The sequence below is a fragment of the Thiocapsa sp. genome, from assembly GCF_022340925.1.
Classification (GTDB): Bacteria; Pseudomonadota; Gammaproteobacteria; order Chromatiales; family Chromatiaceae; genus Thiocapsa.
Genome location: NZ_JAJDNA010000018.1, coordinates 1 through 53,873 on the forward strand (window position 1 = coordinate 1; position 53,873 = coordinate 53,873).

Genomic DNA, 53,873 nt, shown 5'->3' on the forward strand with positions numbered 1-53,873 from the left:
GCCGTCCCGGCATCCTTCATCGCCTGGAGAAACTTGCCGGGCATCGCGCCGATATAGGTGCGTCGGTGACCCTTGATCTCCGCCTCGTCGCGAATGCCGCCCACCGAGAAGCGATAGAACTGTCGTCCCAGCGCGTCGGCAATGGAGTGTCCGATGGAGGTCTTCCCTACCCCCGGGGGACCGACGAGCAGGATGATGGAGCCAGCAATCTGGCCCTTATGAATTCCGACGGCCAGGAATTCCAGTATCCGCAGCTTGACGTCTTCCAGGCCGTAGTGGTCCCGGTCCAGGACACGTCTCGCGCGTCTTAGGTCCAGCTTGTCCTGGGAGTGCCTCCCCCAAGGCAGGAGGCTGATCCAGTCGAGATAGTTGCGGGTGACCGAGTATTCCGGCGACCCGGTCTCCAAGATCCTCAGCTTGTCCATCTCCTCCTGAACGCGCTTAGCGGCCTGCTCGGTCAGGGCGAGCTCCGAGATCCGCGCCGTGAAGCGGTCGAGCTCAGCGGTGCGGTCGTCTTTGGCGATGCCCAGCTCTTTCTGAATGGCCTTGAGCTGCTCCCGGAGAAAGAACTCGCGCTGCTGCTTCTGCATCTTCTCCTCGACGGTGCGCCGGATCTTCTGCTGCGCACGCGCCAGCTCCAGCTCGTTGTTGAGGAGGACCAGCACCTTTTCCATGCGCGGCAGGAGGGGCAGGATCTCCAGCACCTCTTGGAGCTGCTCCTTGGTGGACGTGGTGAGACTGGCCGCAAAGTCTGAGAGATGGGAGGGATCGTCCGGGCCGAAGCGGTCGAGAAACATGCGCAACTCTTCCACATAGAGCGGGTTGAGCGGCAAAAGCTCCTTGATCGTATTGATCACGGCCATGGCGTAGGCCTTGATCTCGTCGTTCGGCGGACCGGCTGGCTCCGGAAGATACGTCACCCGAGCGCTGAAAGGGGCCTCACGGCTCATCCAGGTGCCGATCCGGAAGCGCTGCAGACATTCCACCAGGACCTGCAGGTGGCCGTCTTGCTGATGCACGCGATGGACCCGGCAGGCCGTTCCGACGGCATAGAAATCGCCAGGCCCGGCCTCCTCGGAGGTCTCGCTCCGGACCAGGAGGACACCGAGGATCTTATGCTCGCTCTCTCCGACCGCCTTGAGGGTCGAGGACCAGTTCTCCGCATCCATCATGAGGGGAACGGCCTGGCCCGGAAAAAAGGGCCGCGAGGCGACCGGCAGGATGGGGATCTGGGTGGGCAGGACGTCGTTTGCCCGCGCCAGCTGGAGCTGCGATCCGCCGTCCACCGTGACCTCGTCCTCTTCCGCCATCTCGCTGCCCTCGTTGGAAACTACCCTGCACCGGGCTGGTGAATTTCAGGGCAGGCGCTGGGATTTGCAAGCGGCGTTTGCGAGCCGTGCGTAGCCGTCGACGTCCAGGTTTTCCGCCCTCAGGGTCGGATCGATGTCGACCTCCGAGAGCAGGGCCGGATCAACCACCCCGGAGAGGCTGTTGCGCAAGGTCTTGCGGCGCTGGCTGAAGGCGGCGGCGACAATGCGCCCGTGCAGGGCCGGGTCATCGATCGGGTAAGGGAGCCGCCGGTGGGGGCGAAGCCGCAGGAAGGCGGACTCGACCTTGGGCGCAGGTGTGAAGGAGCCCGCTCCGATCCGGAACAGAAACTCCGTGGCGCAGGCGCTCTGGACCATGACCGAAAGGCGTCCGTAGGTCTTGTCCCCCGCATCGGCGACGATCCGCTCGACCACCTCTTTCTGCAGCATCAGATGCATGTCGAGGATGCAATCGGCCTGTGCGAGGAAGCGGAACAGCAACGGGGTTGAGATGTTGTAGGGGAGATTGCCGACCAGGCGCAATCGAGCTCCTCCCGATACGAGGGAGCCGAGGTCAAATGCCAGGGCATCGGCCTGATAGATGCGTAGATCCCCGAGGCGACCGATTCGGGCGCGCAGCGGCTCGATCAGGTCGCGGTCCAGCTCGATGACATCAAGTGACCCCAGGGTCGCCAGAAGGCCCTCGGTGATGGCGCCGTGGCCGGGGCCGATTTCAACGACGTGCTCGCCGGGCCTCGCCGCAATCGCGGCATGGATGCGTCCGATGACCCGTTGATCGTGCAGGAAGTTTTGGCCGAAACGCTTGCGCGGGCGGTGGTCCATCAAACCGCGTCCGGTACGTCACGCGCGATCTTCGCGTAGGCTCGGACTCGCATGGGCCCATGAGCGGTGCAGCAGAGGCAGTTCAAATCGTTCGTTCTCAGCATTGATTTCCAACATCTGGAGGGGACGCTGATGGATTGGCCATCCTGGCCAAGCTCGGCGCGAACAGCAAAACGCGGTCACGCGGCTCAGCAGTTTCGACAGAGCTCGTGCGCGAATTGCTCGAGCTTACGCGTGTCCGCGGCGAAGAGGCGGATGCCCTCGGCAAGCTTTTCCGTGGCCATCGCGTCCTCGTTCAGCTCCCAGCGAAAGGCGGGTTGGTCTAGATCGAGCTTGACGATCTCCATGGTGAGCGCGCGCTCGGGGTCCAGCTTCCGCGGGACATCCCCTTCAGTGGACGCCAGCTCACCCAGCAGGGCCGGCGAGATCGTCAAGAAGTCGCAGCCGGCCAATTCCAGAATCTCGTCCAGGTTGCGGAAGCTCGCTCCCATGACGACCGTGTCATAGGCGTGTCGCTTGTAGTAGTTGTAGATTCGGGTAACGGACCTCACGCCCGGGTCCTCATCGGCCGGGTAACCCGCCACGTTGTCGGCATTCTTGTACCAATCGAGGATTCGTCCGACGAAGGGTGAGATCAGGGTGACGCCGGCCTCGGCGCAGGCCACGGCTTGGGCGAAGCTGAACAAGAGGGTAAGGTTGCAGTGCAAGCCCTGGCGCTCGAGGATCTCCGCCGCTCTGATGCCCTCCCAGGTGGAGGCGATCTTGAAGAGCACCTGGTTGCTCGGGTCGACGCCTGCTGCTTGGTAGAGCTCGACCAGGCCCTCCGCCCGCCTCAGCGTGGCCTCGGTATCGAACGAAAGACGGGCGTCGATCTCGGTTGACACACGTCCGGGAACGATCTTCAAGATCTCCGTGCCAAAGTTCACGGCGAGCTTGTCCATCATCGACCGAGCCCGGGCGAGTGAGTCGCTGCCGCCCTCTCGGGTACCGAACAGGACGGCATCCTCGACGAGCTCGCGATACTGAGCCATTTGGGCCGCCTTGTAGATCAAGGAGGGGTTGGTGGTGGCGTCCTGGGGCTCGTACTCGGCGATGGCCTCGAAGTCGCCTGTGTCGGCAACGACCGTCGTCATGCTTTTGAGTTGGTCGAGTTTACTCATGGCTCCACACCTTTGCGCACGTTGAGATGATGCGGCTCACTAATAAGGACCTTAACGGAAACCGGTTACGATTTCGAATCCGGTCAGGCATCCGACGCCCGAGCGGCAACGCTGAAGTATGCAGCGTTGCCCGTCCGGGGCGGGAGGACCCGGCATGTTCAGGCACCTCGGTGCCTGAACATGGTGCCCTCCGGGAGTCGCGCCGCTCGGAAGGCGAGCTGATCATGGCCGGGATGACCATGAATCAGCATCCCCAAGGGCCTCGATCCGCATTGCTATCCGCCCGAACGGAGCATAGTGTCGCTGAACGAAGATCAGATGACGGGGGTATGGTGGTCTCTCTGACAATCCATGCGGACGAAGAGGGGCGTGCCACAAGGTCCACGGACATCGAGCTCCTGGTGCCTTTCGGCACGCGACTAAATCACATCGTGGATTGGCTGAGCGAGAATTTCCGCCCGAGCTTGTGGCCATCCGAGACTGCGACTCGGACCTTCTACGACACCTTCGATTGGGCGATCTTCTGCGATGGCGGAGCACTGGAATGTCGGTCGCAACGCTCGGGCAGGCGATGGGTTTGGACTGCGCTGCAAGGCGATGCCCCGCAGATCTCGCAGGCCATGGCGGGCGAGCCCGGACTGGCCCTCGATCTTCCGAACGGTCCGGTCCGCGAGCGGATCTGCGGACTCTGTGGGGTCCGCCGTCTCTTGCCGGTCGCCGAGGTCGAGAGTCAGGTGACGCCCTTGCGGCTCGTCAATGACGACGCCGAGACCTTGCTGCGGCTGGAGCTCGAAGAGCCCCTGGCCCGCGATCCGGCCGGTGCCGAATGCAGGTCGATGCAGGCGCGGCTCCGTCTCCTGCCGGAGCATCACCATCACGGGATCTATCGCCAAGTGTCAGAACGCTTGGTCTCCGAACTCGGACTCGTCCCGGCCGAGACGCCTCTGCTATCGGATGCGCTCGCCTCATGCGGTCGCCGGCCGTCCGGCTACTCGTCCAAGCTCGCCTACCGGCTCGATCCGCACCAACGCGCTGACGAGGCCACTCGCGTGATCCTGCGGGGGCTGCTGGATACCCTGATCGCGAATATCGAAGGGGTGCGGGAGAATCTGGATACCGAGTTCCTTCATGATCTGCGTGTTGCCACGCGCCGGACGCGATCCGCACTGGGTCAGATCAAGGACGTCCTGCCGCAGGCCATCGTCGATGAGTACAAGGCGAGGTTCGCCTGGCTCCAACAGGCCACAGGCCCCACGCGTGACCTGGACGTGTACCTGTTGGACTTCGATCGTTATCAGCAGGCCATCCCGGCGCGCCTGCAAACCGCTCTTGAGTCGGTCCGGGCCTACTTGCGGACCCGCCAGACCGAGGAGCAGCGGCGGCTGGTCGGACATCTGGACTCAGCCGAGTTCTCGCACCTGATCGAGGAGTGGCGCGCTTTCCTGGATGCCCCGATCAGCGAGCACGTCGTCCCGGCCAAAGGTGCACGCCCGATCAAGTCAGTCGCGGACGAACGCATTCGACGCATGGTCAAGCGGGTGCGCCGCGAGGGGCTCGCGATTCGCCCGGACTCGCCGGATGAAGAGCTGCACGAGCTGCGCAAGAGCTGCAAGAAGCTGCGGTACTTGATGGAGTTTTTCGAGAGCCTCTATCCCAAGGACAAGATCGCGCGACTGATCAAGCTGCTCAAGAAGCTGCTCGACCACCTCGGTCTGTTGCAGGATCTGGCGGTGCAGGCAGGGCATCTCCATGACTGGGCCGAGCAGATGCGTACGGAAGGCATGGCCGATACGGACACACTGCTCGCGATGGGGGCTCTGATCGGCCAGCTGCTGGAACGTCAGGAGCGGGCCCGCAAGGAGTTTGCCGCGGTATTCGCAGACTACATCGGCGATGACAACCAAGCCCTCTTTCGGACCCTGTTTGCCTCTGCCTGACCGAGATGCCGCGACGATTCAAGGAGCTCGCCATGCGCTCGCCACCCACGATGTCACTTGCCTTGATCGTCGCCACAACCCCGTGTGCCGAGGCCGCGGATCCGCAGGACGGGCTCTTTGACCTGGATGACCTGCGGGTCAAGATCACCGAGACACTGCCGCACTTCGAAGCGCGGCATGAGGGAAGACTCATGCGGGTCCTGCGCCATCAGGAGCCGGGACATACGGTCGTCCCGCCTTTCGATCACACCGCCCGGGATTGTCCACCGTACTGCATTCAGCCGATGAAGCTGGCCCCGGGTGTGGAGACGATCGGGGAGCTCGAGCTGATCGATTACCTGCAGCGTGCGGCCAAGGACGAGCCGATCCTGGTCATCGATTCGCGAACCGAGCCCTGGATCTCGCATGGCATGATCCCGGGCGCGACCCCGATCCCCTACACCCGGCTCGACCCCGCTCATGCCGAGCCCGAGGCCATCGCCGACCTGCTGGAGTTTGAGCTCGGCGCCATTCGCATGGATGGGCTCTGGAGCTTCGGCGCCGTCAAGACCTTGGTGTTCTACTGCAATGGGCCCTGGTGCGGCCAATCGCCGTCCAATATCCGCGCTTTACTGCAGATCGGCTATCCTCCCGACCGAATCAAGTGGTACCGAGGGGGGATGCAGATGTGGGAGCAGCTCGGCTTTACGACGGTCAAGCCGTCCGGGGCGGTGGCTGAGTGAGTCGGCGCGACCGGGCGTGCCCCCATCAGCGTGATCGGGTAACAGGCGGATCCACATCGGGCGGCCGCATCGGTTGACCGGCTCCCGATCAGGGGGTGTTGGCACCGTGCCATCGCTCAGTAGCGCTCCAGGGGGACCTCCCTGCCTGCAGGCTCGACGGGCCAACCGGCCGGGGACCCGGTCCGCTGTCCCCCGCCTCCTTCCCGCTCAGATCTCGCCCGGGTGTCCCTTGCCCTGAGTCACCGCACCGCTAGACTTGAATACGCAGAAGGTCGGCGAAAGGGGATCGGGGCCCGCGTGGATCGGTCGAATGTCGGCGGTCGGATCGAGGTCGTACACGAACGCGTGCGCGGGCGGCTGCGGCTGCGAATTCCGGGGCTCTATCGAGAGGCGGGCTTCTCTCGGCGGCTGGAGTCGGCGCTGGTGAGCCGTTCCGGCGTGTTGCGGGTGACCGCGAGCCCTGTCACGGCCGGTCTGCTGGTGCTCCATGACCCGGCAATCGAGGCGCACGAAGTGATTGCCTGGGTCGCCGAGCTGTCGGGCAGCGAGCCCCCCGCGAAGCGAGCCCCTCCGATCTTGGAGGCAGCGGGCGGGTCCGGTCGGGATACCCGCCGCGCTACCGAGCCAGGGCTGGAGAACTGGATCGGCCGTCCGGCCCCAGGTCGGGCGCGGCGCCGGGATACGCCATCGGGTGCCGCAGTGACCGGATATGAGCCGCGCGGCTGGCATGCCATGGCCGAGGCCGAGGTCCGTGCTCTTCTTGGTGTGTCCCCTGCAGGTGGTCTCGACCCGGATGAAGCGGCGCGTCGCGTCACCCGTTTCGGCCCGAACCGATTGACCCCGACGGCCGGTCGCTCCGAGCTCGCGATCCTGATGGAGCAGTTCCTGACCGTCCCGGTCGGCATGTTGGCGGTCTCGGCCCTCGTCTCCGTCCTGACCGGCGGCGTGGCGGATGCCCTGGTGATCCTGGCGGTCGTGGGGATCAATGGGGCGATCGGCTATGCGACCGAGGGCCAGGCGGAGCGAACGATCCGGGGGCTCGCGGACATGCGCCCGCGCACCTGCCGCGTGCTGCGCGGAGGGGAGGGCAGGGAGATGTCGGCGGAGGGACTGGTGCCCGGGGACCTGGTCCTGCTGCAGCCAGGGAGCTATGTCGCAGCGGATCTCCGTCTTCTCGATAGCCGTCAGCTCACGATCGATGAGTCCGCCCTGACCGGCGAGAGTCTGCCGGTCGAAAAGGACGCCTGCCGTCTGCTGACCCCCGATGCACCCGTCGCCGAGCGGGTCAATATGGCTTACATGGGTACGGCTGTCACGGGAGGCGCCGGCAGGGGACTTGTGGTAGGCACGGCGCTCGGAACCGAGCTCGGCCGGATCCAGTCTCTTTTGGGGGAGGTGCGCCCGCCGGATACCCCGATGGAGATCCAGCTCGACCGTCTCGGTACCCAGCTCGCTCTCCTGAGCGGTCTGGTGTGCGTGGGCGTCTTCTTCTTAGGACTCGTGCGGGGGCTCGGCTGGATCGAGATGCTTAAGTCCTCGGTCTCGCTGGCCGTGGCCGCGGTCCCAGAGGGACTGCCCACGGTGGCCACAAGCACCCTGGCCCTCGGGATTGCGGAGATGCGCCGCCGCCAGGTGGCGGTGCGTCATCTGGACGCCGTCGAGACCCTGGGCTCGGTGCAGGTGATCTGTCTCGACAAGACCGGCACGCTCACCCAGAACCGCATGGGGGTTGCGCGGGTCGCGATCGGTACCGAAGTCGATCCGGCGGACGCCGATCCTGAGATACGCCGACGCCTGCTGGAGACGGCCTGCCTCTGCAGCGAGGCGGTGCTGGACGATCACGGCTGTCCGGTCGGCTCCGCCACCGAGGTGGCCCTGATCGAGCGGGCACTGGCGGAGGGTGTCGAGGTGAAGGCCCTGCGCCAGCGCCACCCCCTCATCGAGCTCCACCAGCGGGCGGAGGGCCGCCCGGTGATGAGCAGCTTTCACCGGATGCAGGACGGCAAGAAGATCCTGATCGCGGCCAAAGGCAGCCCGGGAGACCTGTTGGATCGTTGCGACCATCTGGGAGACAGTCGGACTCCTCTGGACGAGTCGGCCCGTGATGCGATCCTGCGCGCCAACGAACGGATGGCGAGCGATGCACTGCGCGTCCTGGGGGTGGCCTTCCGCATCCTGGCGCCCGCGCCCGGCTCCGGGGCGGACCTGCGGACCCGGGGCCTGACCTGGCTGGGCCTTGTGGGGATGAGCGATGCCCTGCGCCCAGGTATGGCCGAGCTGATGGGCAGCTTCCACGCGGCGGGGATCAAGACCGTCATGATCACCGGCGATCAGAGTGCGACGGCCTCCGCGGTCGGTCGTGCACTGGATCTGTCCGGGCATGGCGATGTGCGCGTCTTGGACTCCAGCGACCTGGATCGTATCGACCCGGCGATGCTGCGCGGCCTGGTTCCTGACGTAGACGTTTTCGCCCGGGTCAGCCCGGGGCATAAGCTTCGGATCGTCCAGGCGTTTCAACAGGCCGGGCGGGTCGTGGCGATGACCGGCGATGGGATCAACGACGGGCCGGCCCTCAAGGCCGCGGACAACGGCGTGGCGATGGGGCAGGCAGGCACCGATCTCGCCCGCTCGGTGGCCGATGTCGTCCTCGAGGACGACAACCTGAATACCATGCTGGTGGCGGTGGGCCAGGGGCGGACCATCTATGCCAATATCCGCAAGACCCTCCACTTCCTGCTGGCCACCAATTTCTCGGAGATCGAGACCATGTTGGCGGCGATCGCCCTGGGTCTGGGGAGCCCGCTCAACCCCATGCAGCTGCTCTGGATCAACCTGATGTCGGATATCTTTCCGGGTCTCGCGCTCTCGATGGAGCCGGCCGAGGCCGGCGTCATTCGGCGTCCGCCTCGTGACCCCGGCGAGCCGATCGTTTCCGCCCGCGGGCTTGCCCGGATGTCTGCCGAGTCCGCCGTCATTACCGCCGGGACCCTTGGGGTGTTCGGATATGGGGTTGCCCGTCACGGCGTCGGACCCGCGGCCGGTACCCTCGCATTCAATGCACTGACGCTTGCCCAGTTGCTGCATGCCTTGAGCTGCCGCTCCTCGGGGCGGGTCCTCTTGGGCAGCGCGCGCCTGCCCCGCAATCGCAAGCTGGAGCTGGCCTTGGCGCTGTCGTTGGCCGCTCAGGCCCTGGCAAACCTCGCCCCGGGGCTCCGCCGGCTCCTGGGGCTGACCAGGCTGGGGCCCGGGGACCTGCTCGCCGTCACGGCCGGGGCGGTGCTGCCCCTGCTGGTGAACGAGTCCTTTAAGCCTTCGGTCGGCCACTCGGCCGTACCCCCCTTCGGACGCGCGAAGGTGCAACCATGAGCAGCGAGTACATCTTCATCTCGGAGTCGGTCACGGCGGCCCATCCGGACAAGCTGTGCGACCGCATCAGCGATGAGATCGTCGACCGGCTCCTCGAGCAGGATCCGGCCTCGCGGGTTGCCGCGGAGACGGCCATGTTCGGTGGTGTGGTGTTTCTCGCCACCCGCATCGCGACCGCTGCACGCATCGACCTTGCAGAGACCGCGCGACGCGTGGTTGCCCGGGCCGGCTACCATAAGGAGGATTATGACGGTGAGGCGGCGACCATCCTCACCAGCAGCCTCGGTACGCTGCCCGAGTCTTACCCGGCGGTGCGGGCTGCGGGGCTTGATGAGGCGGGGGTGGGGGCCATTCCCGCGGGGAACCAGGTCACGGTCTTCGGGTTCGCGACGCGGCAGACCGACAACCTGATGCCGCTTCCGATCGAGCTCGCCCATGCGCTTGCGCGGGGGCTCGAAGAGGCGGCGCGCGCCGGTACATACCCCTATCTCATGCCGGACGGCAAGAGCCAGGTGGCGGTGACCTATCGGGAACGGATGCCATATCGGATCCACAGCGTCTCGCTGGTTCTGTGCCGACGCCCGGGCGTGTCGGTAAACGAGCGGCGGATCCGCGATGACCTGATCCAAGGCGTGATCGAGCCGGTGTTCGCGGACCGCGCGATCCGTCCCGACGCGGCGACGCGGCTCTTTTTCAACCCCGAGGGCCCCTTCGTCGGGGGCGGTCCCCAGGTCCACTGCGGCCTGACCGGTCGCAAGACCGCGATCGATTGCTACGGGGACTTCGCGCGCCACGGCGGAGCGGCGCTGAGCGGTAAAGACCCGCTGCGGATCGACCGCGTCGGGGCCTATGCGGCACGCTATGTGGCAAAGAACGCGGTGGCGGCTGGAATCGCCGAGTCGTGCGAGGTGCAGCTCAGCTACGCCGCCGGTGAGCCTAAGCCTTTGAGCATCCAGGTGAGCTGTTTCGGTACGGGCAAGGTTCCGGATGCCACGGTGGAGGGATTGATCCGCCGCCACTTCGATCTGCGTCCGGCGGCGATCGTCCGGGACCTAGGCCTACAGGAGATCGCCGCGCGCGGAGGCGGCTTCTACCGCCACCTGGCCGCGTACGGCCACATGGGCCGGGAGGATCTGGATGCGCCCTGGGAACGGTTGGATCGGGTGGATGGCTTGAGACAGGATTGAGTCGGCGGCCTCAGCGCTCCCCGGGGTCGCCGCCGTGCGTGGGTCGAGCGAATCGCATCAGATCGAACGCATACCAGAATAGGGATGCGGCCGGCGCCAGCAGCTGCCCTTTGCCCAGCTGGCGCACGCCCAAGGCGATCAGCAGGACAAAGGCAAGGGTGCGCAGGTCGCCCACCCCGCGGGTCGACTCGCCCACCGCCTGATCGATGCGCTGGGCGACGCGCCGAATTCCGGTCAGCGCGGGTGAGAGGTTTGGTCGGTCCTCAACCACCTGCAGCAGGCCGGTCTCAGTGATTGCCTCAATGGGATCGGATCCAGAGTGCGGATCGAGCAGGATCAGAACGCCCGCCGTCTCCGGGTTGGCGGTGGATCGCAGAACCCCCGGCACATTGCAGAGCCTCTGTGTCAGGCGATCGAAGAAGGCCTGGTCATGGCGCCGCGCCGGTATCCGCAGCCGCAGCCGCCCGCGGGTGCGGTGCACCGCGTGTGCCAAGGGGGCCATCAGAGGTCCCCGCGAGCGGGGTCGGACGGGCCGGGATCAGGGCGGGTCGCCGTCCTTGTCGCCTCCGCCCGCGCCGCGCGCAGCTCCTCCTGGACCTCCGCGGTCACGTCCTCGATGGCCTCCGCGATCTCCGCAGCCGCCTCGCGCGCCCGCTCGAGGCCGAGGATGCCGAGCTTCAGTGCGGTGCGGGCCGCAGGCCTCAGGTAAGGTGCCAGGACGACGGCTGCGACGGGGATCAGCACAGCCGCACCGATCCCGATCGCGATCCCGCGTGCCAGGTCGCTTTTCGCGAGGTCGTCCACCTGGGGCATGGGGTGCTCTCCGTGTTGCTGAGTCGCAGTTGAGTGGTCGCCCGGCGCTCGAATCACGCGAGCTCGGGGCGCGCAGCCGCCGGCGCTTCACCGCTCGCCGCCCGGCCCTACGGTATCCCCCGATGGCGCCGGCAGTGCGCGCATGGCGGTCAACGCCCTAGTTTAGCCCAAACGGCAGGCGTCAGCGTGGACGGCAGCGACGGACCTGGGACGGTTTTGCGACGAACGATGTCGGCGGGTGACAAGTCCAATGACCGTTGCGAGAATGGGATTCGCCCGTCCAGGGCTTGTTCAGGAGAATTGCCATGCTCGCGCGCGTCTTCTTCGGCATGGGGCTGTTGGCTGTGGGTTATCTCGTCGGGCGAGAGATCGGCCGAAACGAGTCACTGCGGGACGATCTTGCCCGTGACAAGGCTCGGGAGGACGGGATTCCATCTGAGGCAGGGGGCCCCACTCAGGCGGGTCACGACGCCTCCGCCCGCGCGGGGCGGCGGGAATGAGTCGTCCGCCCATGGGTCTGAACCCCTCCGATCTGGAGCGCCTGCGCTGGGCGACCCGGCATCTCGAGCACCCGAGCCTCGCAGCACGGCTCATGGGCATCGTGGGGACGCCGATCGAGATTGCGGTCAAGCTGCTTCCGCGCCCACTCTACCGCCAGGTGCGGGCCGCGGCGGACGCGGTCATCGGTCAAGTCATGGAAATCGCGGCCTCGAGCCTGCGTCATGCCCGCGAGACGGATCCCCGCAATGGCCTCTACCGGGGGCTGGCGGCTGGCTCCGGTGCGATCGGCGGCTTTTTCGGGGTCTATGGGCTGCTGCTTGACCTGCCGATCGCCACGACCTTGATGCTGCGTTCAATTGCGGAGATCGCGCGTGCGCAAGGGGAGGACCTGCACTCGGCGGAGGCGCGCATGGCCTGTCTGGAGGTCTTCGCCCTGGGCGGGCGCAGCGAGAGCGACGATGCGGCCGAGGCGGGCTACTACGGTATCCGCCTCGCGCTGGCCGTGCCCGTGACGCAGGCCGCCCGCCACATTGCTGAGTACGGCTTTTCGCGCCCCGGCGCCCCTGTGATCGTCGAGCTGATCGAGGCGATCGCCGCTCGTTTTGGTGTGGTTGTGTCGGAGAAGGCGGCGGCGCAGCTCGTGCCCCTGCTGGGGGCCGCGGGCGGCGCCGCGATCAACCTGGTCTTCATGAGCCATTATCAAGAGATGGCGCGCGGTCACTTCGTGGTGCGCGAGCTGGAGCGTCGTTACGGTCGGGAGCTGGTGCAGTCGAGCTACGAGGCGATCCTTGGGGAAGAGGCGCTCAGGACGGATCCGAACGGGGACCCGCCGGCCGGTCGATAAGCCGTCTGACCCGATCCAGCATGGGCTCGATCGCCGCTTCGGCGACGGGCGTCAGGCTGTAATTGGCATAGCCGAAAGACGCCCCCCCGGCCGAGACCAGGAACGTCTCGGGAAAGCGTCCGTAGAGCGTCTCGCACCAGGCGAGGAGCTCTCTGGGATCGAGGAAGTGGGCCATGGTCGAGATGGCAGTGGCGTCCGGGGCGATGCGCCTGCAGCGGACCTCGCCCGGCGCGGCGTCCACCGCGGCATCGAGAAAGACGACGCGGTCGTGTGCGACCAGATCGGCCACCAGCTCGGCCGTCAGGATGTGTCGCGAGACCACCTCCACCCCTTCCGGAACCCCGGCGCGTTCCAGGCGATCGGCGGCGAGCGGTCCGATCGCGTCGTCACCTCGGATCGGGCTCCCGTAGCCGATCACCAAGACCTTGACCGATGCGCGTGCCAACCGGAAGGCTCAGCCGCGTCGGAGGGTATCGACGATCCGACCGGCGGCATCCCGGAGCTCGATGGAGAGCGGCATCTGGCCGAAGGCATGCGAGGCGCAGGACAGGCAGGGATCGAAACAGCGGATCACCGCCTCGACCCGGTTGAGCATGCCCTCCTGGAGGTGGTTGCCGTCCACGTAGGCATCGGCGACCTGGCGGATGCTCTGGTTCATCGCCAGGTTGTTGTGCCCGGTGGCGATGATCAGATTGACCCAGTTGATCAGCCCTTCGTCGTCAATGCGGTAGTGGTGCATGAGGGTGCCGCGCGGGGCCTCGGCCACCCCAATCCCCTCGTAACGGTTGCTGCGGGCGCGTGCCCGCACCCGCGCGTCGAGGATGCCGGGGTCCCTGAGCAGGCGATCCATCATCTCCAGCGCGTAGATGATTTCCACCAGGCGCGCATAATGGTAGTGGAAGCTGCTGGTGATCGGTCCGGTTTCCTGGAGCATGCGGAACTCGGCGAGGGCGACGTCCGCGTACGGCGTGCCGCAGGCTTCGGCGTTGTTCAGCCGGGCCAGGGGTCCGACGCGATAGATCCCCCCGGGATACCCGTGGGGCTTGTAGTAGGGGAACTTCATGTAGCTGAAGTCCTCGACGGCCTCGCCGACCAGTCGCTCGTACTCGATCGGGGGCACCATGTCCTCGACGATCCGGCCTTGCGCGTCCTTGATGCGCAGGAAGCCGTCGTAGTGCTCCAGATTACCCCTGGGCGTCACCAGGCTGAGGAACAGGGTCGGCTGGCTGCCGAAGTGGTTTGCCTCGTCCGTGAATCTCGGGACGAGGGTCTTGAAGAAGGCGTAGGTGCGTTTGGCGATCTCCAGGCCTTCGGGAATCAGTCCGAGCATGGCATCACGCTTCTCCCGTGTCAGTGCTTCACTGACCCCGCCGGGGACCACCCAGGTTGGATGGATCTTCTTGCCGCCGAGCGTTTCGATGATGGTCTGGCCGATCTGACGCAGACGAATGCCGTCCTTTGCCAGTGCCGGCTCCTGACGCATCACGCCGAAGATGTTGCGCACGCTTGGGTCCGCGTCCCAGCCCAACAGGAGGTCCGGCGAGGAGAGATGGAAGAACGACAGGGCATGCGACTGGGTGAGCTGAGCGAGGTTCATGATGCGGCGCAGCTTCTCGCCCGTGGGTGGGATGCTGACCGAGAGCAGGTGGTCGCAGGCTTTGTTGGAGGCCAGGAGGTGACTGACCGGGCAGATGCCGCAGGTGCGGGCGGTCAGTGCCGGCATCTCGCGATAGGGTCGGCCCTCGCAGAACTTCTCGAACCCGCGAAACTGGGTGAGATGGAACTTGGCGTCCTCGACCTCCCCGCTCTCCCCGAGCTGCAGGGTGATGCGGGCGTGACCCTCGATGCGCGTGACGGGTTCGATGGTGACGGTTCGGCTCATGGCTGCGGCCCCTATCGGGTGGCGGCTGGTGCGTTGGGTGGCTGGGTCCCGAGCGCACCGATTGGCGGGATCGACTGCAGGCCCAAGGGCGTGCTCGCTATCAGGCTCCAAATCGCGTGACGCTGCTTGGATCCGGCCGGCGGCCCGCAATCAGCTCACTCAAGACATACCAGATGGCATCGGCGCTTGGCGGACATCCCGGCACGAAGACGTCGACCCCGACGACGCCATGGACGGGTTTCACGACGGACAGCAGGGCCGGAACCCCGCGGCTCGGGATCTGCGGCTGAAGCGTGACGTTGTCTCGATACGCGCGGTTGATGACGTCTGCGAGCTTGAAATGGTTCCGCATGGCGGGGACGTTTCCGTTGACCGCGCAGTCGCCGAGACTGACGAGGATCCTGCAGTGCCTGCGGAATTCGAGGGCCTTCTCCAGATCCTCTTCCGAGCTGATCGAGCCCTCCAGTATCCCGACATCGAGATGATCCGGAAGGGTCTTGGCGTCCACCAAGGGGCTGTACACGATATCGACCTGCTGAATCAGCTCGATCAGACGTTCGTCCATGTCCAGGAACGACATGTGACACCCGGAGCAACCGTCCAGCCAGGTGGTGGCGACCCTGATCTTGGGCGATGCACTCATATGGTATGCCTCCGGCGCGCAAGGATCGGGAGGAAATGTTGATCTTTGACCATCTCCCCGACCGAAGTGCCCTGTTTGACCAGTGCGCCGGTGGGACACACCTGCACGCATTTGCCGCAGCTCGTGCAGGTCTCGCTGTCGCCCCAGGGCTGCGCCATGTCGGTGATGACGCGGCAATCGCTCCCGCGTCCCATCACGTCCCAGGTGTGGGCGCCCTCGATCTCGTCGCAGACCCGCACGCAGCGGGTGCAGAGGACGCACCTGTCATGGTCCAGCCTGAACATCTCGTGGGAGCTGTCGACCTGGTAGCTGGCCTGCCGGTATGGGACGCGCACATGATCCACGCCGCACCTCTGGGCGAGCCACTGCAGCTCGCAGTGTCCGTTGGAGACGCAGACCGAGCAGACATGGTTGCGCTCGGCGAAGAGGAGCTCGACGATGGTGCGACGGTAGCGTTGCAGCCTCTCGGTGTTGGTTTGGATCCGCATGCCCTCGGCGACTCGGGTCGAGCAGGCCGCGAGCAGTCGATTCTGTCCCGCCAGCTCGACGAGACAGAGCCGACAGGCGCCCCACACGGACAGTCCCTCGAGATAGCAGAGACTCGGGATCGGGATCTGATTCTCTCGACAGACCTCGATGATCGTCTCGTCCTCCCGAGCGGACAGGTCCTGACCGTCGATATTGAGGGTAACGACGCGGATATTCGGTTGATTGGCGGGTGGCGGCATGGCGGCTCCGGGGCGGTCGTCGGCTCGGACGCGTTGGTCGATGCGGTGAGGCGGAGCAGCCGGCTACTAGCCGCCGCCCAGCTTCATCTCGTATTCGTCGCGGAAGTAGCGCAGGGTGCTCAGGACCGGGTTCGGCGCGGTCTGCCCGAGTCCGCACAGGCTGGTGGATTGCACGACCTCGCAGAGCTCCTCCAGCAGAGCCAGGTCCGCGGAGGTCGCCTGCGCCTTCGCGAGCTTGTCCAGGATGGCATGCATCTGCTGGGTGCCGGTGCGGCAGGGGATGCACTTGCCGCACGACTCGGTCATGCAGAACTCCATGAAGTAGCGCGCCACGTCGACCATGCAGGAGGACTCGTCCATCACGATCATGCCGCCCGAACCCATCATGGTTCCCAAGGTTTTCAGGCTGTCATAGTCCACGGCGATGTCGAGATGCTGCTCCGGGATACAACCGCCGGAAGGGCCGCCGGTCTGAACTGCCTTGAAGGACTTGCCTCCTGGGATCCCGCCGCCGATGCTCTCGATGATGTCGCGTAGAGACGTCCCCATGGGCACCTCGATCAGCCCGGTGTTGGCGATCGTCCCTGCCAGCGCGAAGACCTTGGTTCCCTTTGAATTCTCTGTCCCGATCGAGGCGAACCACTCGCCCCCCTCACGGATGATCGGGGCGATGTTGGCGAAGGTCTCGACGTTGTTGATCAGCGTGGGATGGCCCCAGAGTCCGGACTCCGCGGGGTAGGGGGGGCGAGGGCGCGGTTGGCCGCGCAGACCCTCGATCGACGCCATCAGGGCGGTCTCCTCGCCACAGACGAAGGCCCCGGCACCAAGTCGAATCTCCACCTCCAGGCTGAACTGGGTGTCGCCGATCTTGTTTCCCAGAAAGCCGGCCCGCTTGGCCTTGCGGATCGCGGTCTGGAGCCGCTCGACGGCGAGGGGGTACTCGGCGCGGATGTAGACATAGGCCTTGCTGGCGCCGATCGCATAGGCGGCGATGGCCATGCCCTCGAGGACGCGATGGGGGTCTGACTCCAGGATCGCGCGGTCCATGAATGCCCCGGGATCGCCCTCGTCGGCGTTGCAGATAACGTATTTCTGAGCGCCGGGCATCTTGGCCACGGTCGACCATTTGAGACCCGTCGGATACCCGCCGCCGCCGCGTCCGCGCAGGCCGCTGGCGGTCACCTCGCGAAGCACGTCGGTCGGGGTCATCTCGCTCAATGCCTGAATCAAGGCCGCATAGCCGCCGACGGCGACGTAGCCCTTGAAGCTGTTGGGGTCGATGATCCCGGCATGCTCCAGGACGATCTTCTGCTGGCGCGCGAAGAACGGATGATCCGTCGCACAGCGCAGCCGCTCGAGCGGGGGACCGTCCAGGCTCGCGACGATGTCCTCGGCGTCTTCCGGGGCAACGTCGCGATAGAGCACCGATCCCTCCAGGTCGCCGTCCTTGTCGGCCACGGAGACCAGCGGGCCGGCCGAGCAGAGACCCATGCATCCAACCCCTTTGACCTTGCACGCGGGTTTACCGTCCCCGAGGCTCGCGACCAGCGCGTCGAAGACGGGCGAGGCGCCCGAAGACTGACAGCTGGCCGCGACACAAACGCGCACCTCGCGCTCTACGACGGGATCGGCGGCACGGAACTGTTCGGCCAGCTCGGCCAGATCGTCGAGGTTCATTCAGGCCAGCTCCTCGAGTTCGGCGATGAGTGTCTCGCTGTCGAGCTTGCCAAGCACGTCGCCGTCGACTACGACCGCCGGAGCCAGACCGCAGGCGCCGACGCAGCGCGCCGTCAGGAGCGACAGGCGATCGTCCTCGGTGGTGTCGCCGGGATCGATGTCATAGCGCTCCTGCAGGCGTTCCACGAGCGCACCGGCCCCTTTGATGTAGCACGCGGTGCCAGTGCACACGACGCAGGCATGGCGTCCGCGCGGCTTGAGCATGAAGAGGTGATAGAAGGTTGCGACGCCGAACACCTTGCTCAGTGGCAGGTCGAGCGACGTGGCGACGAAGCGCAGCGAGCCCTCGTCGAGGAAGCCGAAGGCATCCTGCACGCTGTGCAGCGTCTCGATCAAGGCGTGACCGGCATAGCCGTTGCGGCGCATGGTCGCATTGACGAGCTTCCATCGCTTGTCGTTACTGGGCAGCGGCGGCTTGGCTTGCTGCAGGCTCATCTCCCCTCCGGTTCATTGGGTCACGACTGCCGGGCGACCGACCTCTTGCGTCGAGGTCGGGGTGAACAATGGCACAAGTGTATGACAGATTGAAGGCGAGGTTGCGGTCTCTTCGCGTGCACTTTCGGTGCAGCCGATGCCCAGTCGCTTCCTTTCGGTGCCGATGGGCTCCCGGCTATACTCTCGGCTCGGCCAGACCGTCTCCACCGAGCCCGAGCCAATGGACGATATGCCAGCCACCCGTAAGCGACCGCGCGGCGTCTATCTGCTGCCGAACCTCTTCACCACCGCCGCCCTGTTTGCGGGATTCTACGCGGTTCTCGCGGCGACGCAGGGACGCTTCGAGGCGGGTGCCCTGGCCATCTTTGCCGCCATGGTCCTCGACGGGATCGATGGGCGAGTCGCGCGGATCACCCACACGCAAAGCGATTTTGGCGCCGAGTACGACAGCCTCTCCGACATGGTGGCCTTTGGCGTCGCCCCTGCCCTGGTTGCCTATCACTGGGCCTTGGGCGGGATCGGCAAGGTGGGTTGGCTGGCTGCATTCGTCTACACGGCCGCCGCAGCCTTGCGCCTCGCCCGCTTCAACACCCAGGTGCGGATCGCCGACAAGCGGTATTTCCAGGGTCTCTCGAGTCCGGCCGCCGCAGCCATCATTGCCAGCGGCGTCTGGATTGCCACGGACCTGGACGTACCGGGTGCGGACTGGGCCTGGCTGGCGGCGCTGCTGACCGCTGGTGCCGGACTGCTGATGGTGAGCAACTTCCGATACCTGAGCTTCAAGCAGCTGAATGTCCATGGTCGGGTTCCCTTTCTGCTCGCCGTGGGTGTGATGCTCGGTTTTGGCGTGATCTTTGTCTACCCCCCCCTGATGTTGTTCCTGTTGGCGATGAGCTATGCCGTCTCCGGGCCAGTATGGACCCTGATGCGGCTAAGACAGACTCGTCAGCGGCACCGCCGCGACCCGCGCTCCGCCAGTTGAAGCCGAAGCCGCCGCCGGGCGGCCGCTGGACTTGAGCGTTTTACTCTGGGATTATTCGTTTCGGTCGACTCAGCGCAACGCGGCGGCCGCGGCGCGCCGGTTAACCTGACGACCTGCTCCAGGCCTCATCGATTCGCGTATCCGTTCTCATGCTCGGACGGGCCGCATCCTTCGGGCCTGTCCAGGCGAGCCGGGTCAAGCGTTCTGGCATGTCTCGGTGTGCTGCACCCGGCAGAACATGGCCGCCTTTAGCCTGCAGAGGTGAGCCTGACAAGGGACCGACCCTGAACGGAGGCGTATTGAGAGCCGTTCGCGCGACTGCCGGCGGCATGAGATCGCTCCTACCGAGGGCCTGAAGATGAAGCAGACCTTGACAAGTGATTCCGGCCTGACGCGGCGTCTGTGGACCGCACTGACCAAGTTCTGGGTCGCCCGCGTCCCAGACGATCTGTCTTGCTGCGAGTTCGACTGCCGTCGGACGCGTTGCAGCGTCGCCGAATGGGAGCGCTGCCCAGCGCGGCTGGAGGTGCTCCACGACCTCGAGGCAGAGCGATCTCGGGAGCAGTGCTGAGCATGTCAAGGGGTCCGCGCGAGATCGTCACGCCGTTTCGGCCGATCCCTCTGGATGTCCCGGCGGGTCTGGCGCCGAACGAGTTCTTCAACAGCCCCGAGAATCTCAGGGACCTGGTGCAGAACAATGGCCTGCTCAGAAACCGCGAGGAGCTGGTGCTGTATCGCAAGGCGTTGGGGCACTCGACCGAATTCGACTGCTCGATCATCTACGATACCTCCAAGCGGATCCTCAACCCTCTTGGCAGGCCGGTTCGGCGGCCGCAGGTGCCGCTGCCGGTGAGACGGGTCTGGAACCGGATGAACCAGATCATCATCGAGGAGATGCTCAGGCGCTACCCCGATCCGGACGAGGCCCTCGTCATGGCGGGTGAGGCCAGTCTCGATGCGACCTGGCCCTTGACCTCACCTGGTGTGCCGAGCATCCGGATGCTGCACAACCATTTCATCGTCTTCCCCATGGAGCCTCTTCGGGCGGCCCCGATGGCCGATCCGAGCAACCCCAACCTGACCGACGGTGGGCAGCACAGCCTCTTCCAGGCGCACATGCGCGACGTCTATCGCAGGTTCTTCGACGAGGCGCTGGAGCTTCGCATCCTCCAGACGGTGCATACCAGCGAGTCCAGGCTTTCACTGACCGGGTATCCGGAGGGATTGCCCTGCTGGGAGATCAAGGGCGGCGTTTCGGCGCTGGGCAACATCGAGTTTTGGCGAGAGTACGACGAGATTCTCAAAGGTTTTATCGATTTCTATCGCACCTTTTTCTCGCAGGTTTCGAGTCGCAATGCCGAGATCCTGGCGGACGTGTATTTCCCGAGCCAGGTCGAGGGCGTGTTGTTGTTCGACAATGCGTTTCTTCGCACGGCGAAGCGCGTCCGCGACCGGTGCCTGACGGATGCCGCCTATGCGAGCTCGATCCGCTGGGAGCCGGCCTTCAAGCAGCTCATCTATCGTCATGACTCCGGCAGGCTGATGCTCACCATCAGTCAGAACTCAATCGGCAATGCCATCACCGAGCTTCTGGGCGTCGTCGTCAAGCGCGTCCCGGATCGAGCTGCTTACGAGGCCCGGGAACAGGCGCTCATTGAGCGACTGCTCGAGGTCCGGCGTCTGTTGATCGATGCCGACCTCGGAGAGGGCATCGCCACGCAGCAGTGGGGGGCCGAGTGACGGGCGCGGGGCGGAGCTCCGGGGATCCGCCATCCGTCCTTCGCTACCAGCCATCAAGGCAGTGGTCGCTGCCTCGGTCCGCTCCGATGATGCCGGTGGTCATGCTGCGGGTGTGCCGGATGGGACCAAGAGCCGATGGCGGGGCCAGGGCCAAGCCGCTCATTCCTTGACTCCGAACAGGTCATGGCGTGCGGTCTCCGTGATCGTCGAGACCGCAGGGTGCTTGATGTGGCGCTCGGCGGAGATGGCGTAGTAGCGTTCCTTCACGTCGTCGACCCGAGCCAATACCTCCACTCCGTATTTCTCGCGCACGTCCTGCTCGACGGCGGTCGGTGCCGTGAAGATCCCGGCCCCGGCCTCTCCGAAGGCCTTCATCAGCGCCCGGTCCTCGAACTCGGCGATCACCCGGGGTTTGACCCCTTGACGGCTGAGCCAAAGATCGAGCGCGCGGTAGAGGGCGCTCGACCCTGTCGGCATCAACAGGGGTGCGTCGTTCAGCGATTGCGGAAACGCGTGACTGAGCCTTGCCGCGAGCCCCGGGGTCGCGAAGAAGCTGATCCCGGACTCGCCCAGGATGTGGTTGTATGCTCGAATGTTGAGCGCCGGATTGACCGGGCTGTCGGCCAGGACCAGATCGAGCTTGTGGACCGAGAGATCGGCGAGCAGATCGGTGAGGGGTGCCTCGTGACAGATCAGGCGCACCGGCTCTGGCAGGTCCAGGACCGGTGCCAGTACGCGATAGGCGACCAGCTTAGGCACCACCATCGCGATACCGACCTTCAGGATGACGCCGGAGGCGGGCGGCCGGCCCGCGATGACAGTCTGCAGCTCATCGGCCAGTCTGAAGATCTCATCGGCGTAGGACAACACCTGTTGTCCGCTGTCGGTCAGCGTGAGGTTGCGTCCAGACTTCCCGAACAGCCTGGTCCCGATCTGATCTTCGAGCTCGCGCAGCTGGCCACTGATGGTCTGAGGTGTGAGATGAAGCACCTCGGACGCGCGGGCAATGGATCCGTGAGTCGCAACGGCCCAAAAATAGCGCAGGTGCTTCATATTGAGATGCGGCATCGAGTTGGATGATCCGTGCGACAGGTGTTTGATTGGGCGGATGGCGCAGCCGGACCGCGACCCTAGGAGCCTGGCAATGCGTTGCCGACCGGAGACTTAAGGACACCTTGAACGATCCGAGGCCCCCTCGAGGTCAGCCTTCGAATGATAACCCGAAAGCGGACCTCGAACCGTCGGGGGCAGGCAAGATTGCAGGGTCAGCCCGCGGGAATCGGCCGCACCCTGGTGCCGCCCCTCGGACCGCAGGCGGAATGCGCCCGGGGCCGCGCCGCGATTGCCTGGGCGCATCCGGCCCCCACACTATACCTGCGGAAAGAGGTCGCGATGCCTCGGCATCGGAGTTTCGGGAGATCGGCGAATCAGCTCCTCCGAGGACCGACCGCGATCCTGACCTGACCAAGCTTGAACGCAATGGCTGGCGTGCGGCGCCGAAACGATTGAGGCACGAATGAGCAAGATACGAAGACTGGACTTCACCGGAGAGGGCATCGACGTCCACTTCGACGGACGCCTCTGTATCCATGCCGGTGAGTGTGGCCATGCCGAAGGCGATCTCTTCATGGCAGACCGGAAGCCCTGGTGTATGCCGGATCTGGTCCCCAAGGCGGAGGTGCGAGAGATCGTCGAACGCTGTCCGAGCGGTGCCTTGACCTACACGGACAAGGCCGGTGCGCCTGAATCCCCGTCGCCGGAGAATCATGTCACGGTCGCGTATAACGGCCCCTTGTACCTCACCGGCGACCTCGCCATCGAAGGCGCTGCGCAGGACATGCCGGGTGTGCGGTATCGCGCTGCGCTTTGCCGCTGTGGCGCCTCCAAGAACAGGCCCTTCTGTGACAACAGCCATATCGATGCCAGGTTTGAGGATTGCGGCGCTGTGGGGCAAAAGGGCCCGGGCGCCGCGGCGACAGGCGGTAGGCTGACCGTGGAGATGCGTCCCGACGGCCCTCTGGTGCTCACCGGGAATGTGAGCATCCGGGCCGGCAGCGGGCGTCTTGCCTGGGAAGGCGATCGGGCCTTCCTGTGCCGTTGCGGTGCCTCCAAGAACAAACCGTTCTGCGACGGAACCCATAAGGAGATCGGTTTCAAGAGCGATTGAGTCAGCACATCGGGCCCGGCAGCACCCTCCTTGCGTCAATGCCCACGCATCTCTACTTTGATTTCGACGGCACGCTCGTCAACAGCCTCGAGGCGGCCTTCAACGCCTTTCAACGCGTAGGTCCGACCTTCGGATGTGCCCCGCTCAGTCGCGATCAGCTGGAGCGCCTACGGGGGCTGCACGCCCGCGAGGTCGTGCGCGCCCTGGGAGTCCCGCTCCACCGTCTGCCCCAACTGGCCGCGCGGATGCGCCGTACCATGCGTGGGGAATTGATGGAGACCCCCCCGGTCGAGGGGATCGCGGAGGTCCTGGATGTCTTGCAACGGCGCGGACTCGCACTCGGCATCCTGTCTTCGAATGCGCGTGAGAGCGTCACAGCCTATGTCCGGCGCCACCGCCTACCCGGCCTCGCCGACATCGTGGGCGAAACGGGGGTTTTCGGCAAAGCGGCGGCCTTGCGCAGGCAGGTCCGTCGGCTTGGATTGGAGTCCCGAGACCTCGTCTATGTCGGCGACGAGCTGCGCGACCTCGAGGCGGCCCGCGCTGCCCGCGCGCGCTTCGCCGCCGTCGCCTGGGGCTATACGCCGATGGAGCACCTCGCGGCCGCGGCGCCTGATTTCCGATGCGAGCGCCCTCAGGACCTGCTTTTCGTCGCCAGCCGATCCCCTTCTGCGCGCGACGTCTGCGCCGCGCGCCCTTAAGCTCAATCGCCGAGCGCCCTGGGCCGCGCCGCGGAACGCCTAGGTGCGCGCAGGAGCAGGGCGGGACAGCAGGGGAACTGCAGCGGCCGATCGCATACAAACGCATGAGACGGTACTCCAGGCGATCGCGCCGTTGCTGGTCGCCCGCCGACGACGACACGAAGGAATCCGCGCCCTTGGTATCGATCCAGAGCTCAAACCTCGACCCCACGGCCGCGGCCCAATCGCTCATGGCAGAATTCGCTGCGCTGCGCGAGCGCGTCGGCAAGACCATCCTGGGGCAGCGGGGTCTGATCGACCGCCTGTTGATCGCCTTGCTCGCCGACGGACATCTGTTGGTGGAAGGTGCGCCGGGTCTGGCCAAGACCACTGCGATCAAAGACCTGGCTGCGGGCTTGGAGGGCGATTTTCATCGGATCCAATTTACCCCGGATCTCTTGCCTGCAGACCTGACGGGGACCGAGGTCTATCGTCCCCATGACGGCAGCTTTCGATTCGACCGCGGCCCGGTTTTTCACAACCTGATCCTGGCCGATGAGGTCAACCGGGCGCCGGCCAAGGTGCAGTCGGCGTTGCTCGAAGCGATGGGCGAGCGGCAGGTGACCGTGGGCCGCGAGACCTATCCGTTGCCGCGTCTCTTCCTCGTCATGGCCACCCAGAACCCGATCGAGCAAGAGGGGACCTACCCACTTCCCGAGGCCCAGCTTGATCGCTTCCTGATGCACGTGCGGGTCGGCTATCCTGACCTGGAGACCGAGCGCGCGATCCTGCGGCTCAATCGCGACGAGGCGCGGCGGGAGTCGGCGGCCCCGGCCGACGTCGTTGTCAGCCAGACCAGCGTCTTCGCCGCGCGGCGCGCGATCCTCGATCTCTTCATGGCGCCGGAGGTCGAGGCGTATCTGGTCCATCTGGTCATGGCGACCCGCCGGTCGGAGGCCTATTCCGCGGATCTCGGGGGATGGCTGAGATTCGGCGCGAGCCCGCGCGCGACCATCGCCTTGGATCGTTGCTCCCGGGCGCTGGCCTGGTTGAACGGACGCGACTACGTCTCCCCCGAGGACGTACAGTCCCTCGCCCCCGACGTCCTGCGTCATCGCGTGCTGCTGTCCTACGAGAAGGAGGCGGAGGGGCGCCGGTCCGACGACTTCATCGCCGCACTCCTTGCGCGGGTGCCGGCACCCTGAATCGAGAAGGGGTCGGTCCATGGCCACCGAGGGGATTGTTGCTGATCTGAGCGAGCTGATCGGACTGCGCGAGCAGGCTCGGCGGCTCGACCTTGCCCCGCGCGGCCGGGTGCTGGCGACACGCACCGGCGGCCACCTCTCCCGGTTCCGCGGACGTGGGATGGAGTTCGACGAATCGCGGGTCTATCAGCCCGGTGATGACCCACGCAACATGGATTGGCGGGTGACCGCTCGGGCAGGCCGGCCGCATGTGAAGACGTTCAGGGAGGAGCGCGAGCGCCCGGTCTGGCTGCTGGTCGACCAGGGACCCTCAATGCGCTTCGGGACCCGGATCGCCTTCAAATCCGTCGTCGCCGCGCGTGCGGCGGCGCTGGTCGGCTGGGCTGCGATCGACCGTGGCGACCGTGTCGGCGGTCTGGTGTTCGACGAAGCACGCCATCTCGAGCGTCGCCCGGCCGCGCGCGCGGCCGGTCTGCTACCGCTTCTCGATCGGCTGGCCAGCCCGCTTCCGGAATCCTCCGGCGGGTGCGAAGGCGGGGGCTACGGATCCTTGGTCGAGGCCGCCGAGCATCTGATTCGACTGGTGCGCCCGGGCAGCCTGATGGTCGTGCTCAGCGATTTTGCCGGACTGAGGCGCGCGAACGCCGGTTGGCTGGCCGCGCTCGCGACCTGTGCCGAGGTCGTCCTTCTACCGGTGCATGACCCCATCGAGATTCAGGCCCCGCCTCCAGGGTGCTATCCGGTCACGAACGGTCTCCGGCGAAGCCTGCTCGACCTGCGGAGCGCGCGCAGTCGTGAGGCCTATGAGGAGCGATTCCGGACCCGCTTTGAGACCCTGGAGTCGCTGGCGCGCCGCCACCGTGCCCATGTGCTGCGCCTGTCGGCCGATGTCCCCGTTGGGCCCACACTGGCGCTCGGCCTCGGCGGGCGGGGGCGGCTGATCGGCGAGGCGAGGTTCCTGTGAGCATGGATCCGTTGGGGCAGCTGCGCGACTGGCATCCTCCGCCTCCAGTCCACTGGTGGCCGCCGGCGCCGGGTTGGTGGGTCCTGGCAGGGCTGATCCTGTTGGGCGGCGTCTGGCTGGTGCGGCTCTGGTGGCGGCGTCACACGGCGGGTGCTCCGGCACGCGCGGCGCTGCGCGAGCTGGCCGCGCTGAGGTCATCGGCTCAACCGGACAGCGACCTGCGCGCCTTTGTCGCCGCCATCTCTGGGCTGCTTCGACGTCTCGCCCTCGCGGACTTTCCGCGTGATCAGGTTGCCGGACTCACCGGCTCCGCCTGGCTCGACTTCCTGGATGCGACCGGCGGCGGGGGCGGTTTTCGGCACGGACCAGGGCGGGCGCTCGTCGAGGCCGGCTATCGGGCTGCTCCCGATGGTTGCCAATGGCTGGACAGGGAGGCCCTGGCCGATCTCGCCTCAACTTGGATGCGGACACACAGGTCGAAGCCGTTCGGATGGTCGGGAGGGTCTGTGATACGCGGCGGCTCGGCACCGGCAGTCGGTGAGCAAGGTGGTGGCCGTAGCCCGCGCGCGCACTCCCGGGACCGCTTCGCGGCGGGGTCGGCGCGCGCATGATCACCTTTGCTTGGCCCTGGATCCTGCTGGCCCTGCCGCTGCCGCTCCTGGCCCTGAGGCTCCCGCGGGCGGCCGCTGAGCCGGGCGCCGCCTTGCGGTTTCCATTGGACCAGGGGGAGGCGGAGCCGGCGGTCGAAGGGCGGCGCAGCGGCGCCGCGAGCTCGATCATCGGACCCAGGCTGGCGATCGGGATCCTCGCCTGGACCCTTCTGGTGATCGCGGCGGCGCGTCCGGAGTGGGCCGGCGAGCCGGTCCGCGTGCCCGTGTCGGGTCGGGACCTGATGCTCGCGCTCGACGTCTCCGGAAGCATGGAGCAGGCGGACTACGAGCTGGACGGTCGGATGGTCTCCCGGATCGCGCTCGTCAAGGCGGTTGCGGCTCGTTTCATCGCGCGCCGCGAGCAGGATCGCGTCGGGCTCATCCTGTTCGGTTCGCAGGCCTACCTCCTCACCCCGCTCACCTTCGACCGCGCCAGTGTCGCGACAATGCTGAGCGAGGCGGTTGTCGGCTTGGCGGGACGCGAGACGGCGATTGGCGATGCGATCGGCCTGGCGGTCAAGCGGCTGCGCGAGCAGCCGGAGGACAATCGCGTCCTGGTGCTGCTGACGGACGGCGCGAGCAATGCGGGCGGCATCGCGCCGCTGGCGGCCGCCGAGCTTGCTGCCCAGGCGGGCGTGCGTGTCTACACCATCGGCATCGGTGGCGGGGCGGTCTCGGTGCAGACCCCTTTCGGTGCCCGGGTGATGCGCCGAAGCAGCGACTTCGATCCGCAGACGCTGCGCGGCATCGCCGAGGTCACCGGCGGACGTTTCTTCTCGGCCCATGCCCGCGAGGAGTTGGAGGAGATCTACGCGGAGCTCGATCGCCTCGAGCCGAGCGCGCGTGACGAGCGCCCCTTCCGTCCCCGGCGCTCGCTCTACGCATGGCCGGCAGGCGGAGCCCTGCTCCTGAGCCTGTTGCTGGCGGCACACGCCGTGCTGCCGGAAGACAGAGGGTCGCGTCGCCGTGTGGCCGGCTGAGCTTCACCTGTTGCGGCCGCTCTGGCTCTTGGCGCTGGTCCCCGGGGCCATCCTGCTGCTGCTTCTGTGGCGGCGGCTGGCCGGTTGCCTCGTGTGGCGCCGCCTCGTGGACGCACATCTGCTGCCCCACCTCTTGGTCGCCGATGACCGGTCACCCCGGCGTTGGCCGCTGGGGCTGCTCGGCGTGGGCTGGCTCTTGGCCGCCTTGGCCTTGGCCGGGCCGACCTGGGAGCGTGTCGCGCTGCCTGAATTCGGCACCAGTCCGTCCCGGGTCCTGCTACTCGACCTCTCGCCGAGCATGAATGCAGCCGACCTGCGGCCATCCCGCCTGGCCCGCGCCCGGTTCGAGATTCTCGACCTCCTGAAGGGCGCGGAGGACGAACAGACGGCCCTGTTGGCCTTCGGCCCCGAGGCGTTCGTCGTGTCGCCGCTGACCCGCGATGCGCGGACCATCGCGGTCCAGGTGCCCCAATTGACGAGCGATCTGATCCCGGTCCCGGGATCACGTGAGACCGCCCGGGCACTCGAGGCGGCGGGAGAGCTGCTGGAACGGGGCAGGGCAAGGCGCGGCGACATTATCCTGGTCTCCGATGCGGTGGGCGGTATGCCCGAGGCTCTCAGCGTGGCTCGGGCGCTGCACGATGCGGGGCACCGGATCTCCGTGCTCGCCGTCGGCACGCTCGACGGCGCGCCGGTACCCGCGACCGCGGGCGGATTCGCCCTCGAGAGCGACGGCGGGATCCGCGTCGCGCGCTTGGGCAAGGCAGACCTGCAGGCCTTGGCAGCGGCCGGGAGCGGGCGCTATGTGGAGGCGCAGGCGGGCGACGCGGATACCCGGGCGATCTTGAGCCGCGGGACTCTGTCGTCTGACAGGATCGCGGATCCATCGGGGGTGCCGGACCAGTGGCGTGAGGAGGGGCCTTGGTTGCTGCTCGTCCTGTTACCGCTGGCGATGCTTGCGTTCCGGCGCGGTTGGCTGGTGCCGGTGTTGGCCTGTGTCATCATCTTGCCACCGTCCCAGGGCTGGGCCTTCGGTTGGACGGATCTCTGGTTGCGGGCCGACCAACAAGCGGCGAGACGGCTGGATGCGGGCGCCAGCGCGGAGGCCGCCGATCGCTTCGTGGACCCGGCCTGGCGGGCCGCCGCCAGCTATCGGGCGGGAGACCTCGAGCGTGCCTTGTCGGCCTTGTCGGATCTGCGGGGCCCCGAGATCGACTACAACCGAGGCAATGCCCTGGCGCGTCTCGGACAGCTCGACGAGGCGATCGCCGCGTATGAGCGTGCGTTGAGCCAAGATGCTGCGCACCAGGACGCGCGCCATAATCTCGAGCTGGTGAAGGCCCTTCGGGATCAAGCATCGACGTCGCAGCCGGAGGGTGAGGCCGGGACGGAGGGCACTGGCGACGGCCAGGACCGGCGCGATGCGGACGACACGCAGTCTGGCCCGAGCGATCCTGACCGGTCCTCGGATGGCGAGCCCCCCGCGGCGGCGAACGGCCCATCCGGATCTCCCGGACCCGACGCGGAGCAATCAGACCCGTCTGGAGGCGCCGCGAACGGCGAGCGGGCGACCGAAGACGAATCGACGTCATCGCCATCCGCGGGGCAGCCTGGCGGTGCCGACGGGGTCGGGCCTCTGGCTGATTCGGGCGGGCTCGACAGGGGAGACGTCGCCGGTGAGCAGGACGTTTCCCTCCCCGAGGGCCCGATCGGCGAATCGACGTTGCCCGCTGGGCCTGCGTCGGACGCGGCTGGCGAGCGCGGAAGATCGGGGCACTTGGCAACAGCCGGTGCCCCGAGTCCCGAGCAGTTGGAGCGTGAGCAGGCGATGGAGGCGCAGCTGCGACGTGTTCCGGACGACCCCGCTGGTCTGCTGCGTCAGCGTTTCCTCTTGCAGCACCTGCGGCGCGAGGGGCGTTTACCCTGAAGATGATGATTCTGCCTCCTACCGGTCTCAATAAGGTGAAACGGGCTCCTAGGTTTCGCCAAACCGGTCGATGCGCGATCGCGTCCTGCCGCCTGCTTGTGGTGATGCTGCTGATCCTCCTCGCGGCCCCGGTGGTTGCCGACGGGCTTCGCGCCGAGCTCGATCGCGACCGGATTGCCGGCGACGAGACCCTGACCCTGCGTCTGATCGCCGCCGGTCGGGTGACGGGCGAGCCGGACCTCCAGCCCCTCGAGGCGAACTTCGAGATCGTGAGCCGCGGTCAAAGCACGCGGATGAGCATCGTCAACGGGGTGACGTCGCACACCCAGGAGTGGACACTCGAGCTCGCACCGAAGCGGTCCGGGAAATTGGAGATCCCGGGGCTGGTCTGGGGCGATGTCAGCAGCGCGCCTCTCGCGCTCGAGGTGACCGATGACGCGGGTCGTGGTGGCGCCGATGCGGCCTCGAAGGCAGTGTTCGTCGAGTCCGAAGCCGATCGGGCGACGCCCTATGTCCAGCAGGCGTTTCAGTACCGGGTCAAGGTCCTCTATCGCCAGCCGCCGCAACGTGCCCTGCTCTCCGAGCCGCAGGCTGATGGTGCGACGATCGAGCGCTTCGGCGACGATCGAGCTTACACCGAGCTCGTCGATGGCCAACGCTACCAAGTGGTGGAACGGTCCTTTCTTGTCGTCCCGCAACAGAGCGGGTCGCTGACCATTCAGGGTCCACGGCTGGAGGCGTTTCTCCACGACGTGCGGTCGCCCGCCCGGGGCGCCCCCACCGATCCGGATGCGCCCTTTGACGGAGGTCTGTTTGGCGGGCTGCTGGGCATGGGCGGGGGCGGGCGGCGCATCGTGGAGCGCGGGTCTGACCTGGAGGTCCAGGTTCGGCCTCAGCCTGCCGGCTCCGCCCTGCCCTGGTTGCCGGCCGAGTCGCTGCAGCTCACGGATGAGTGGACGCCATCGCCGCCCCTGTTCCAGGTCGGAGAGGTGGTCACCCGAACCCTGACCATCACGGCTCGAGGGGTCACTGCGGCCCAATTGCCGCCCCTCGACCCCGGCGCCCCAGACGGCCTCCAGATCTACCCTGACCAGCCGCATGCGGAAGATCTTCCGGGCGCTGCGGGCCCAGCCGCGATCAAGAGCCTCAAGGTGGCCCTGGTCCCGACACGCACCGGCCGTCTCAACCTCCCCGAGGTGCGTATTCCCTGGTGGGATACGATCGCGGACGAGGAGCGCGTCGCCGTCGTTCCCGCACGCATCGTTGACGTAGCGCCGGCGCCTGGGGATGCGACTCGGGGCCCTGATGCGCCCCCTCAGGCTGGTCGGGAGTCCCCGGCGACCCATGGCGGGGTTTCGTCGATCGACGAGGTCCAGCCGGGGGCCGCGCCGACGATGCCGACATACGGGATGGGGCGCGCCTTCTGGCCGGGGTTGGCCGGGTTGCTCGGGGTCGGCTGGCTGGCAACGCTCATCTGGGTCAAGTGGGGGACACGGCGCCGCGGCTCCATGGCGCCGGCGGGTGCGCCCCCGGATACGGCCGACTCCACGTCAACGCGGCAGTTGCTCCGGCGCGTCGAGCAGGCCTGCCGGGCAGGTGATGCACGCGATGCGCGGGCGGCGCTGCTTGCATGGGGACGGGCGCGCTGGCCCGGGCAGACGCCCTTCGGGCTGCGGGATCTGGCCGGGCGTCTCGGCGATGCCTCGGCGGGGGAGGCGCTGGCCGGCATCGATCAGGCGATCTACGCCGGCAGCGGCGAGGCATGGGACGGTACTCGGGCCTGGCAGCGGCTCGAGCCGCGGCTGTCCGCCGCTGACGCCCGGGCCGGAGAGACCGGGGCGCCTGTCTTGCCTGAGTTGTATCCGCAGCGCGTCTAGCGAAGTGATGATTGGCCATCCTGGCTGTCATCAGCCTGGACCTTCCGCGTCGGCTGCGCATCGCTGTTGCCCCTCCATAGGGGCTCTTTGGACTTGCCGGCCCGGGACGTCATCCGCCGTCCTCCGTCAGCGATCCCGGAATCCAGTGCCGTGGGCGGTTTCCCCGGGCACGGCGCGGCAGGAATGAGCGGAACGGCCGACTCAGACCGGATTCAAGGGTTCGAGCCGAATGGCGCGGACTCGCCCCTCCCCGGCAGTCTTTCGAGGATCTGGCGATGGCGTATCTGCCCCGTCAGCGTCCTCACCGGACGGCCCCGCACGGGGTGAACCGCGTCGGGTGCAACCTCGATCAATGGGATCAGCATGAAGTCACGGACCAGCAGCCCCGGATGCGGAATATGGAGATCCGGTTCGGCGAGGACGCGGTCACCGAAGAGCAGGATATCGAGATCGATCGTCCGCGGACCGTTCTTTTCGCGTCGCACGCGCTGCAGCCGCGACTCGATCATCCGCGTCTCCCCGAGCAGGCTGTGCGGCGACAGACAGGTTTTCAGCCCCACGACCAAATTGACGAAATCGGGCTGCTCAACCATGCCCCACGGGAGCGTGCGATACCAGGAGGATTCCACGAACAGGCTGGACTCGGGCAGATGCCGAAGCCAGTCCAGCGCCTGCGGGATCTGCTCGAAAGGGGTGATGTTCGAGCCGATGGCGATGAATGCGAGCGTGTGCTGGGACATGGAGGAACGGAGTCTCACCCGGGGCCGGTCTCCTCGGTCAGGTCAGCCTGACACCCCAGGACGTCGCTCATCCTAGCCCGAGCGGGTCAGGCAAGATAGCCCAGGAGGCCAGCGAAACGGCTTGGGCGGAGCCGATCCCTTTCCGATTGCGGTCGCGGATGCCAAGATAACGTGCTTGCACGGGGAATGCCGACCGATCCAGCCTGATCCGGTCCGATGGAGAGAACGAACAATGTCGCGGTTGAGCTTGGTTCTGAAGGGCGGCGCCATGGGGGTCGCGGAAGTCATCCCCGGCGTCTCGGGTGGGACGATCGCGTTAATCACCGGAATCTATGAGCGGCTAATCAACGCAGTTAAGGCAATCGGGCCGGGATTGATCGGGGTCCACCGACGCGATGGGCTTCGCGGCGTGTGGAGGGCGCTCGACGGGGTCTTTCTGTCGCTCGTGCTGGCCGGGATGGCGGTCGGGATCGTCTTCGGCGTGTTCGTTATCTCCTGGGTACTCGAGCGCTACCCGCCGCTGATTTGGGGCTTCTTCTTTGGCTTGATCCTGGCCTCGATCCTCTACATGGGTCGTCGGATCGGACGTTGGCGGGCCGGCGAGATGTCGCTTTTCGCCCTCGGGGCGGTCCTGGCCTACTCGATCACGGTCCTCACGCCCGCGAGCGGGAGCGAGGCGCTCTGGTTCGTCTTTGTTTGCGGCGCCATCGCCATCTCCGCCCTGATGCTCCCTGGAATCTCAGGCAGCTTCATGCTCCTGCTGCTCGGCATGTATCAGTATATCGTCCAGGATACCCTCAAGGGGCTGCTCGTGAGCTTCTCCCTGGAGAGATTCTTCACCTTGGCGGTCTTCGGGTTGGGATGCCTGGTGGGACTCATGAGCATGTCCCGCCTGCTCTCATGGACCTTCAGGCGTTTCAGGAGCCAGACGCTCGCCACCCTGACCGGCTTCCTGGTCGGCTCGCTGAACAAGGTCTACCCGTGGCGGAATGCCCGGGATTGGCTCAGGGATGGTGCGGGTCAGATCGTGATGGCCGACGACGGGGTCACCGCCAAGAAGGTCCTGGCGGAGGTCAATGTCCTCCCCTCTGGCTACGAGGGGGATCCCTTGATCCTCGGGGTGGCCCTCACCTGCCTGGTCGGGTTTTTCGTGGTCTTCGCGTTCGATCGCTATGGTCCGCAGACGGACTAAGGACAGCTTGAAGCATTCAAGGTGCGCGTGCGGGGCAAGGCTCGCGCAGTGCATGCGCGCCCCGCTATGCAGGCCGGCCGTCCTGGAGCAGGATCGGATTGGGCTTATCGGGATTGGCGCGGTAGAAGGAAGCGACATGCCCGATCCGACCGATCAGATCGGCGCCAGTGCATTGTGTGATCCGTTCGATCGCAGCGTCGCGTTGATCCCGATCACCTCCGGTGATCTTGACCTTCATCAGCTCATGATGACTCAGGGCCTGGTCGAGCTCGGCCAGCAGGGCCTCGGTGATGCCGTGCTGACCAACCGTCACGATCGGTTTCAGATGGTGTGATTGCTGCCTCAGCCAGCGTTTCTGCTTGTCGGTGATCGACATGATGATCCTGCTGACATGGTGAAGTGATTGCGCAATCCCATCAGTCGGATGCCCGCCGCGGGAAGGTTGGATCGCCGATCTTCGGGATTGTGAGGCAACCCCTTCGTCGAAGCACCGAGAGGCCCGTTGGGCACCGCGGGGCGGCGAGCCGGTCACGTGCGCCTGGGGCGGAGGTCCGCACGGCGCGCATTCCCAGTTTACCGCCTCACTGCGCCGGACTAACATACCTGCCTTTTCGCAACGTCCGGGCGCGGGGGCGCAGGAGAGCACTTGGGACAGCCTCAGGATACCCGTTACCTTATCGCACCGGGCGGGACGTTGCGCGGGCGCGTGCGGGTGCCCGGGGACAAGTCGATCTCGCATCGCTCGATCATGTTGGCTGCGATCGCTGAAGGCGAGACCCGCATCGCCGGGTTTCTGGAAGGCGCGGATGCGTTGGCGACCCTGGCCGCTTTCCGGCGTCTCGGCGTGCCCATCGAGGGGCCCGACCGTGGGCAGGTGCGGGTGCAGGGTGTCGGGATGCGGGGGCTGCGGGCACCGGACGGGCCGCTCGACATGGGTAACTCGGGCACCTCGATGCGACTGCTTGCCGGACTCTTGGCCGGGCAGCCCTTCCCGGTGACCCTGGTCGGGGATCGCTCCTTGTCCAGGCGACCCATGCGGCGCGTTACGGATCCCTTAGGGAGCATGGGCGCGCGCATCGGAACCACCGCGGGCGGGACGGCGCCGCTCGAGCTCGAGCCGGTGGCGCGCTTGTCAGGGATCGACTACAGGATGCCGGTGGCGAGCGCCCAGGTGAAGTCAAGTCTCCTGCTTGCCGGTCTGTACGCCGAAGGCGAGACCTGTGTGACCGAGCCGGCACCGACCCGTGACCATACCGAGCGCATGCTGACCGCATTCGGCTACTCGGTGCGCCGCCAAGCATCGCGGGTGTGTCTGACCGGCGGTGGGCGGCTGACGGGGTGTCGGCTGCAGATTCCCGCCGATATCTCTTCGGCGGCTTTCTTCCTGGTGGGTGCCAGCATTGCCCCCGGCTCCGATCTTTTACTGGAGGGCGTCGGGGTCAATCCGACGCGGGTCGGGGTAATCAATCTTCTGCGCGGCATGGGCGGCGATATCGAGCTGATCGATCGGCGCACGGCCGGGGGTGAGCCGATCGCCGATATCCGGGTGCGCCATGCGCGCCTGCACGGGATTCGCATCCCGGTCGATCAGGTGCCGCTCGCAATCGACGAGCTACCCGTTCTCTTCGTCGCGGCGGCCTGTGCCGAAGGTGAGACCACCCTCACCGGTGCCGAAGAGCTGCGCGTGAAGGAGAGCGACCGAATCCAGGTCATGGCCGACGGACTGGCGCATCTCGGTGTCCGGACCGAGACCCGTCCCGACGGGATACGGATCACCGGGGGCGAGCTGGGTGCGACGGGCGAGGGGAGTGTTGAGGGCGCCGGCGGCGGGGCGATCGATGCGCACGGTGATCATCGCATCGCCATGGCCTTCGCGATTGCGGGCTTGCGTGCGAAGGGGCCGATCGAGATCCGCGACTGCGCCAATGTCGAGACTTCCTTCCCCGGGTTTGCTGAGCTGGCGGCCGGCGTCGGACTGGGTATCCGCGAGATGCGTCGATGATCCCGGTCATCACCATCGATGGCCCGTCCGGCACCGGCAAGGGGACGATCGCGCATCTGCTGTCAAACCGGCTCGGCTGGCACTGTCTGGACAGCGGCGCGCTCTATCGCGTCCTGGGTCTTACCGCACAGCGCCTTGGTGTCGAGCTCGACGATGCGGACGCGGTTGCGGCCCTTGCGGTCCGGTTGAAGGTGACCTTCGCGGCGGATCGGGTGCTGCTCGATGGCGAGGATGTGACCGATGCGATTCGCACCGAGCAGGCCGGTATGGCCGCGTCGCGTGTCGCGGCGCACCCGTCGGCTCGGGCGGCCTTGTTGGCGTGGCAGCGTGCCAGGGCATGTCCGCCCGGGCTGGTCGCCGACGGGCGGGATATGGGCACGGTTGTGTTCCCGCACGCCCCGCTGAAGGTCTTCCTCGACGCCAGTCCGGAGGAGCGCGCAAAGCGCCGGTATAAACAGTTGAAAGAAAAGGGATTGGATGCTAACCTGCCCAACCTTATCGTGGATATACGTGAACGGGATACACGGGACCGCAGCCGCCAAGTCGCGCCACTGCGTGCGGCGGGGGATGCTGTGGTCCTCGATTCCACCACCTTGTCCGTTGATGAAGTGCTCGATCGGGTCCTGAAAGAGGTGAGGCGCGTCTTTCCGGAGCTGGTCCCATGAGATGTCGGCAGGTCGCCGTTCGCGGCCGCTGTCGATCCGGCCGGGTCGGTGCCGAATGCGCCGGCCTTTTCGATTCATTCATACCCCTCGCCCCGGATGGGGCGGGCTCGCGCGCCTGTCTCAGGATAATTTGATCTCATGACCGAAAGCTTTGCCGAACTGTTTGAACAGAGTCTGAATACCACCCAGCTTCAGCCGGGTACCATCGTCACCGGAACCGTGATCGAGATCACATCGGATAACGTCGTGATCAACGCCGGTCTCAAGTCCGAGGGCGTCATCCCAAGAAGCCAATTCGTCGGCCCTGATGGCCAGCTCGAGGTCGCCATCGGGGACGAGGTCGAGGTGGCCTTGGATGCCGTCGAAGACGGCTTTGGTGTGACCCGTCTCTCGCGTGAGAAGGCAAAGCGTTTCGCCGCTTGGGATCACCTCGAAAAGGCATTCGAGGCCGCCGAGACCGTGCGGGGCATGATCAACGGCAAGGTCAAGGGCGGCTTCACCGTCGATCTGGGCACTGTCCGCGCCTTCCTGCCCGGCTCCCTGGTCGATGTCCGACCGGTGCGCGACACCACCTACCTCGAAGGCAAGGAGCAGGAGTTCAAGGTCATCAAGCTCGACCGCAAGCGCAACAATGTGGTCGTCTCACGCCGTGCGGTGGTGGAAGAGGAGTACAGCGCTGAGCGTGACCAGCTCCTGAAGAGTCTCGAGGAGGGTATGGAGGTCAAGGGCGTCGTCAAGAACCTGACCGATTATGGTGCCTTTTTGGACCTCGGCGGTATCGACGGTCTGCTCCACATCACGGACATGGCCTGGCGCCGCGTCAAGCATCCCTCCGAGGTCGTGGAGATCGGCGACGAGGTGACCGTCAAGGTCCTTAAGTTCGATCGTGATCGTCAACGTGTCTCACTTGGCCTGAAGCAGATGGGCGAGGACCCTTGGGTCAATATCTCGCGCCGCTACCCGGAAGGCACCCGCGTCTTCGGCAAGGTGACGAACATCGCCGACTATGGCTGCTTCGTCGAGATCGAGGAGGGTGTCGAAGGGCTGGTCCATGTCTCCGAGATGGACTGGACCAACAAGAACATCCACCCGAGCAAGGTGGTGGCCTTGGGCGACGAGGTCGAGGTCATGGTGCTGGATATCGACGAGGAGCGCCGTCGGATCTCGCTCGGCATCAAGCAGTGCGCGATGAACCCCTGGGAGGAGTTCGCCGCCACCCACAAGAAGGGCGACCATGTCTCCGGTAAGATCAAGTCGATCACCGACTTCGGCATCTTCATCGGTCTCGACGGCGGGATCGACGGCCTGGTCCATCTCTCCGACATCTCCTGGGACGAGGCCGGCGAGCAGGCCCTGCGTCGCTACAAGAAGGGCGACGAGCTCGAGACGGTCGTGCTGTCGGTCGATCCGGAGCGTGAGCGCATCTCGCTCGGTGTCAAGCAGCTCGATAAGGATCCCTTCTCGAGCTTCGTCGCACTGCATGAGAAGGGCAGTGTCGTGACGGGCGTCATCACGGACGTGGATCCGAAAGGGGCGACCATCGCCTTGGCCGACGGCGTCGAAGGTTATCTGCGAGCCTCAGAGATCTCGCGTGACCGCATCGAGGATGCCCGCGCCGTGCTGAAGGCCGGCGAGGAGATTGAGGCCAAATTCCTCGGTGTGGATCGCAAGAACCGCACGCTCTCGCTCTCGATGAAGGCGAAAGACGTCGAGGATGAGCAGGCCGCGATCAAGGGTTATTCTCGCGACGCTGCGAGCGGCACCGCGACCCTCGGGGACATCCTCAAAGAGCAGATGGAAGAGGCTCAGCGCGGGGGCTGACCTCCGGCACTGTGTCTGTTGGGGCCGCCGATTCCGGGGCCCCCTATCCTTTTCCCGGGAGTCGACACCATGACCAAATCCGAGCTGATCGAAGTTCTGGCCGCGGCGCAAGACCATCTCCCCTACAAAGATGTCGAAGAGGCGGTTCGCAAGATCCTCGATCGCATGAGCGGTGCCCTTGCGTCCGGCGAGCGGATTGAGATCCGGGGCTTCGGAAGCTTCTCGTTGCACTATCGCCCGCCCCGCATCGGACGCAATCCGAAGACCGGTGACTCGGTCGCCTTGGCGGGTAAACACGTCCCTCACTTCAAGCCGGGCAAAGAGCTTCGCGATCGCGTCAACCAGGCGTTTCAGGAGGAGCAGGAGGCCGGGGCCGACGCGGACCAGATCCGCCTGATGGCCGCCTCGCGCTGATCCCGCGCCGCCCCCCGGGCGCGGGGATCCCCCTCCCGCTTGAGTTTGCCCGGCCGAGCCGGCGCATAGCCACCTGGACGCCGATCGGATGGCCGTCCTGGCCAAACATCGGCACGGACCCTGAGGCACGCCGTCTCCCGGCTCCTTTCGTGAGCCGCGCGGAGCGCCGAAGACGTTTTAGGGCGTCGTAAGGGAAACGCTGTCGCCCCAGCGTTTCCCGTCCGGGGCAGGAGGCCGCGAGGTTGTCAGGCGCCTCAGTGACCGAAGAAAAGCGCATTCCGATCGTCGCGCCGCTTGGACGGCGGGGTGATGATGGCCAGGATGGCCATGGATCAGCATCGCCTCAGGTCGCGGCGGCCGTCGTCGGGGCCGAGGGTCGTTCGAGCGATTCGCGGGAGATGCCTCGACCGCCCGGAAAGATGCAGGTGAAGGTGGAGCCCTGACCGACCTCGCTCGCGATCAGCAAGCGCGCATCGTGCCGGTTGAGGACGTGCTTGACGATCGCCAGACCGAGCCCGGTCCCTCCGGACTCCCGTGAGCGGGCCCTGTCGACCCGATAGAAGCGTTCGGTGAGACGGGGCAGGTGCTCAGGGCCGATCCCTTGGCCGTTGTCTCGGACTCGGAGCTCCGGTCCATCGGTCCCCCACGACCAGCGTATCCGAATCTCTGTGCCCTCGGGCGTGTGCTTCACCGCATTGAAGATCAGGTTCGAGAAGGCGCTTCGCAGCTCCGGCTGATTGGCGAGCAGGAGGAGGTCGTCCTCGATCTCGGTCTCGACCCTGTGTCGTCCATTGCTCAGCACCTGCGCCTCCTGCAGGATCAGGTGCAGCTCCTCGGGCACGTCCACTGCCCCTTGCTCCTCCGGCCGTTCATGGATCTCCAATCTCGACAGGGTGAGCAGATCATCGATGATGGAGCGCATCCGCGCGGCCTGGTTGTGCATCAACACGAGTGGGCGACGATGATTGAGCGGGGTGGCCGGCGCATCCATGAGGTTCTCCAGGAAGCCCGCGATCACGGTCAAGGGCGTGCGCAGCTCGTGCGAGGCATTGGCGACGAAGTCGCGACGGATCATGTTGAGATGATAGATCTTGGTGATGTCTCGCCCCACGATCAGCCGTTGTCGCTTGCGTTCGCCGAAGGGGGTGATGCGCAGTGACAGCATGGTGGCCCGGTTGTGGTTGGGCGCAATCTCGATTGGCCGCACGTCGTCGCCCGCCTCGACGAAGGTCTTGAGATCCGGATGGGGCAGGAGATCGACGAAGGGACGTCCGCTATCCTGCGGCCAGTGGACGTTCATAAGGGTCGCCGCGGTCGGATTGGCCCAGTCCACCCGGTGCTGTTTATCGAGGATCACCAAGGCGTCCGGCACCGCATTGGCCGCCTCGCGAAAACGCCGGGTAAATCGGATCTGGCGCTTGCGCCCTTTCCGCCCGCGCTGCTGATATTGAGCGATGCTGCGATAGACCTCGCCCCAGAGCCCGCCGGGGAACGGCGGAGCCAGGCGGTGGTGACGGCGGATCAGACGGGTCAGCTTCGCCAGGAAGTAGAGATGTCGCAGCAGATAGGGCAGGAGCACCAGCGGCCACACCCAAGACAGATCGGCGCCGAGCAGCAGCCACAGGGCGCCGCCCGAGGCGATCATCAACGCGAGCAGCGACGACTCGAAGATCAGGGAGCGGCGCCATGACGCCCTCGGGGGATGGGGATGGCCGGCCAACCGAGTCAGGTCTTGTCCGAGAAGCGATAGCCGACGCCGCGCACCGTCTGAAGCAGGCGGTCGTGCCCGGATGCCTCGAGTGCCTTGCGCAGGCGTCGGACATGGACGTCCACGGTGCGCTCCTCCACATAGACCTGATCGCCCCACACCTGATCCAACAGCTGCGAGCGGCTGAAGGCGCGGTCCACATGGGTCATGAAGAAGTGCAGCAGGCGATACTCGGTCGGCGCGATCTCGACGTGACGTCCCTCTGCGGTCACGCGATGACTGATGTTGTCGATCCGCAGCCCTCCGATCTCGACCTCGTCGGACAACTCCTCCGGTTTCGCGCGGCGCAGGACCGCCTTGACGCGTGCGACCATCTCACGCGGCGAAAAGGGCTTCGCGATATAGTCATCCGCCCCCGTGTCGAGCCCCTTGATGCGATCCTCTTCCTCGCCGCGGGCGCTGACCATGATGATGGGCACCGCCCGGCTCTTCGGGTTCTGCTTGAGCTGATGGGCCAACTCCAGCCCCGAGCGGCCGGGCAGCATCCAGTCGAGGAGGACCAGGTCGGGGGTTTCGTTGGTCAGGAGCTTGCGTGCCTCATCCGCATGTCCGGCCTCGACCACGCGGTAATCCGCGTTCTCGAGGGCGAATCGGATCACTTCGCGGATATCCGGTTCATCGTCGACGACAAGAATGGTTGCCATAGCCATCTGAGTCCTGTGGTCCGAGCCATGTCCTTACCGACCGGGCCGGCCGGTCATACCCACCGGGCGACGTCATCCGACATCGATCTCAGATGCATTCTATTGAGGATCGATGACCGATCGATGACATGCCGGATCGAGAGGCCGCCCTCAACCGGGGTAGCGGATACCGCGCTCCCGCAACCAGCGCCTGAGACGCTCCACCTTGCTGTCCAGGTCACAGGTTGGGGGGAGACTGTCCAGGTACCGGCCGTGCTCGATCAGCAATGCCGCCTGCTCCGCGGCGTCGAGCAGATGCCAGTCGCGCAACGATTCGCCTTGATCGTCCGCCGGCTGTCTTTCCCTGGTCATGACGCCGTCTTCATCATCTCATCCTCCACCTTGCTGAAGCGCGCGGCCAGCACGGCCTGCTTGCCCGGGGTGGCGCGACTGACGAGATAGATCGCGAGCGAGGCCAGCAGGACCCCCGGCACGATCTCGTAGAGGTCGAACAGGCCGCCCTCGAGCTGCTTCCATCCCAGGACCGTCAGGCCGCCCACCAGGATTCCCGCGAGCGCGCCCAGGCCGGTCATACGCGGCCAGTAGAGCGACAGGATCAGGGCCGGGCCGAACGCCGCGCCGAAGCCGGCCCAGGCATAGCCGACCAGGTCGAGCACCATGGCCTCCGGATCCAAAGCCAGCCAGAAAGCGACAAGCGCGATCACCACCACTGCGATGCGCCCCACCAGGACCAGCTCGCGTGCGCCGGCCTTGCGGCGCAGCAGGAGCCGATAGAGGTCCTCGGTGAAGGACGAGGAGGAGACCAACAGCTGGGAGTCCGCCGTGCTCATAATGGCGGCAAGGATCGCGGCGAGCAGCACCCCGGCGACAATCGGATGAAAGAGGATGTCGACGAGCAGGATGAAGACGGTCTCGCGCGCCTCGTCGGAGAGCGGCTGCTCGACGACCAGGATGCCGGCGAGACCGGTCAAGGTCGCCCCGGTGAGCGTCACCGCGACCCAGATCACGGCGATCCATCGAGCTGCCGTGACCTTCCGGGGGGTGGCGATGGCCTGAAAGCGCGCGAGGATATGCGGTTGCCCGAAATACCCCAGACCCCACGCCGCCAAGGACAGGATCCCGATCAGACCGACTCCACTGCCGTCGGCGTGTGTGAAGGGATTCATGAGATCCGGGTTGCCGGCCCTGATCACCTCGAACACGTGACCGGGTTCCCCGATCTGTGAAAAGGCGACCAGCGGCACCGCCACCAAGGCCGCCGCCATCAGGAGCCCCTGGACGACGTCGGTCCAGGACACGGCCAGAAAGCCCCCCACGGCCGTGTAGAGCACGATGGAGACGAGGCCAAGCGCCACGGCCCAGACATAGGGTAGCCCGAAGACCGACTGGAAGAGCTTCCCCCCGGCGACCAGCCCCGCGCTCGTGTAGAGCAGGAAGAACCCGAGGACGAACAGGGCCGCGATGCCGCGCAGCCAACCGATCCGATCGTCGAACCGGTTGGAGAAGTACTCCGGCAAGGTCAGGGCGTTCCCATAGGCGACACTGAAGACGCGCAGGCGTTGCGCGACGACACGCCAGTTCACCCATGTGCCCAGCAAGAGACCCCCCGCGAGCCAGAGCGACTCCAGACCGGCGGCGTAGGCGAAGCCCGGCAGCCCGAGCAGCAGCCAGCCGCTCATATCCGAGGCGCTCGCGCTCAGGGCGGCGACACCGCTCCCGAGGCGCCGTCCGCCGAGGATGAAGTCGGAGAGATCACGGGTGCGGCGGTAGGCATACCACCCGATCATCCAGACCACCGCGAAGTAGACCGCGAAGGTCAGGGCGATGATGATCGGGTGCTGCGTCACGGTCTGTGTCCTGGCGAATCGCCTGCTCGGCTTGTCGAATCGGTGTCGGGCCGCTAGTTTAGGGTGAGTCGCGGGTCGCTTCCAATGCGTGCCGGGAGACCCCCGTCGGCCGGGGCGCGCAGATTCACAACCACCGCTGCGTCGCCGGTGTCCGACGGCGAGCGCCGGCCCCGCCGCCGCCCGAGCCCGAAGCCCATCGCGAGGAGCCCGTCATGAGCGAAGACCCAATCTTGAAGCGCGAGCCCATCTTCCAAGGCCGGGTGATCGACGTCGCCATCGAAACCATTGCCATGCCCGCGGACCGGCAGGTGCAGCTCGAAATCGTCCGTCACCCCGGCGGGGCGGCCGTCGTGGCCTTGGACGAGCAGGATCGGGTCTGCCTGCTGCGCCAGTGGCGCCATGCCGCCGGCGGCTGGCTTTGGGAGCTGCCCGCGGGAAAGATCGACCCGGGCGAGAGCCCGCTTGGCACGGCGACCCGCGAGCTGTCGGAAGAAGCCGGCCTGCGCGCCGCGGACTGGACCGACCTTGGCCGGATGCACAGCTCGCCGGGTGTCTTCACCGAGGTCATCCACCTCTGGATGGCGCGTGGTCTCTCGCATCAAGGCCATGCCCATGAGCAGGACGAGATGATCGAGATCCACTGGCTGCCATTGGCCCAGGCGCTCGATTGGTGCAACGACGCCGAGATCACGGATGCCAAGACGCTCGTCGGGCTGTATCGCGCCGGCGGCCTCATCAAGAGCGCCCTGGAGATCCTTCCCGAGGACCCGGGCTGTTGAGAGACGGGGTCTGGCGATCCGGGGCGGCTCAATGGTCGGCGGTTTCCTCTCCGCGGTGGTCATTCCCCGAAGGCGACCCACACGGCGGCTTCCGTCTGCGCATTCGCGAGCGGCGCGACGACGTCGCCGCTGAGAACCCGGTCCATCGCCTGGAGCTGCTCGACCTCGAGGCGAACGCGCTCCGGCGCGCTCCTCCCCAGAGCCCAGGCCGTCGACTCCAGAAGCTGGGCTGAGGTCGCCGCAGCATCCAGCCGGTCCGCTGGAGGATCCTGCCCCTGAAGGCCGGAGGTCTTCGCGATCTGCAGAACCGCCGGTGGCGCAGTTCCTAGTCCGGAGAGCCCCGTCAGGCCTCGGCCCGCTGCCGCAGCAGCTTGACTTGGAAGAGGGTGTTGCGCTCCTCTTCCTCGAGTGAGGATTGGATGAAGTGGATGGTCCGGCGGTAGAGCGGGATGATGTTGTACTTGAGGGCGTTCACGCGCTTCTGGGCCTTGCGTTGCTCTTCCATCAGGCGGTGCAGCGCGGTTTCGACCTCCGCGAGGCGTGCCAGCAGCACACAGGCATTGGCGAGATTCTCGCGCGTGGTGTCGAAGCTCGCGTCCGTTCCCAGCAGACCAACCGGCTTGAGCGCTACCCGGTCGCTGGTCACGGCCGGGTACTCCACGCCGAGCGCCCGGCGCGGCAGGATATCCACCGTGAGCGCGAGCTCGGATCCGAGAGCGGCCTGATGGATGCCGCGACTGCCCATCCTCAGGTGGGTGATGCTCAGGCAGCGATAGGCCTCGGCGAGCGCCTGCTCGGCCTCTTGGCGGAGCCTGCGGTATTCGCCGATGCGCTCATAGACCAGACGCGTGAGCAGCTCGCGCTTGCGCTCGAGCAGATCGTGGCCCTCCTCCAGAAATTTCTCCTGCTTCTTGAGTCGCAGCAGGGTGTTCTTAGTCGGTGGGACCTTGATGAGTTGTTGTGCCATCTGAACTCCCTGCTTGCGCGCTTCGTTCAGCGATCCGATGGTCGCCCGATCGCGATCCGCCTTTGACGTGTGGACACCCGCGTGCTCGGCATCCTCGCCGTCTCGCGGCCCGCAGGGCAAGCCTGGACCGGTGCGATCCGAAATGACAGCGGAAACGGCCGTGCTGCTGTCGGCATTCACATTTGGCCAGGATGGCCAATCTCACGTCAAGCGGCATCGGGCATAGCCGCTCAGACGTGAAATCACCATCAATTGCCCACTGCGGAAGTTGGTACCTACTGGCAACGGCGTTTGGTTTTTGCCACGCCCGGCAGAAAGGCGCATCCCGTCGCGACGGGATCTTTCAGGCCTCCGATGATCGTCGACCCGTCGCCGTGAAGACCAGATGCCCCTGGAGCGCGAACAGCGGGTTTAGCGCCCTGAGCTGGTCGGGATAGAAGTGCGTATTGTCGGGAAACAAAAAGACCGAGCCGGTCAGCTCGCAGGACCAGTGTCCACGACGGTGGACCACGCCAATCTGCGGACGGATCACGAAACGGTTCTGCCCAAGGTTCAGCAGCTTGTCCCGCTGGTATTCGCCCAGCGGCAAGGTGACGGCCAACGCCGCGCCGGCCACCGTATAGACCGGGTGCGCCGCCTGGTAGGCCCGAAGAGGCTCGGCATCCAGCGCGGGCGGACCGAGGAAATTGACTGACAAGCGGATGAGCGGGTCTGCGAGCCCCCGGCGATCCAGCTCCCGCGGCTCGCCGTTCAGCAAGCCCTTCCAGCGGGCGTGTTGCCAGGGTAACACCGCATCTAATCGCGCCAGCTGCCCGAGCGCCTCGAAGGCGTGCAGGATCGAAATCGCCCAGGTTTTGGTATTGAGCGTCGCAGCCTCGACCTTGAGCAACGGGTCGAAGGCGATATTGCCGTTCGTGTAAACGTAGCCCGCGGTGACGATACTGGCTCCCACCGGCAGCGGCGTCCAGCGGCGGGGCTCCATGTCCTGCGCGAAGGCCGCAGCGGAGCCTGCGGCAATCAGGAGGCCGGCCTCAATGAGACGCGCCGTCGGCCCGATGATGGGCATCCACGGCCGGCCGCTCAGGGGTCGAACAGTGGCCGATTGTCTGTCCGATCTTTGCGGACCGCTCACATGCGGATGCCTCGTCGATGAGTCCAAGCCGAGAGAGGTGAACGGCCCAGCAGCCTGTGAGCCGAGCCGATCGCGACCCGGCCAGTTTTCCAACCGATGACGACACCGGCCAAGGAATGACTCAGCAGATCGGTGCGCGCACGTCTCTCGTCGTTCGCCATCGCAGCCTTGCGGTCATGAACGCGGATCAGAGCTGCCCCTCGACCGGGAGCATCCGAATGAATCCGGCGACGAAGCGCTGCATGCCCGTGCTGTGTGGGTCCTTGTCGTAGCGCTGCTCTTTACCGCCGGACTCGGTCAACCAGTAGAGCTTGCCGTTCTCATCCAGCAACACCCGATAGCTGTTCTCGGGCCGCACGCCCTCGTCCATGTAGTCGATGACCTGCGCGGCCAGCTCCGGGCTCTCCACGTAGAGTCCGGCCTCGGTGTTGATGTCGCCCGAGCGGGGGTCGAGGTTCATGCTGCCGATGAAGACGTCCTTGCGGTCGAAGACGATGGCCTTGGTGTGCAGCGCGGCCTTGGAGGAGCCGGAGAGGACCTTCTTGCTCACCGGCCCCGGGTCGGGGCGCAGCTCATGGAGCTCGATGCCGTCGGCGACCAGCCGGGCGCGGTGCTCGGTGTAACCGGCGTGCGCCGCGAGCACGTCGTTGGACGCGAGCGAGTTGGTCAGCACCCGGATGCGCACACCCTGATCGTGCAATTTGGCCAGGGCATCCGCGCCGCGGTCGCGCGGCGCGAAGTACGCCGACTCGATCAGCAGCTCGCTATCCAGCCGCCCGACCCGCTTGAAGACCCCCTCGGTCAGCGCGCTGGTCTTGCCCGTGGCGGCGATCTCGGCCGGGTCGTCCCAGACGATACGGCCCGGGGCCCAGATGAATTCATCCAAGATCCCCATGAGCTGGGACTTGAGCTCGGCCACGTCCTGATCCAGTGGATGGGGGTAGCGCTCCTCGGCGATCTGCTCGCGCACGGTCTTGAGCGTCGCCTGCAGGTCCGCGTCTGTGTAAGGGCGATCGACCAGCGCGGCGATGGGGATGGACCAGGAACCATTCCAGAAATGGTCGAACACATCGGAGATCTCCCGCACGACGGGCCCACCGGCGGCGATGTCGAGATCCCGGAAGTTCGCCTCGGTGTCCACCCCGAAGTAGTGGTTGCCGATGTTGCGGCCACCGACGATGGCAATGGCGTTATCCATCACCATCAGCTTGTTATGCATCCGGTGGTTGACGCGGTTGAAGTCGGCGATGAAGCCCAGGGCGCGCGCCTTGCGGTGGGCCAAGGGGTTGAACACCCGGATCTCGATGTTGGGGTGGGCATCGATGGCGGCGACCGCCGCATCACGCCCGCTGAGGGTCATGTCATCGACCAGCAGGCGCACCCGCACGCCCCGGTCGGCGGCCCGGACCAGACGCTCGGCCAGGATGCGCCCGGTGGAGTCGGGCTCCCACAGATAGTACTGCATGTCCAGGGTCTTCTCTGCCAGCTCGGTGAGCGCGACCCGGGCGGTGAAGGCGGGACGCGGCTTGCGAATGATGGCGAAGCCGGATTTGCCCGGGTGGCGCCTGGCGGCCCTGGAGAAGTACTGGCCGATCGCCGTGCTTTCGGGGTCTTTGAGGGCCGCGGACTCGGTACGCGGGTAGTCTTTCGGAACGCTCGCGCAGCCGGCCACCAACAGACCGGAAACCATGAGCAAGAGACAGCTTCGGAAAAGGCGTGCGCCGCGAAACCGAGGCTCTGCGTTCGCCCTTGCTCTCTCCTTGGGCCCTTCGCCGGATTTCGCTCGCCGTTCGCCCGCCGCCGATCCAACGAGGACGCGGGCAAAAGGTCCCTGCACCGGTATCCGATGTGGAATGTTCATCTGCCTGTACTCCTGCGGGTTTGCCGTGCTGCTTCCGGCCTGTTCCTGGGCGGGCCCTGCGCTCTGGGTGCCCCGATCGCCCCCGTGTGCACCCAAGACGCGTCGACCTTGGAAGACTTTAGCGGCTGCGCGGGGATCCCATCGCGGGACGTGGGAGGATGGGCGCCATCCTTGGCGACGCGTCCAGGCGCTGTCCGTTTCCTGCAACCACTCTTCGTGCTGGCCGCTCGGGAGTGGGGTGCCGTCAGCGGGGCACCAGCGAAACGGCCACGGCGTCGGTGAAGGTCACCTTGACCGTGTCGCCCTCCTTCAGGTCATCCAGATAGTGGCGCAGCCCTGGGGCCTTGACCGAGACCTCGCGCCAATTCCCCTCGGGATCGCGGAAGGCGATGGCCTTCTTGTAAGGATCGACCACCAGGATCTCGACGATCGAGGTCATCTGGCGACTCGCGGTGCCAGGAGCGGCCCCGGGGGCCGTTGAGATGGAACGCTGGCGTTCCGGCGCCGACTCGTCGCCCTCGCTGGCGACGACATCGACCGCCATGCTGCGGTAATAGCTTACCTTGACCTGGTCTTCGCGCTTGAGCTTGTCGAGGTCCTCGATGCGGTCCCCGGCCCTCTCGCTGATCAGGTTCCCCTCGGGTCCCTTCAGGGTCAGATAGCGGCTGGACGGGTTCACGGCCTCGACCGTTGCGGAGGTCTCGATCAGCTCCGCCCCCTCCATACCGGGCGGGGGCGCCTCGATCTCGGCGAAGGCGGGCAGGGTCGTGGCCAGCAGCACTGTTGCGAGCGCGTGTTTCATGCTCTTCATGTCTACGCACTCCTCATGGCTCAGCGTGGATTGGCCCGGCTCGGCCGGACCGGTTTGGGAAGCGGCAAGGCGCCCGCTGCCCAGAAGCGGAGCTTGGCCGCGAGCAACGGTCCGCTGAAGTGGATGTCGTCGACCGCGCTGTCTGAGCCGACGTGGACCTCGTTGCCGGCGGCGGTCTCGCCCTGGATTCCGGCGCGCCCGAGGGTGAACGCGGCGGCGAGCTGCCGGTCAGCGCTCCGGACGGACTGATCGGCCCGGACGGCGCGGGACTCAGGACCATGCCGCTCGCGCCGAGTGTCAGAGGCAGGCTCCAACGCCAGAGGTCGTGGCTCATGTCTTCTCGACGCCGGTGACGTCTTGGTCTGTTCAAGGACCAGTCCTGGTCACGCCGATTGCGCCTCCGTTGCCACCCACCCGGCCCGTCTTCAAGACAGCCGTGTAGGACATCAGGTAGGCGATCCCGGCGGCAAACAGCGCGACCAGGACAACGACCCAGGCGGACGGAACGGCGGTGTAGGTCGGCAGCAGCACGCGCAGGATCAAGGCGATCGCCAGCACCAGCAGAAAGCCATAGAGCGACCGCGTCAGGCCGACCTTGAGGGTGCGGCCAAACCAGGGGACACCAGCTCCGATGGGCGGATGCACCTTGCCGGCCGCACGACTCTTCACAGTTGCCCAGACGGTCATGATGGTGACCAGCAGGCTGATCAGCACCGCGCGCGGCACCAGCGCGCCGATCAGGGATTGCTTCCAGCGGTCGGCCACCAGGGCGAAAACTGGCACCTCCGGTAGGTCGGACAGCGACAGATAAACAATCAGCGCATTGACCAGCCCGGCGACGATGGCGCCTGTGGCCGCGCGTTTGGAGGCGAATTGTGTCAGGGTCATCTTGGTGTTGGTCATTGCCGCCTCTGCGATCCGCTTTGCCTGTCGTGCTCCGGCCGGGGGGATGCAACGCAGCAAGACCCCGCCCCAAACCCGAAGAACCCGCATTGCCGTACCTCGATGTCCAGGATGCGCCGATGCAGTAGGTCGGATCAGCGGCTGGCGAAGCGCCCTGCGCTCGATAATCTGTCAGGTTTCAGCTCACCCTTTCACGGATCGCCAGAACCCACACCAGCGGTGCTCGAGTGAGCCGTTTGGGTCGTCGCGGACTGCTGCTCGGGCTGTTCTCGGCAATGGCGTCTTGGGACCAAACGGGAAGCGTCGGCGCTTTCACCGCGATCGCCTAGCGACGGGGTCCAGGACGATCCCCTCGCCCTCTCGGATCCAGAGAACCTCGGGGGTCTGCCGCTCCGCGCGGATCGAGCGGTCCGCGACCCCTCGGGGATCAAGCGGTCCTCTGGGGTCCGCGATACCCCTGGGGTTGCCCGGGCAGCTGGGGTCACTGGGGCAATCGATGCAAACGCCGGCGACGCGCTGCTGTCCGAGGCCGCACCCTTCGGCGGCCTGGAGTGGCACCGCGTGACCAATGAGCAGCGCAGGCACGGCCAAAGGAAGGATACGAAGCAGCAGGTTCACTGATGTGTCTCAGTCAGGGTCGCAAAGGGGTTTCTTGCCGCGGCATCAGAAGCGGAACGTGGCTGTCAGTTGAGGACCGCTGAAGCTGATGTCGTCGATCGGGCTGCTGGAGCCGAGGTCCCATTTCAGGTACCGATAGGCCAGGGAGACGTCGCCCCAGTGGAATCTGTATCCGACGCCAGCGAGCGCCTGCCAGGTCAGGTCCGAGTCGCCCGTGCCGACGTCGAGATAGAAGGGGACGAACCAGTTGCCCGAAAGATTGGCCCGACCCTTGACGCCGACGATCCCGTCCCAGACCACGCCGCTGGCGTCCGACTCGATCGCCCGGCCGAGGCGCCGGCCCTGGAGGCCGAGGCCGAAGCTGCCCTTCATCTCCAGGTAGCGCAGACCGGCGATGACGTCCACCGACGCCTGAGACCTGTCGAAGACGTTGTAGCCGCCGACGGCGCCAAGGACCCACCCGCGCAGCTTGAGGCTGGCGTCGGCGTCGATGCCTAACGGCCGCCCAAGCGGACCGGTCAGCGGCACCTGGGCGCCGCCGTTCGCGCCGACGTTCAGGTAGAGCACGTCGGCCAGGGCGGACCACTTGCCCTTGCGGGCCTCGAAGGCGCCCATGAAGGTCATGTTGAGATTGTTGATCAGGGTGTCGAAGCTGACATCGATGTCTGAGCCCGCCGCCGTGGACCCTTTGACCGCCGGGGCGAAGAAGTAGAGCGAGGCGGCGTACTGCCAGTCGTCGCTCGGCGTCGTCTCTGCCTTGGCTTGGAGCGGACTGATGAGCAGTGCGGCGGTGCCAAGAATGAACACCAAGTGCTTGTTGGACGGGGATGCGATCGCCACGACTCTGACTCCTTAGAACTGTCGGATGTGTTTATTTCGGGAACAGAAGCTTGGCCGCGGCCATGACCGACCACTCAGGACCGGCATCGGGTTTCACGACGTTGGCAAAGGCCTGGAGCTTGAAATCCACGGGCTGTTTGCCGAACTTGACCAGTCGCCCGACGCCGCCGCCGATCGGAACCGTCCAGCGGTCATCGCCCGATTTAGTCCAGTTCGCGGTCATGATGGGCGTCGAGGTCAGGTACCAGCCTTTCGACAGGTTGTAGTTGACGAAGTATTGGAAGGTTAGCTTGTTGACCTCGCCGGCGCTATCGGGGCCTGCGTAGGACCAGAGGTTCTGGGCCAACAGCCCGAGCACCCAGTTGCCGGGCATGGTCAGAAGGACGACGCCGGCGCCGGCGGACCACTTGTCGGTACCCATGTCGTTGGTGTTGGTCGGCAGCTCGAGCACTGGCCCAAGCCCCCAGATGATCTTGCCCGGTTTCGCGGGGGTGAAGAACGCCTGATACTGGATGTTGCCGAAACCGTCCCGGCGCACGTCCGAGGCCGGCACCTCGTTGGCGCCCAGGTCGAGCTCACTGAGGTTGGCGTCGACCCCTACGTAGGGTACGATTAAGCGGTTGATCAGGTTGACCGCACCGAGATTCACCGGCAGGACCGGCTTGACCATCAGGGCGCTCGCCGATGAGTCACCCGGCATCCCGTCGTAGTGCCACAGCTCGAAGGGAAGGCTGACCATGTCACCGATCGGGTTTTGGGATGCCTTCGCCAGATCGTCGGCCCTCGAGAGTCCGGCCCACGTAACGGTCAGCGCGATCAGGACAGAGGTGAAAGGGGGTTTACTGGTCATTTGCTGCTTTTGAAACACCGCCTGCTTGTCGCGTGCACCTTCCCCACAATCGCCCCGAAGGGCGGTCGTTTCGCTTAGGTAGGGGAAGGCGCTGACTCGCGGCCAGCCTATTTCTCGGGGTACGGGAGCTCCCGCCCGACCGCCTCGCTGGCCTCCTGATAGATCGGCCGCAGCACATCGTCGACGTTCCACTTGCCGCTGACGATGAAGTCCGAGTAGCCGATGGCCTCGGCGGGCAGCCCCTTCATCTCGGCGAATTTGGCGCGATCGTCCTTGCTCGGCGCGACGTTCGGTCGGGTGGTCGGCGGCGACCAGGTGCTTTCCTCCACCACCGCCATGCGCTCGCGGATACCGTCCTTGGTGACGTTCCAGACCATGAAGTCCTCGGCGAGGCTGAGCGGCCCGTCATAGGTCTTGCGGATGCGCTTGTAAACCTGTGCGGTGGTGTCGAAGTCCTTGAAGAAGTGATAGGCGATCGCCAGGCGCTGCTTCACCTCGCTCATGACCTTGCCGAAGGCCTCCGGGGCGGTGTGGATCTGGGTGCCGACCAGCAGAGCGGACTCCGGCGTGAAGCCCAGCTTGTTGACGATGTCGGGCACGGCGATGAAGCACTCGTGGATGGCGATGTCCGCGTCCTTGGCGTACTTGTTGAACCACTGGTTGGGGAAGGTGTCGGAGCCCCACACGAACTTCAGCCCGTTCCATTCCAGGGAATAGCTGACCGCACCGTCGATCGAGTGGATCGCCGGAAAGGAGCGGATCACCACGCCGTTCTCGTCGTAGACGACCTGGTTCTCCCCCTTGTAGTCGAACTCGTTGACCTCGAGCTTGTAGCCGCGCGGATCGACGTTGCCGACCCGCCCGGTGATATCCCAGAGGAACATCTTCTGCATCGCATCCATCGCGGCGGCGGTACCGAGCTCGGGAATCCGGCCGCTCGGCCCCCAGATGCGCAGCGGCTGGTTGCGCCCCATCAGCGCGCCGCCGATCCAGTACTCGGGTACAGCACCGAAGTGATCGCTGTGCAGGTGGCCGACGAAGATCTTGTCCAGGTAGTTGTAGGGGATCTGCAGCGCGGAGATCCGCTCGGCCGAGCCGCTGCCTGCGTCGAACAGAAACTTGTCTCCGTTGCCGAGCTCCACGAGAAAGCACGCAGCCGCTTGTTTCATGCGGGTCGTCGGCATCCCCGTGCCACAGGCGATGACACGCATCTCGTCGGGGGCCAAGTCCTCGGTATTGGGGTAGTAGGTGTCCCGCGGGCGCGCCTTCGTCGGAGACAGCTCGGTAGCCTCCTCGGCGTAGGCCGTGGAGACGCAGGGTGCGCCGGCCACCAAGGCCAACCCGGCAACGAGGCCGATGGCAAGACTACCGGTGGCGATGCGGGTTGGTGTTTTGCTTCTGAACCTCATGGTGTCCTCCTCAGGTTGCGGTAAGAGATCGCTTAATTGTTTTGTGCCGTCGTCAGGAACCGGTGGCGTTCCACAAGCAGTTCTTCGTCCTGCTGCGGGGGCAGACTGACGAACATGGCCGGACGGGCGACTTCGTAATACAAGTAGAGACGCGCACGGTTTTCCAATTCCAGGCCGGTAAATCCCAGACCTTCGAAACGAGATCGGATGAAGGCCAGGCGCGCCTCATCGACCTGCTCGACCACCACTTGGGCCAAGGGGTCGTGCAGGGCCCAAGCCCGGAATGCCGCGTCGTAATCCGACGCCCCTTGGCTGCGAATCGCTCTCATCAGCGCAAGCAAGGTCGTCCCCGGGTCCAAGCCGAGCGCCGCGATCTGCTCCCGGATGGAGTAGCTCCATCGCTGTGACCAGTAGTCCAGCATCCCCCGCAACAGATCCTCACGATCGGCAAAGTGGTGGTAAAAGCTGCCACGCGTGACTCCGATGCGCGTCGCCAACTGCTCGACGCTGACAGCGCCGATCCCCGCCTCGACGAGCTGCTCGATGGCTGCATCGATCCAATCCTGTCGCGAAAGACGCGACCTGGGCTTCGCTTCGCTTCTCATGTTCAGAACCTACACTGATGTATGTTTATTGAAACAAGCATGTATGTCAAGGCTATCCCGATGTATGATACGTCTTTATGAGCAAGTGCTTGGAACAGAAGACGCAAGCGGCCCGAACGACCCCACCGACAATGCGGCGACCCACAACCGCTACGGCGGATTGACCGTTACGCTTGAGATACCCGGCACGGCACCCTGATCGGCTTCCTTGAGTTCGGCATGTGCCCGTGAGGAAAGAACGATGGACAAGGCGTTGAAGCACTGATGCCGATCTCTCCTAATCGCCCTGTTTGCCGTTTGCGTGGGCATCTGCTGATACTTCGCTGCGCTCTCCTGGCCACCCTCTTTGCCGTCTCGCCCACGCGGGCCGACTGGATCAACCTCACGGGCGCCGAGACCGCCCCCAACATCGCCGAAATCACCGTCTTCGACGACCGGGTCGAGGTGGCACTGGAGATCTACGTCGGTGACCTGAAGTCCTTCGAGGCGCTGATCCCCGACGACTGGATGAAGGACTTCAAGGTCAATCGCCCACCGCTGGCCGAGCGCCTCAAGCGGTTCTCGGAGCAGGGCCTGCGGTTCGTGACCGACAGCGGCGAGACCCTCCAGACCGAGCTGCGCCTCGCCGAGCCGCGCCTGCGCAAGGACCGCTTCTCGCCCTTCGCCGGGATGGTCAACCCCTACACTCGCTTCAAGGCACCGGAGGCCCCGGCGGACAAGCGGGTGCT

52 protein-coding genes are annotated in these 53,873 nt (G+C 66.0%); 24 read left to right on the forward strand and 28 right to left on the reverse strand.

Annotation, left to right across the window (positions count from 1 at the left end; all coding sequences use genetic code 11):
• The 3 genes from LJE61_RS02670 to tal all read right to left on the reverse strand — a co-directional run.
• A partial coding sequence (locus LJE61_RS02670) for an LON peptidase substrate-binding domain-containing protein (protein ID WP_296911329.1) occupies positions 1-1,310 on the reverse strand: 1,310 nt, incomplete at its 3' end.
• 45 nt (positions 1,311-1,355) lie between these two features.
• Entirely contained in the window at positions 1,356-2,150 is a 795-nt protein-coding gene (rsmA, locus tag LJE61_RS02675; protein ID WP_296911331.1) for a 16S rRNA (adenine(1518)-N(6)/adenine(1519)-N(6))-dimethyltransferase RsmA, read from the reverse strand.
• Between the two features lie 188 nt (positions 2,151-2,338).
• Positions 2,339-3,310: a transaldolase gene (tal, locus tag LJE61_RS02680; RefSeq protein ID WP_296911333.1), complete on the reverse strand. Its 972-nt coding sequence runs from the start codon at positions 3,308-3,310 to the stop codon at positions 2,339-2,341.
• Between the two features lie 329 nt (positions 3,311-3,639).
• Between tal and LJE61_RS02685 the strand changes: the two genes are divergently transcribed.
• From LJE61_RS02685 to metK, 4 genes are all read left to right on the forward strand, one after another.
• Positions 3,640-5,247, forward strand: coding sequence for a CHAD domain-containing protein (locus LJE61_RS02685; protein WP_296917327.1), 1,608 nt, complete (start codon positions 3,640-3,642; stop codon positions 5,245-5,247).
• A 32-nt stretch (positions 5,248-5,279) separates the two neighbouring features.
• Entirely contained in the window at positions 5,280-5,969 is a 690-nt protein-coding gene (locus LJE61_RS02690) for a rhodanese-like domain-containing protein (protein WP_296911337.1), read from the forward strand.
• Positions 5,970-6,266: 297 nt separating this feature from the next.
• Entirely contained in the window at positions 6,267-9,335 is a 3,069-nt protein-coding gene (locus LJE61_RS02695; RefSeq protein WP_296911340.1) for a cation-translocating P-type ATPase, read from the forward strand.
• Entirely contained in the window at positions 9,332-10,522 is a 1,191-nt protein-coding gene (metK, locus tag LJE61_RS02700; protein WP_296911342.1) for a methionine adenosyltransferase, read from the forward strand. Before LJE61_RS02695 ends, metK begins: the two co-directional genes overlap by 4 nt.
• Positions 10,523-10,532: 10 nt before the next feature.
• Here the strand turns inward: metK and LJE61_RS02705 are convergent, their stop codons facing one another.
• The gene (locus tag LJE61_RS02705) at positions 10,533-11,024 is read right to left on the reverse strand and encodes an HMA2 domain-containing protein (RefSeq protein WP_296911344.1); all 492 of its coding nucleotides are present in this window, start codon (positions 11,022-11,024) and stop codon (positions 10,533-10,535) included.
• Positions 11,024-11,335 (reverse strand): DUF5132 domain-containing protein, encoded by a 312-nt coding sequence (locus LJE61_RS02710; RefSeq protein ID WP_296911346.1) that lies wholly within the window; start codon positions 11,333-11,335, stop codon positions 11,024-11,026. The genes LJE61_RS02705 and LJE61_RS02710 overlap by 1 nt, the downstream gene beginning before the upstream one ends.
• Positions 11,336-11,640: 305 nt before the next feature.
• On the opposite strand from LJE61_RS02710, the gene LJE61_RS02715 reads away from it, so the two are divergent.
• On the forward strand, positions 11,641-11,835 hold the full coding sequence (locus LJE61_RS02715) for a hypothetical protein (RefSeq protein WP_296911350.1): 195 nt from the start codon (positions 11,641-11,643) through the stop codon (positions 11,833-11,835).
• An 11-nt stretch (positions 11,836-11,846) separates the two neighbouring features.
• Positions 11,847-12,680 (forward strand): EcsC family protein, encoded by an 834-nt coding sequence (locus tag LJE61_RS02720; protein ID WP_296911352.1) that lies wholly within the window; start codon positions 11,847-11,849, stop codon positions 12,678-12,680.
• Here LJE61_RS02720 and LJE61_RS02725 read toward each other — a convergent pair.
• The 6 genes from LJE61_RS02725 to hoxE all read right to left on the reverse strand — a co-directional run bounded on the left by LJE61_RS02725 (position 12,640) and on the right by hoxE (position 18,105).
• Entirely contained in the window at positions 12,640-13,125 is a 486-nt protein-coding gene (locus tag LJE61_RS02725) for a hydrogenase maturation protease (protein ID WP_296911354.1), read from the reverse strand. The genes LJE61_RS02720 and LJE61_RS02725 overlap by 41 nt on opposite strands.
• Positions 13,126-13,134: 9 nt before the next feature.
• The gene (locus tag LJE61_RS02730) at positions 13,135-14,562 is read right to left on the reverse strand and encodes a Ni/Fe hydrogenase subunit alpha (protein WP_296917329.1); all 1,428 of its coding nucleotides are present in this window, start codon (positions 14,560-14,562) and stop codon (positions 13,135-13,137) included.
• Between the two features lie 100 nt (positions 14,563-14,662).
• Complete coding sequence (locus tag LJE61_RS02735) at positions 14,663-15,205, reverse strand: NADH-quinone oxidoreductase subunit B family protein (protein WP_296911359.1); 543 nt, start codon at positions 15,203-15,205, stop codon at positions 14,663-14,665.
• Entirely contained in the window at positions 15,202-15,933 is a 732-nt protein-coding gene (gene hoxU / locus LJE61_RS02740; RefSeq protein WP_296911361.1) for a bidirectional hydrogenase complex protein HoxU, read from the reverse strand. The genes LJE61_RS02735 and hoxU overlap by 4 nt, the downstream gene beginning before the upstream one ends.
• Positions 15,934-15,999: 66 nt before the next feature.
• Positions 16,000-17,610 (reverse strand): NADH-quinone oxidoreductase subunit NuoF, encoded by a 1,611-nt coding sequence (gene nuoF, locus LJE61_RS02745; protein WP_296911364.1) that lies wholly within the window; start codon positions 17,608-17,610, stop codon positions 16,000-16,002.
• Positions 17,611-18,105: a bidirectional hydrogenase complex protein HoxE gene (gene hoxE, locus LJE61_RS02750; protein WP_296911366.1), complete on the reverse strand. Its 495-nt coding sequence runs from the start codon at positions 18,103-18,105 to the stop codon at positions 17,611-17,613. It lies immediately after the preceding gene.
• 220 nt (positions 18,106-18,325) lie between these two features.
• On the opposite strand from hoxE, the gene pssA reads away from it, so the two are divergent.
• The 3 genes from pssA (at position 18,326) to LJE61_RS02765 (ending at position 20,827) form a co-directional block, all read left to right on the forward strand.
• Complete coding sequence (gene pssA / locus LJE61_RS02755; protein WP_296911368.1) at positions 18,326-19,087, forward strand: CDP-diacylglycerol--serine O-phosphatidyltransferase; 762 nt, start codon at positions 18,326-18,328, stop codon at positions 19,085-19,087.
• 358 nt (positions 19,088-19,445) lie between these two features.
• Positions 19,446-19,658, forward strand: a complete 213-nt coding sequence (locus LJE61_RS02760) for a hypothetical protein (RefSeq protein ID WP_296911370.1) — start codon at positions 19,446-19,448, stop codon at positions 19,656-19,658.
• Between the two features lie 2 nt (positions 19,659-19,660).
• Entirely contained in the window at positions 19,661-20,827 is a 1,167-nt protein-coding gene (locus LJE61_RS02765) for a hypothetical protein (RefSeq protein ID WP_296911372.1), read from the forward strand.
• Between the two features lie 159 nt (positions 20,828-20,986).
• Here the strand turns inward: LJE61_RS02765 and nhaR are convergent, their stop codons facing one another.
• A complete protein-coding gene (gene nhaR, locus LJE61_RS02770) occupies positions 20,987-21,895 on the reverse strand; it encodes a transcriptional activator NhaR (RefSeq protein ID WP_296911374.1) in 909 nt (302 codons plus the stop codon).
• 448 nt (positions 21,896-22,343) lie between these two features.
• Between nhaR and LJE61_RS02775 the strand changes: the two genes are divergently transcribed.
• The 8 genes from LJE61_RS02775 (at position 22,344) to LJE61_RS02810 (ending at position 31,277) form a co-directional block, all read left to right on the forward strand.
• A complete protein-coding gene (locus LJE61_RS02775; RefSeq protein ID WP_296911376.1) occupies positions 22,344-22,994 on the forward strand; it encodes a CDGSH iron-sulfur domain-containing protein in 651 nt (216 codons plus the stop codon).
• The gene (locus LJE61_RS02780) at positions 22,991-23,695 is read left to right on the forward strand and encodes an HAD hydrolase-like protein (RefSeq protein ID WP_296911378.1); all 705 of its coding nucleotides are present in this window, start codon (positions 22,991-22,993) and stop codon (positions 23,693-23,695) included. Before LJE61_RS02775 ends, LJE61_RS02780 begins: the two co-directional genes overlap by 4 nt.
• 230 nt (positions 23,696-23,925) lie before the next feature.
• Positions 23,926-24,879, forward strand: coding sequence for an AAA family ATPase (locus LJE61_RS02785; protein WP_296911379.1), 954 nt, complete (start codon positions 23,926-23,928; stop codon positions 24,877-24,879).
• Positions 24,880-24,898: 19 nt separating this feature from the next.
• Positions 24,899-25,843 carry a DUF58 domain-containing protein gene (locus LJE61_RS02790; protein ID WP_296911381.1) on the forward strand — a complete coding sequence of 315 codons (945 nt, stop codon included), beginning with the start codon at positions 24,899-24,901 and terminating at the stop codon, positions 25,841-25,843.
• Positions 25,844-25,845: 2 nt separating this feature from the next.
• The gene (locus tag LJE61_RS02795; protein ID WP_296911383.1) at positions 25,846-26,454 is read left to right on the forward strand and encodes a DUF4381 domain-containing protein; all 609 of its coding nucleotides are present in this window, start codon (positions 25,846-25,848) and stop codon (positions 26,452-26,454) included.
• Entirely contained in the window at positions 26,451-27,473 is a 1,023-nt protein-coding gene (locus LJE61_RS02800; protein ID WP_296911385.1) for a VWA domain-containing protein, read from the forward strand. The genes LJE61_RS02795 and LJE61_RS02800 overlap by 4 nt, the downstream gene beginning before the upstream one ends.
• Positions 27,474-27,483: 10 nt before the next feature.
• The gene (locus LJE61_RS02805; RefSeq protein WP_296917331.1) at positions 27,484-29,400 is read left to right on the forward strand and encodes a VWA domain-containing protein; all 1,917 of its coding nucleotides are present in this window, start codon (positions 27,484-27,486) and stop codon (positions 29,398-29,400) included.
• A 104-nt stretch (positions 29,401-29,504) separates the two neighbouring features.
• A complete protein-coding gene (locus LJE61_RS02810; protein ID WP_296917333.1) occupies positions 29,505-31,277 on the forward strand; it encodes a BatD family protein in 1,773 nt (590 codons plus the stop codon).
• Between the two features lie 212 nt (positions 31,278-31,489).
• Here the strand turns inward: LJE61_RS02810 and folK are convergent, their stop codons facing one another.
• Positions 31,490-32,035, reverse strand: coding sequence for a 2-amino-4-hydroxy-6-hydroxymethyldihydropteridine diphosphokinase (gene folK / locus LJE61_RS02815; RefSeq protein WP_296917344.1), 546 nt, complete (start codon positions 32,033-32,035; stop codon positions 31,490-31,492).
• A gap of 214 nt (positions 32,036-32,249) precedes the next feature.
• Between folK and LJE61_RS02820 the strand changes: the two genes are divergently transcribed.
• Positions 32,250-33,209: a DUF368 domain-containing protein gene (locus LJE61_RS02820; RefSeq protein ID WP_296911412.1), complete on the forward strand. Its 960-nt coding sequence runs from the start codon at positions 32,250-32,252 to the stop codon at positions 33,207-33,209.
• Positions 33,210-33,273: 64 nt separating this feature from the next.
• On the opposite strand, the gene yhbY is transcribed toward LJE61_RS02820, so the two are convergent.
• Positions 33,274-33,585 carry a ribosome assembly RNA-binding protein YhbY gene (yhbY, locus tag LJE61_RS02825; protein WP_296911410.1) on the reverse strand — a complete coding sequence of 104 codons (312 nt, stop codon included), beginning with the start codon at positions 33,583-33,585 and terminating at the stop codon, positions 33,274-33,276.
• A 270-nt stretch (positions 33,586-33,855) separates the two neighbouring features.
• Between yhbY and aroA the strand changes: the two genes are divergently transcribed.
• The 4 genes from aroA to LJE61_RS02845 all read left to right on the forward strand — a co-directional run bounded on the left by aroA (position 33,856) and on the right by LJE61_RS02845 (position 38,111).
• Positions 33,856-35,211: a 3-phosphoshikimate 1-carboxyvinyltransferase gene (aroA, locus tag LJE61_RS02830; protein ID WP_296911408.1), complete on the forward strand. Its 1,356-nt coding sequence runs from the start codon at positions 33,856-33,858 to the stop codon at positions 35,209-35,211.
• Positions 35,208-35,876 carry a (d)CMP kinase gene (gene cmk / locus LJE61_RS02835; protein ID WP_296911406.1) on the forward strand — a complete coding sequence of 223 codons (669 nt, stop codon included), beginning with the start codon at positions 35,208-35,210 and terminating at the stop codon, positions 35,874-35,876. The genes aroA and cmk overlap by 4 nt, the downstream gene beginning before the upstream one ends.
• Positions 35,877-36,014: 138 nt before the next feature.
• Positions 36,015-37,697 carry a 30S ribosomal protein S1 gene (gene rpsA, locus LJE61_RS02840; RefSeq protein WP_296911404.1) on the forward strand — a complete coding sequence of 561 codons (1,683 nt, stop codon included), beginning with the start codon at positions 36,015-36,017 and terminating at the stop codon, positions 37,695-37,697.
• 69 nt (positions 37,698-37,766) lie between these two features.
• Positions 37,767-38,111: an integration host factor subunit beta gene (locus LJE61_RS02845; RefSeq protein WP_296911400.1), complete on the forward strand. Its 345-nt coding sequence runs from the start codon at positions 37,767-37,769 to the stop codon at positions 38,109-38,111.
• Between the two features lie 343 nt (positions 38,112-38,454).
• Here LJE61_RS02845 and phoR read toward each other — a convergent pair whose 3' ends face one another.
• The 4 genes from phoR to putP form a co-directional block, all read right to left on the reverse strand.
• A complete protein-coding gene (gene phoR / locus LJE61_RS02850; RefSeq protein WP_296911398.1) occupies positions 38,455-39,831 on the reverse strand; it encodes a phosphate regulon sensor histidine kinase PhoR in 1,377 nt (458 codons plus the stop codon).
• Between the two features lie 5 nt (positions 39,832-39,836).
• Positions 39,837-40,523, reverse strand: coding sequence for a phosphate regulon transcriptional regulator PhoB (phoB, locus tag LJE61_RS02855; RefSeq protein WP_296911396.1), 687 nt, complete (start codon positions 40,521-40,523; stop codon positions 39,837-39,839).
• A gap of 150 nt (positions 40,524-40,673) precedes the next feature.
• Entirely contained in the window at positions 40,674-40,874 is a 201-nt protein-coding gene (locus tag LJE61_RS02860) for a hypothetical protein (protein WP_296917346.1), read from the reverse strand.
• The gene (putP, locus tag LJE61_RS02865; RefSeq protein ID WP_296911391.1) at positions 40,871-42,370 is read right to left on the reverse strand and encodes a sodium/proline symporter PutP; all 1,500 of its coding nucleotides are present in this window, start codon (positions 42,368-42,370) and stop codon (positions 40,871-40,873) included. The genes LJE61_RS02860 and putP overlap by 4 nt, the downstream gene beginning before the upstream one ends.
• A 212-nt stretch (positions 42,371-42,582) precedes the next feature.
• Between putP and LJE61_RS02870 the strand changes: the two genes are divergently transcribed.
• Entirely contained in the window at positions 42,583-43,149 is a 567-nt protein-coding gene (locus LJE61_RS02870) for an NUDIX hydrolase (RefSeq protein ID WP_296917348.1), read from the forward strand.
• Positions 43,150-43,492: 343 nt separating this feature from the next.
• Here the strand turns inward: LJE61_RS02870 and LJE61_RS02875 are convergent, their stop codons facing one another.
• The 10 genes from LJE61_RS02875 to LJE61_RS02920 form a co-directional block, all read right to left on the reverse strand.
• A complete protein-coding gene (locus tag LJE61_RS02875; RefSeq protein ID WP_296917351.1) occupies positions 43,493-44,116 on the reverse strand; it encodes a V-type ATP synthase subunit D in 624 nt (207 codons plus the stop codon).
• Positions 44,117-44,459: 343 nt separating this feature from the next.
• A complete protein-coding gene (locus LJE61_RS02880; RefSeq protein ID WP_296917353.1) occupies positions 44,460-45,182 on the reverse strand; it encodes a transporter in 723 nt (240 codons plus the stop codon).
• A gap of 253 nt (positions 45,183-45,435) precedes the next feature.
• Positions 45,436-46,938 carry a phospholipase D family protein gene (locus LJE61_RS02885; protein ID WP_296917365.1) on the reverse strand — a complete coding sequence of 501 codons (1,503 nt, stop codon included), beginning with the start codon at positions 46,936-46,938 and terminating at the stop codon, positions 45,436-45,438.
• A 415-nt stretch (positions 46,939-47,353) separates the two neighbouring features.
• Complete coding sequence (locus LJE61_RS02890) at positions 47,354-47,920, reverse strand: hypothetical protein (protein WP_296911244.1); 567 nt, start codon at positions 47,918-47,920, stop codon at positions 47,354-47,356.
• Between the two features lie 20 nt (positions 47,921-47,940).
• The gene (locus LJE61_RS02895) at positions 47,941-48,234 is read right to left on the reverse strand and encodes a hypothetical protein (protein ID WP_296911242.1); all 294 of its coding nucleotides are present in this window, start codon (positions 48,232-48,234) and stop codon (positions 47,941-47,943) included.
• Positions 48,235-48,286: 52 nt separating this feature from the next.
• Positions 48,287-48,823 carry a hypothetical protein gene (locus LJE61_RS02900; protein ID WP_296911240.1) on the reverse strand — a complete coding sequence of 179 codons (537 nt, stop codon included), beginning with the start codon at positions 48,821-48,823 and terminating at the stop codon, positions 48,287-48,289.
• 663 nt (positions 48,824-49,486) lie between these two features.
• The gene (locus tag LJE61_RS02905; protein WP_296917355.1) at positions 49,487-50,281 is read right to left on the reverse strand and encodes a hypothetical protein; all 795 of its coding nucleotides are present in this window, start codon (positions 50,279-50,281) and stop codon (positions 49,487-49,489) included.
• 31 nt (positions 50,282-50,312) lie between these two features.
• On the reverse strand, positions 50,313-51,131 hold the full coding sequence (locus LJE61_RS02910) for a transporter (RefSeq protein ID WP_296917357.1): 819 nt from the start codon (positions 51,129-51,131) through the stop codon (positions 50,313-50,315).
• A gap of 107 nt (positions 51,132-51,238) precedes the next feature.
• Positions 51,239-52,540, reverse strand: a complete 1,302-nt coding sequence (gene gntH, locus LJE61_RS02915; protein WP_296917359.1) for a guanitoxin biosynthesis MBL fold metallo-hydrolase GntH — start codon at positions 52,538-52,540, stop codon at positions 51,239-51,241.
• A 32-nt stretch (positions 52,541-52,572) separates the two neighbouring features.
• A complete protein-coding gene (locus LJE61_RS02920; RefSeq protein WP_296917361.1) occupies positions 52,573-53,145 on the reverse strand; it encodes a TetR/AcrR family transcriptional regulator in 573 nt (190 codons plus the stop codon).
• A 264-nt stretch (positions 53,146-53,409) separates the two neighbouring features.
• Between LJE61_RS02920 and LJE61_RS02925 the strand changes: the two genes are divergently transcribed.
• Positions 53,410-53,873, forward strand: a 464-nt coding sequence (locus LJE61_RS02925) for a hypothetical protein (protein ID WP_296917363.1), incomplete at its 3' end; no start/stop codon positions are given.

What these genes read in the sequence shown, in the direction of transcription:
- rsmA (WP_296911331.1), bottom strand. Translation starts at nt 2,150, where the DNA reads ATGGACCACCGCCCGCGCAAGCGTTTCGGCCAAAACTTCCTGCACGAT.
- tal (WP_296911333.1), bottom strand. Translation starts at nt 3,310, where the DNA reads ATGAGTAAACTCGACCAACTCAAAAGCATGACGACGGTCGTTGCCGAC.
- LJE61_RS02685 (WP_296917327.1), top strand. Translation starts at nt 3,640, where the DNA reads ATGGTGGTCTCTCTGACAATCCATGCGGACGAAGAGGGGCGTGCCACA.
- LJE61_RS02690 (WP_296911337.1), top strand. Translation starts at nt 5,280, where the DNA reads ATGCGCTCGCCACCCACGATGTCACTTGCCTTGATCGTCGCCACAACC.
- metK (WP_296911342.1), top strand. Translation starts at nt 9,332, where the DNA reads ATGAGCAGCGAGTACATCTTCATCTCGGAGTCGGTCACGGCGGCCCAT.
- LJE61_RS02705 (WP_296911344.1), bottom strand. Translation starts at nt 11,024, where the DNA reads ATGGCCCCCTTGGCACACGCGGTGCACCGCACCCGCGGGCGGCTGCGG.
- LJE61_RS02710 (WP_296911346.1), bottom strand. Translation starts at nt 11,335, where the DNA reads ATGCCCCAGGTGGACGACCTCGCGAAAAGCGACCTGGCACGCGGGATC.
- LJE61_RS02715 (WP_296911350.1), top strand. Translation starts at nt 11,641, where the DNA reads ATGCTCGCGCGCGTCTTCTTCGGCATGGGGCTGTTGGCTGTGGGTTAT.
- LJE61_RS02720 (WP_296911352.1), top strand. Translation starts at nt 11,847, where the DNA reads ATGGGTCTGAACCCCTCCGATCTGGAGCGCCTGCGCTGGGCGACCCGG.
- LJE61_RS02730 (WP_296917329.1), bottom strand. Translation starts at nt 14,562, where the DNA reads ATGAGCCGAACCGTCACCATCGAACCCGTCACGCGCATCGAGGGTCAC.
- LJE61_RS02735 (WP_296911359.1), bottom strand. Translation starts at nt 15,205, where the DNA reads ATGAGTGCATCGCCCAAGATCAGGGTCGCCACCACCTGGCTGGACGGT.
- hoxU (WP_296911361.1), bottom strand. Translation starts at nt 15,933, where the DNA reads ATGCCGCCACCCGCCAATCAACCGAATATCCGCGTCGTTACCCTCAAT.
- nuoF (WP_296911364.1), bottom strand. Translation starts at nt 17,610, where the DNA reads ATGAACCTCGACGATCTGGCCGAGCTGGCCGAACAGTTCCGTGCCGCC.
- hoxE (WP_296911366.1), bottom strand. Translation starts at nt 18,105, where the DNA reads ATGAGCCTGCAGCAAGCCAAGCCGCCGCTGCCCAGTAACGACAAGCGA.
- pssA (WP_296911368.1), top strand. Translation starts at nt 18,326, where the DNA reads ATGGACGATATGCCAGCCACCCGTAAGCGACCGCGCGGCGTCTATCTG.
- LJE61_RS02760 (WP_296911370.1), top strand. Translation starts at nt 19,446, where the DNA reads ATGAAGCAGACCTTGACAAGTGATTCCGGCCTGACGCGGCGTCTGTGG.
- LJE61_RS02765 (WP_296911372.1), top strand. Translation starts at nt 19,661, where the DNA reads ATGTCAAGGGGTCCGCGCGAGATCGTCACGCCGTTTCGGCCGATCCCT.
- nhaR (WP_296911374.1), bottom strand. Translation starts at nt 21,895, where the DNA reads ATGCCGCATCTCAATATGAAGCACCTGCGCTATTTTTGGGCCGTTGCG.
- LJE61_RS02775 (WP_296911376.1), top strand. Translation starts at nt 22,344, where the DNA reads ATGAGCAAGATACGAAGACTGGACTTCACCGGAGAGGGCATCGACGTC.
- LJE61_RS02785 (WP_296911379.1), top strand. Translation starts at nt 23,926, where the DNA reads ATGGCAGAATTCGCTGCGCTGCGCGAGCGCGTCGGCAAGACCATCCTG.
- LJE61_RS02790 (WP_296911381.1), top strand. Translation starts at nt 24,899, where the DNA reads ATGGCCACCGAGGGGATTGTTGCTGATCTGAGCGAGCTGATCGGACTG.
- LJE61_RS02795 (WP_296911383.1), top strand. Translation starts at nt 25,846, where the DNA reads ATGGATCCGTTGGGGCAGCTGCGCGACTGGCATCCTCCGCCTCCAGTC.
- LJE61_RS02800 (WP_296911385.1), top strand. Translation starts at nt 26,451, where the DNA reads ATGATCACCTTTGCTTGGCCCTGGATCCTGCTGGCCCTGCCGCTGCCG.
- LJE61_RS02810 (WP_296917333.1), top strand. Translation starts at nt 29,505, where the DNA reads ATGCTGCTGATCCTCCTCGCGGCCCCGGTGGTTGCCGACGGGCTTCGC.
- LJE61_RS02820 (WP_296911412.1), top strand. Translation starts at nt 32,250, where the DNA reads ATGTCGCGGTTGAGCTTGGTTCTGAAGGGCGGCGCCATGGGGGTCGCG.
- yhbY (WP_296911410.1), bottom strand. Translation starts at nt 33,585, where the DNA reads ATGTCGATCACCGACAAGCAGAAACGCTGGCTGAGGCAGCAATCACAC.
- cmk (WP_296911406.1), top strand. Translation starts at nt 35,208, where the DNA reads ATGATCCCGGTCATCACCATCGATGGCCCGTCCGGCACCGGCAAGGGG.
- rpsA (WP_296911404.1), top strand. Translation starts at nt 36,015, where the DNA reads ATGACCGAAAGCTTTGCCGAACTGTTTGAACAGAGTCTGAATACCACC.
- LJE61_RS02845 (WP_296911400.1), top strand. Translation starts at nt 37,767, where the DNA reads ATGACCAAATCCGAGCTGATCGAAGTTCTGGCCGCGGCGCAAGACCAT.
- phoB (WP_296911396.1), bottom strand. Translation starts at nt 40,523, where the DNA reads ATGGCAACCATTCTTGTCGTCGACGATGAACCGGATATCCGCGAAGTG.
- LJE61_RS02860 (WP_296917346.1), bottom strand. Translation starts at nt 40,874, where the DNA reads ATGACCAGGGAAAGACAGCCGGCGGACGATCAAGGCGAATCGTTGCGC.
- LJE61_RS02870 (WP_296917348.1), top strand. Translation starts at nt 42,583, where the DNA reads ATGAGCGAAGACCCAATCTTGAAGCGCGAGCCCATCTTCCAAGGCCGG.
- LJE61_RS02875 (WP_296917351.1), bottom strand. Translation starts at nt 44,116, where the DNA reads ATGGCACAACAACTCATCAAGGTCCCACCGACTAAGAACACCCTGCTG.
- LJE61_RS02880 (WP_296917353.1), bottom strand. Translation starts at nt 45,182, where the DNA reads ATGCCCATCATCGGGCCGACGGCGCGTCTCATTGAGGCCGGCCTCCTG.
- LJE61_RS02885 (WP_296917365.1), bottom strand. Translation starts at nt 46,938, where the DNA reads ATGGTTTCCGGTCTGTTGGTGGCCGGCTGCGCGAGCGTTCCGAAAGAC.
- LJE61_RS02890 (WP_296911244.1), bottom strand. Translation starts at nt 47,920, where the DNA reads ATGAAGAGCATGAAACACGCGCTCGCAACAGTGCTGCTGGCCACGACC.
- LJE61_RS02900 (WP_296911240.1), bottom strand. Translation starts at nt 48,823, where the DNA reads ATGACCAACACCAAGATGACCCTGACACAATTCGCCTCCAAACGCGCG.
- LJE61_RS02910 (WP_296917357.1), bottom strand. Translation starts at nt 51,131, where the DNA reads ATGACCAGTAAACCCCCTTTCACCTCTGTCCTGATCGCGCTGACCGTT.
- gntH (WP_296917359.1), bottom strand. Translation starts at nt 52,540, where the DNA reads ATGAGGTTCAGAAGCAAAACACCAACCCGCATCGCCACCGGTAGTCTT.
- LJE61_RS02920 (WP_296917361.1), bottom strand. Translation starts at nt 53,145, where the DNA reads ATGAGAAGCGAAGCGAAGCCCAGGTCGCGTCTTTCGCGACAGGATTGG.